Annotated in this window: 55 protein-coding genes and 3 pseudogenes (2 of these 58 cut by a window edge); 28 read left to right on the top strand and 30 right to left on the bottom strand. The window is 66.5% G+C overall.

Annotated features, from left to right (window positions below):
* From recC to HNP02_RS20525, 4 genes are all read left to right on the top strand, one after another.
* On the top strand, positions 1 to 2,276 hold the 3' portion of the coding sequence (recC, locus tag HNP02_RS20540; RefSeq protein ID WP_184441945.1) for an exodeoxyribonuclease V subunit gamma. It extends 1,036 nt beyond the left edge of the window; 2,276 of the gene's 3,312 nt are visible here — the last part of the coding sequence; its start codon lies beyond the left edge, outside the window; the stop codon is at positions 2,274 to 2,276.
* The gene (recB, locus tag HNP02_RS20535) at positions 2,276 to 5,569 is read left to right on the top strand and encodes an exodeoxyribonuclease V subunit beta (RefSeq protein WP_184441944.1); all 3,294 of its coding nucleotides are present in this window, start codon (positions 2,276 to 2,278) and stop codon (positions 5,567 to 5,569) included. The genes recC and recB overlap by 1 nt, the downstream gene beginning before the upstream one ends.
* Complete coding sequence (recD, locus tag HNP02_RS20530) at positions 5,566 to 7,305, top strand: exodeoxyribonuclease V subunit alpha (protein ID WP_184441942.1); 1,740 nt, start codon at positions 5,566 to 5,568, stop codon at positions 7,303 to 7,305. The genes recB and recD overlap by 4 nt, the downstream gene beginning before the upstream one ends.
* Before the next feature lie 261 nt (positions 7,306 to 7,566).
* A complete protein-coding gene (locus HNP02_RS20525) occupies positions 7,567 to 7,869 on the top strand; it encodes a hypothetical protein (RefSeq protein ID WP_184441940.1) in 303 nt (100 codons plus the stop codon).
* A gap of 294 nt (positions 7,870 to 8,163) precedes the next feature.
* Here the strand turns inward: HNP02_RS20525 and HNP02_RS20520 are convergent, their stop codons facing one another.
* The gene (locus HNP02_RS20520) at positions 8,164 to 8,619 is read right to left on the bottom strand and encodes a carboxymuconolactone decarboxylase family protein (protein WP_184441938.1); all 456 of its coding nucleotides are present in this window, start codon (positions 8,617 to 8,619) and stop codon (positions 8,164 to 8,166) included.
* A gap of 90 nt (positions 8,620 to 8,709) precedes the next feature.
* On the opposite strand from HNP02_RS20520, the gene HNP02_RS20515 reads away from it, so the two are divergent.
* The 4 genes from HNP02_RS20515 (at position 8,710) to HNP02_RS20500 (ending at position 12,933) form a co-directional block, all read left to right on the top strand.
* On the top strand, positions 8,710 to 9,042 hold the full coding sequence (locus HNP02_RS20515) for a GNAT family N-acetyltransferase (protein ID WP_184441936.1): 333 nt from the start codon (positions 8,710 to 8,712) through the stop codon (positions 9,040 to 9,042).
* Positions 9,043 to 9,457: 415 nt separating this feature from the next.
* Complete coding sequence (locus HNP02_RS20510) at positions 9,458 to 11,092, top strand: fatty acyl-AMP ligase (RefSeq protein WP_184441935.1); 1,635 nt, start codon at positions 9,458 to 9,460, stop codon at positions 11,090 to 11,092.
* 94 nt (positions 11,093 to 11,186) lie between these two features.
* The gene (locus HNP02_RS20505; protein WP_184441932.1) at positions 11,187 to 11,996 is read left to right on the top strand and encodes a GAF and ANTAR domain-containing protein; all 810 of its coding nucleotides are present in this window, start codon (positions 11,187 to 11,189) and stop codon (positions 11,994 to 11,996) included.
* A 25-nt stretch (positions 11,997 to 12,021) separates the two neighbouring features.
* Positions 12,022 to 12,933, top strand: a complete 912-nt coding sequence (locus HNP02_RS20500; protein ID WP_184441931.1) for an NYN domain-containing protein — start codon at positions 12,022 to 12,024, stop codon at positions 12,931 to 12,933.
* 94 nt (positions 12,934 to 13,027) lie between these two features.
* On the opposite strand, the gene HNP02_RS20495 is transcribed toward HNP02_RS20500, so the two are convergent.
* Together HNP02_RS20495 and HNP02_RS20490 are read right to left on the bottom strand one after the other, a co-directional pair.
* Complete coding sequence (locus HNP02_RS20495) at positions 13,028 to 14,305, bottom strand: Ig-like domain-containing protein (protein ID WP_184441929.1); 1,278 nt, start codon at positions 14,303 to 14,305, stop codon at positions 13,028 to 13,030.
* A 154-nt stretch (positions 14,306 to 14,459) separates the two neighbouring features.
* Positions 14,460 to 14,879: a very short patch repair endonuclease gene (locus tag HNP02_RS20490; protein ID WP_184441927.1), complete on the bottom strand. Its 420-nt coding sequence runs from the start codon at positions 14,877 to 14,879 to the stop codon at positions 14,460 to 14,462.
* A gap of 140 nt (positions 14,880 to 15,019) precedes the next feature.
* Here HNP02_RS20490 and HNP02_RS20485 point away from each other — a divergent pair, with 140 nt between their 5' ends.
* Positions 15,020 to 16,309, top strand: a complete 1,290-nt coding sequence (locus HNP02_RS20485) for a DNA cytosine methyltransferase (protein WP_184441925.1) — start codon at positions 15,020 to 15,022, stop codon at positions 16,307 to 16,309.
* Entirely contained in the window at positions 16,306 to 17,445 is a 1,140-nt protein-coding gene (locus tag HNP02_RS20480) for a DNA cytosine methyltransferase (protein ID WP_255506738.1), read from the top strand. Before HNP02_RS20485 ends, HNP02_RS20480 begins: the two co-directional genes overlap by 4 nt.
* Before the next feature lie 118 nt (positions 17,446 to 17,563).
* Here the strand turns inward: HNP02_RS20480 and HNP02_RS20475 are convergent, their stop codons facing one another.
* The 5 genes from HNP02_RS20475 to HNP02_RS20455 form a co-directional block, all read right to left on the bottom strand.
* Complete coding sequence (locus HNP02_RS20475) at positions 17,564 to 18,136, bottom strand: glutamine amidotransferase (protein WP_184441923.1); 573 nt, start codon at positions 18,134 to 18,136, stop codon at positions 17,564 to 17,566.
* On the bottom strand, positions 18,120 to 18,305 hold the full coding sequence (locus tag HNP02_RS20470; RefSeq protein WP_184441921.1) for a glutamine amidotransferase: 186 nt from the start codon (positions 18,303 to 18,305) through the stop codon (positions 18,120 to 18,122). The genes HNP02_RS20475 and HNP02_RS20470 overlap by 17 nt, the downstream gene beginning before the upstream one ends.
* A 229-nt stretch (positions 18,306 to 18,534) precedes the next feature.
* Positions 18,535 to 20,061, bottom strand: coding sequence for an APC family permease (locus HNP02_RS20465; protein WP_184441919.1), 1,527 nt, complete (start codon positions 20,059 to 20,061; stop codon positions 18,535 to 18,537).
* On the bottom strand, positions 20,058 to 20,483 hold the full coding sequence (locus HNP02_RS20460) for a RidA family protein (protein WP_184441917.1): 426 nt from the start codon (positions 20,481 to 20,483) through the stop codon (positions 20,058 to 20,060). Before HNP02_RS20460 ends, HNP02_RS20465 begins: the two co-directional genes overlap by 4 nt.
* Positions 20,480 to 21,415, bottom strand: a complete 936-nt coding sequence (locus tag HNP02_RS20455; RefSeq protein ID WP_184441915.1) for a phytanoyl-CoA dioxygenase family protein — start codon at positions 21,413 to 21,415, stop codon at positions 20,480 to 20,482. Before HNP02_RS20455 ends, HNP02_RS20460 begins: the two co-directional genes overlap by 4 nt.
* 183 nt (positions 21,416 to 21,598) lie before the next feature.
* Between HNP02_RS20455 and HNP02_RS20450 the strand changes: the two genes are divergently transcribed.
* Together HNP02_RS20450 and HNP02_RS20445 are read left to right on the top strand one after the other, a co-directional pair.
* A complete protein-coding gene (locus tag HNP02_RS20450) occupies positions 21,599 to 22,210 on the top strand; it encodes a TetR/AcrR family transcriptional regulator (RefSeq protein WP_184441913.1) in 612 nt (203 codons plus the stop codon).
* A gap of 126 nt (positions 22,211 to 22,336) precedes the next feature.
* A complete protein-coding gene (locus HNP02_RS20445; RefSeq protein ID WP_184441911.1) occupies positions 22,337 to 23,098 on the top strand; it encodes an SDR family NAD(P)-dependent oxidoreductase in 762 nt (253 codons plus the stop codon).
* A 13-nt stretch (positions 23,099 to 23,111) separates the two neighbouring features.
* Here the strand turns inward: HNP02_RS20445 and HNP02_RS20440 are convergent, their stop codons facing one another.
* Positions 23,112 to 23,678, bottom strand: a complete 567-nt coding sequence (locus HNP02_RS20440) for a sugar O-acetyltransferase (protein WP_184441909.1) — start codon at positions 23,676 to 23,678, stop codon at positions 23,112 to 23,114.
* Positions 23,679 to 23,941: 263 nt separating this feature from the next.
* On the opposite strand from HNP02_RS20440, the gene HNP02_RS20435 reads away from it, so the two are divergent.
* The 3 genes from HNP02_RS20435 to HNP02_RS20425 are packed head-to-tail and all read left to right on the top strand — an operon-like array spanning position 23,942 to position 26,665.
* Entirely contained in the window at positions 23,942 to 24,331 is a 390-nt protein-coding gene (locus HNP02_RS20435; RefSeq protein ID WP_184441907.1) for a hypothetical protein, read from the top strand.
* Positions 24,324 to 25,460, top strand: a complete 1,137-nt coding sequence (locus tag HNP02_RS20430; RefSeq protein ID WP_184441905.1) for an AAA family ATPase — start codon at positions 24,324 to 24,326, stop codon at positions 25,458 to 25,460. Before HNP02_RS20435 ends, HNP02_RS20430 begins: the two co-directional genes overlap by 8 nt.
* A gap of 23 nt (positions 25,461 to 25,483) precedes the next feature.
* Positions 25,484 to 26,665, top strand: coding sequence for a hypothetical protein (locus tag HNP02_RS20425; RefSeq protein WP_184441903.1), 1,182 nt, complete (start codon positions 25,484 to 25,486; stop codon positions 26,663 to 26,665).
* Here the strand turns inward: HNP02_RS20425 and HNP02_RS20420 are convergent.
* Positions 26,654 to 26,968 carry a helix-turn-helix transcriptional regulator gene (locus tag HNP02_RS20420; protein WP_184441901.1) on the bottom strand — a complete coding sequence of 105 codons (315 nt, stop codon included), beginning with the start codon at positions 26,966 to 26,968 and terminating at the stop codon, positions 26,654 to 26,656. The genes HNP02_RS20425 and HNP02_RS20420 overlap by 12 nt on opposite strands.
* Positions 26,969 to 27,060: 92 nt before the next feature.
* On the opposite strand from HNP02_RS20420, the gene HNP02_RS20415 reads away from it, so the two are divergent.
* Positions 27,061 to 28,479 (top strand): MFS transporter, encoded by a 1,419-nt coding sequence (locus tag HNP02_RS20415; RefSeq protein WP_255506737.1) that lies wholly within the window; start codon positions 27,061 to 27,063, stop codon positions 28,477 to 28,479.
* Positions 28,480 to 28,544: 65 nt separating this feature from the next.
* Here HNP02_RS20415 and HNP02_RS20410 read toward each other — a convergent pair whose 3' ends face one another.
* From HNP02_RS20410 to HNP02_RS20385, 6 genes are all read right to left on the bottom strand, one after another.
* Positions 28,545 to 29,774, bottom strand: a complete 1,230-nt coding sequence (locus HNP02_RS20410) for a type II toxin-antitoxin system HipA family toxin (RefSeq protein ID WP_184441900.1) — start codon at positions 29,772 to 29,774, stop codon at positions 28,545 to 28,547.
* Complete coding sequence (locus HNP02_RS20405) at positions 29,771 to 29,980, bottom strand: helix-turn-helix domain-containing protein (RefSeq protein ID WP_184442545.1); 210 nt, start codon at positions 29,978 to 29,980, stop codon at positions 29,771 to 29,773. The genes HNP02_RS20410 and HNP02_RS20405 overlap by 4 nt, the downstream gene beginning before the upstream one ends.
* A gap of 167 nt (positions 29,981 to 30,147) precedes the next feature.
* Entirely contained in the window at positions 30,148 to 31,287 is a 1,140-nt protein-coding gene (locus HNP02_RS20400) for a hypothetical protein (RefSeq protein ID WP_184441899.1), read from the bottom strand.
* Between the two features lie 36 nt (positions 31,288 to 31,323).
* Positions 31,324 to 31,707 (bottom strand): type II toxin-antitoxin system VapC family toxin, encoded by a 384-nt coding sequence (locus HNP02_RS20395; RefSeq protein ID WP_184441898.1) that lies wholly within the window; start codon positions 31,705 to 31,707, stop codon positions 31,324 to 31,326.
* Complete coding sequence (locus HNP02_RS20390; protein ID WP_184441897.1) at positions 31,704 to 31,919, bottom strand: antitoxin; 216 nt, start codon at positions 31,917 to 31,919, stop codon at positions 31,704 to 31,706. Before HNP02_RS20390 ends, HNP02_RS20395 begins: the two co-directional genes overlap by 4 nt.
* Positions 31,920 to 32,088: 169 nt before the next feature.
* Complete coding sequence (locus HNP02_RS20385) at positions 32,089 to 32,799, bottom strand: FadR/GntR family transcriptional regulator (RefSeq protein ID WP_184441896.1); 711 nt, start codon at positions 32,797 to 32,799, stop codon at positions 32,089 to 32,091.
* Between the two features lie 225 nt (positions 32,800 to 33,024).
* Between HNP02_RS20385 and HNP02_RS20380 the strand changes: the two genes are divergently transcribed.
* From HNP02_RS20380 to HNP02_RS44085, 4 genes and pseudogenes are all read left to right on the top strand, one after another.
* Positions 33,025 to 33,948 carry an ABC transporter substrate-binding protein gene (locus HNP02_RS20380; RefSeq protein ID WP_184441894.1) on the top strand — a complete coding sequence of 308 codons (924 nt, stop codon included), beginning with the start codon at positions 33,025 to 33,027 and terminating at the stop codon, positions 33,946 to 33,948.
* Positions 33,949 to 33,968: 20 nt separating this feature from the next.
* On the top strand, positions 33,969 to 35,498 hold the full coding sequence (locus HNP02_RS20375; protein WP_184441892.1) for an amino acid ABC transporter permease/ATP-binding protein: 1,530 nt from the start codon (positions 33,969 to 33,971) through the stop codon (positions 35,496 to 35,498).
* A gap of 10 nt (positions 35,499 to 35,508) precedes the next feature.
* Complete coding sequence (locus HNP02_RS20370) at positions 35,509 to 36,600, top strand: acetamidase/formamidase family protein (RefSeq protein ID WP_184441890.1); 1,092 nt, start codon at positions 35,509 to 35,511, stop codon at positions 36,598 to 36,600.
* 71 nt (positions 36,601 to 36,671) lie between these two features.
* Positions 36,672 to 36,749: pseudogene (locus HNP02_RS44085) on the top strand (hypothetical protein); the annotation flags it as partial.
* Positions 36,750 to 37,459: 710 nt separating this feature from the next.
* Here the strand turns inward: HNP02_RS44085 and HNP02_RS20360 are convergent.
* On the bottom strand, positions 37,460 to 38,338 hold the full coding sequence (locus HNP02_RS20360) for a zeta toxin family protein (RefSeq protein ID WP_184441886.1): 879 nt from the start codon (positions 38,336 to 38,338) through the stop codon (positions 37,460 to 37,462).
* A gap of 49 nt (positions 38,339 to 38,387) precedes the next feature.
* Positions 38,388 to 38,819: a sigma-70 family RNA polymerase sigma factor gene (locus HNP02_RS20355; protein ID WP_184441884.1), complete on the bottom strand. Its 432-nt coding sequence runs from the start codon at positions 38,817 to 38,819 to the stop codon at positions 38,388 to 38,390.
* A gap of 443 nt (positions 38,820 to 39,262) precedes the next feature.
* On the opposite strand from HNP02_RS20355, the pseudogene HNP02_RS20350 reads away from it, so the two are divergent.
* Positions 39,263 to 40,868: pseudogene (locus HNP02_RS20350) on the top strand (MFS transporter).
* Positions 40,869 to 41,060: 192 nt separating this feature from the next.
* Here HNP02_RS20350 and HNP02_RS20345 read toward each other — a convergent pair.
* Entirely contained in the window at positions 41,061 to 42,410 is a 1,350-nt protein-coding gene (locus tag HNP02_RS20345) for a ferric reductase-like transmembrane domain-containing protein (RefSeq protein ID WP_184441882.1), read from the bottom strand.
* 95 nt (positions 42,411 to 42,505) lie between these two features.
* On the opposite strand from HNP02_RS20345, the gene HNP02_RS20340 reads away from it, so the two are divergent.
* Entirely contained in the window at positions 42,506 to 43,672 is a 1,167-nt protein-coding gene (locus HNP02_RS20340) for a S9 family peptidase (protein WP_184442543.1), read from the top strand.
* A 93-nt stretch (positions 43,673 to 43,765) separates the two neighbouring features.
* On the opposite strand, the gene HNP02_RS20335 is transcribed toward HNP02_RS20340, so the two are convergent.
* The 6 genes from HNP02_RS20335 to HNP02_RS43775 form a co-directional block, all read right to left on the bottom strand.
* Positions 43,766 to 44,089 carry a pyridoxamine 5'-phosphate oxidase gene (locus HNP02_RS20335; RefSeq protein ID WP_309241640.1) on the bottom strand — a complete coding sequence of 108 codons (324 nt, stop codon included), beginning with the start codon at positions 44,087 to 44,089 and terminating at the stop codon, positions 43,766 to 43,768.
* 193 nt (positions 44,090 to 44,282) lie between these two features.
* On the bottom strand, positions 44,283 to 45,662 hold the full coding sequence (tnpB, locus tag HNP02_RS20330) for an IS607 family element RNA-guided endonuclease TnpB (RefSeq protein WP_184441874.1): 1,380 nt from the start codon (positions 45,660 to 45,662) through the stop codon (positions 44,283 to 44,285).
* Positions 45,662 to 46,249: an IS607 family transposase gene (locus HNP02_RS20325; RefSeq protein WP_184442541.1), complete on the bottom strand. Its 588-nt coding sequence runs from the start codon at positions 46,247 to 46,249 to the stop codon at positions 45,662 to 45,664. The genes tnpB and HNP02_RS20325 overlap by 1 nt, the downstream gene beginning before the upstream one ends.
* A 10-nt stretch (positions 46,250 to 46,259) precedes the next feature.
* Positions 46,260 to 47,030, bottom strand: coding sequence for an NmrA family NAD(P)-binding protein (locus HNP02_RS20320; protein ID WP_184441872.1), 771 nt, complete (start codon positions 47,028 to 47,030; stop codon positions 46,260 to 46,262).
* 26 nt (positions 47,031 to 47,056) lie between these two features.
* Positions 47,057 to 47,437 carry a hypothetical protein gene (locus HNP02_RS20315; protein ID WP_184441870.1) on the bottom strand — a complete coding sequence of 127 codons (381 nt, stop codon included), beginning with the start codon at positions 47,435 to 47,437 and terminating at the stop codon, positions 47,057 to 47,059.
* The gene (locus HNP02_RS43775; protein WP_184441868.1) at positions 47,404 to 47,571 is read right to left on the bottom strand and encodes a hypothetical protein; all 168 of its coding nucleotides are present in this window, start codon (positions 47,569 to 47,571) and stop codon (positions 47,404 to 47,406) included. Before HNP02_RS43775 ends, HNP02_RS20315 begins: the two co-directional genes overlap by 34 nt.
* A gap of 106 nt (positions 47,572 to 47,677) precedes the next feature.
* On the opposite strand from HNP02_RS43775, the gene HNP02_RS20305 reads away from it, so the two are divergent.
* The 3 genes from HNP02_RS20305 (at position 47,678) to HNP02_RS20295 (ending at position 48,938) form a co-directional block, all read left to right on the top strand.
* On the top strand, positions 47,678 to 48,145 hold the full coding sequence (locus HNP02_RS20305) for a winged helix-turn-helix transcriptional regulator (protein WP_375373694.1): 468 nt from the start codon (positions 47,678 to 47,680) through the stop codon (positions 48,143 to 48,145).
* Positions 48,146 to 48,237: 92 nt separating this feature from the next.
* Complete coding sequence (locus HNP02_RS20300; RefSeq protein ID WP_184441866.1) at positions 48,238 to 48,705, top strand: hypothetical protein; 468 nt, start codon at positions 48,238 to 48,240, stop codon at positions 48,703 to 48,705.
* A gap of 5 nt (positions 48,706 to 48,710) precedes the next feature.
* Positions 48,711 to 48,938, top strand: coding sequence for a hypothetical protein (locus HNP02_RS20295; protein WP_184442606.1), 228 nt, complete (start codon positions 48,711 to 48,713; stop codon positions 48,936 to 48,938).
* A gap of 77 nt (positions 48,939 to 49,015) precedes the next feature.
* On the opposite strand, the pseudogene HNP02_RS20290 reads toward HNP02_RS20295, so the two are convergent.
* The 5 genes and pseudogenes from HNP02_RS20290 to HNP02_RS20270 form a co-directional block, all read right to left on the bottom strand.
* Positions 49,016 to 49,249 (bottom strand): annotated as a pseudogene (locus HNP02_RS20290) (UPF0182 family protein); the annotation flags it as partial.
* A 26-nt stretch (positions 49,250 to 49,275) separates the two neighbouring features.
* Complete coding sequence (locus tag HNP02_RS20285) at positions 49,276 to 50,307, bottom strand: SPFH domain-containing protein (RefSeq protein WP_221317814.1); 1,032 nt, start codon at positions 50,305 to 50,307, stop codon at positions 49,276 to 49,278.
* A gap of 3 nt (positions 50,308 to 50,310) precedes the next feature.
* Positions 50,311 to 50,751: an NfeD family protein gene (locus tag HNP02_RS20280; RefSeq protein ID WP_184441864.1), complete on the bottom strand. Its 441-nt coding sequence runs from the start codon at positions 50,749 to 50,751 to the stop codon at positions 50,311 to 50,313.
* A 508-nt stretch (positions 50,752 to 51,259) separates the two neighbouring features.
* Positions 51,260 to 51,505, bottom strand: a complete 246-nt coding sequence (locus HNP02_RS20275; protein WP_255506734.1) for an SDR family NAD(P)-dependent oxidoreductase — start codon at positions 51,503 to 51,505, stop codon at positions 51,260 to 51,262.
* 501 nt (positions 51,506 to 52,006) lie between these two features.
* Positions 52,007 to 52,627 (bottom strand): antibiotic biosynthesis monooxygenase, encoded by a 621-nt coding sequence (locus HNP02_RS20270; protein ID WP_184442531.1) that lies wholly within the window; start codon positions 52,625 to 52,627, stop codon positions 52,007 to 52,009.
* A gap of 671 nt (positions 52,628 to 53,298) precedes the next feature.
* Between HNP02_RS20270 and HNP02_RS20265 the strand changes: the two genes are divergently transcribed.
* The 3 genes from HNP02_RS20265 to HNP02_RS20255 all read left to right on the top strand — a co-directional run.
* Positions 53,299 to 54,192, top strand: a complete 894-nt coding sequence (locus HNP02_RS20265) for a MoxR family ATPase (RefSeq protein ID WP_184441862.1) — start codon at positions 53,299 to 53,301, stop codon at positions 54,190 to 54,192.
* Positions 54,193 to 54,199: 7 nt separating this feature from the next.
* Positions 54,200 to 55,315 (top strand): VWA domain-containing protein, encoded by a 1,116-nt coding sequence (locus tag HNP02_RS20260; RefSeq protein ID WP_184441859.1) that lies wholly within the window; start codon positions 54,200 to 54,202, stop codon positions 55,313 to 55,315.
* Between the two features lie 116 nt (positions 55,316 to 55,431).
* Positions 55,432 to 55,793 carry the 5' portion of a (2Fe-2S)-binding protein gene (locus tag HNP02_RS20255; RefSeq protein ID WP_184441857.1) on the top strand. Its footprint extends 172 nt past the window's final position, so only the first 362 of its 534 coding nucleotides appear in the window; the start codon lies at positions 55,432 to 55,434; its stop codon lies beyond the right edge, outside the window.

Genomic DNA, 55,793 nt, shown 5'->3' with positions numbered 1-55,793 from the left:
TGCACGCATGCCACGGCCAGGCCCGGCAGGTCGACGTGCTGCGGGAGGTGCTGCTGGGCCTGCTCGCCGACGACCCGACGCTCGAGCCGCGCGACATCCTGGTGATGTGCCCCGACATCGAGACCTACGCACCGTTGATCAACGCCGACTTCGGGCTCGGTGACGTGCTGCGCGGCGCCCACCCGGCACACCAGCTGCGGATGCGCCTGGCGGATCGCTCACTCGTCCAGACCAATCCACTGTTGGGCGTCGCATCGCAACTGCTCGCCCTGGCCTCGAGCCGGGTGACCGCCAGCGAGGTGCTCAACCTCGCGCAGGCCGCGCCGGTACGCGCCCGCTTCGGCTTCACCGACGACAGCCTCGAGGACGTCACGCGCTGGGTCCGTCAGGCGAACGTTCGCTGGGGTTTCGACCAGGAGCACCGCCAGCCCTACGGCGTTGACTTCGTGCACAACACATGGCGTTTCGGCGTCGACCGCGTGCTCGCAGGCGTCGCGATGTCCGACGACGCGCACGCCTGGATCGGGTCGACGTTGCCGCTCGACGATGTCGGAAGCAATCGCGTCGAGCTGGCCGGTCAGCTCGGCGAGTTCATCGACCGGTTGCAGCGGACCGTCGATGCGCTCACCGGGGAACACCCTTTGGAGCACTGGCTGCATGCGTTGACCGAGGGCATCGCGATGATGACGCGCGTCAACGACGCCGACGCGTGGCAGACCAGTCAGATGCAACGCGAGTTCGGCCAGGTGCTGACCGATGCAAGCGCGCGGTCCGGCACGGTGATGCGGTTGCCCGACGTGAAGGCACTTCTCGATCGTCACCTCGCAGGGCGGCCGACGCGCGCGAACTTCCGCACCGGCACGCTGACGGTGTGCACGATGGTGCCGATGCGGTCGGTGCCGCATCGGGTGGTGTGCCTCGTCGGCCTCGACGACGGCGTGTTTCCCCGTCAGGGCGTCACCGACGGCGACGACGTCCTTGCCCGCAAACCCATGACCGGGGAGCGGGACAGTCGCTCCGAGGATCGGCAACTGCTGCTCGACGCCGTCGTGGCGGCCACCGAGAAGCTGGTGATCACCTACACCGGCCACAACGCCCACTCCGGTCAGGCCCGTCCCCCCGCGGTGCCGCTGGCCGAGCTGCTCGACGCCTTGGATGCGACGACGCCGGAGAGCGTGCGCGAGAATGTCGTCGTGCATCATCCGTTGCAGCCGTTCGACATTCGCAACGTCATCCCCGGTGAGCTGGTGCCCGACGTACCGTTCACGTTCGACTCGATCGTCCTCAAGGCTGCTCGGGCCAGCACCCGCGAGCGGTCCGAGCAACCGAAGTTCATCTCCGGCCCACTGCCCGCCCTGCCGCACGACGACGTCGCGCTCGCCGATCTGATCGGGTTCTTCAAGGATCCGGTCAAGGGCTTCTTCCGTGCGCTGGAGTACACGCTGCCGTGGGACGTCGACGGTGTCTCCGACGAGATCTCCGTCGACATCGACGCGTTGGAGCAGTGGGCGGTCGGCGACCGGATGCTCAGCGACATGCTGCGTGGCATGACGCCCGACGATGCGCGGCAGGCGGAGTGGCGGCGCGGCACGCTGCCCCCTGGTCAGCTGGGCTGGCGCAAGGCAGGCGAACTGCGCGAGCAATCCACGCTGCTCGCGGCGACGGCGCTGGGGTATCGCAAGGCCGATGCGGACGCCTACGACGTCGACATCGACCTCGGCAACGGACGCCGCGTGACGGGCACGGTGTCGCCGGTCTTCGGCGATCACATGGTCTCGGTCACCTACTCCAAACTCGACGGCAAGCATCTGCTGGCATCGTGGATTCCGTTGCTGGCGTTGTTCGCTCAGCATCCCGACCGGGACTGGTCGGCCATCTGCATCGGGCGGCCGAGGCGTGGAAGCACGCCTCTCGAGAAGGGGCTTGGGCAGCCACAGGAACCCGCCGTCGACCTGCTGCGGGATCTGGTGGCGATCTACGACGCTGGGCGTCGGGAGCCGCTGCCCCTGCCCATCAAGACGTCGTATGCCTGGGCGTGTGCGCGGCACGAAGGTGATGACCCCGAGCGCGCCGCGTCCTTCAAGTGGAAGTCGGGCAACTATCCCGGCGAGGATCAGGATCCCGCGCAGGTGCGGGCCTGGGGGGCGAATGCCTGGCTCAGGGATCTGATGCAGCCCCTGCGGCCAGGCGAGGGGGTCGACGGCGAGACCCACCGGCTTGGCGCCTACGCCGCCCGGCTCTGGCTGCCGATGCTGCGGGCGGAAGTGGTTCTCTGATGGACCGTTTCGACCTGCAGGGTCCGCTGCCGGAGGCGGCCTCCACCACCGTGCTGGAGGCCAGTGCAGGCACCGGCAAGACGTTCGCGCTCGCCGGTCTGGTGACGCGTTACGTCGCCGATGGCGCGGCGACCCTCGACCAGATGCTGCTCATCACCTTCGGCCGCGCCGCCAGCCAGGAACTGCGCGATCGGGTGCGCCGCCAGATCACGCAGGCCGCAGCCGCTTTCGACGACCCCTCGCTGGCCGGTGACAACCAGTTGGTCGCCTACCTGCTAGAGGGCACCGACGAGGAGCGAGCGGCCCGCAAGCAGCGACTGCGCGATGCGTTGGCCGGCTTCGACGCCGCGACGATCGCCACCACCCACCAGTTCTGCCAGCTGGTGCTGAAGTCGCTTGGGGTGGCGGGTGACTCCGACTCCCGTGTCACGCTGGTGGAGAGTCTGACCGACCTGGTCACCGAAGTCGTCGACGACCTCTACCTCGCGCACTTCGGCCACCAGCACGACGACCCGACGCTGACGTATCCCGACGCGCTGAAGCTGGCGCGCGAGGTGGTCGGCAACCCCGCGACCGAACTGCGCCCGGTCGACCCGCCCCCCGAATCGCGGTCGGCGGTGTGCATCGGCTTCGCCAATCACGTTCTCGCCGAGCTGGAGACGCGCAAACGCAGGCTGGGGATCCTGGGTTACGACGACCTGCTGACGCGGCTCGCCGAAGCCCTCGACGCCGAGGACTCGCCGGCCCGCCTGCGGATGCATCGACGCTGGCCCATCGTGATGGTCGACGAGTTCCAGGACACCGACCCCGTGCAGTGGCAGGTGATCGACCGCGCGTTCAGCGGCAAGTCGACGGTGGTCCTGATCGGCGACCCGAAGCAGGCGATCTACGCCTTCCGCGGCGGCGACATCGTCACCTATCTGAGTGCCGCCGAGACGGCGGGTGCCAAGAAGACGCTTGGCACCAACTGGCGTAGTGACAGCGTCCTCGTCGACTCCCTGCAGGCGGTGCTGCGTGGCGCCGAACTCGGCGACCCCGCGATCGTCGTGCACGACGTCGAGGCGGCGAACCAGGGTCGCCGACTGGCCGGCGCGCCGAACGGCGACCCGTTCCGGTTGCGTGTCGTTCGGCGAGCAACGTTCGGCCTCCGCGGAATTCAGAACATCCCGATCAGCGATATCCGCCAGCACATCGGCAAGGACCTCGCCAACGACATCGGTGCCCTGCTCGCCAGTGACGCCACGTTCGACGACAAACCGGTGCGGGCCGGCGACGTCGCGGTGATCGTCGAGACCCATCGGGACGCGCGAGTGTGTCAGCTCGCGCTGGACAGGGCAGGCATCGCGTCGGTCTACACCGGCGACTCGGACATCTTCGCCTCCGAGGCCGCCGACGATTGGCTGTCGCTGCTGGAGGCGTTCGATCAGCCGCACCGCGCCGGGGTGGTGCGTGCGGCCGCGGCGACGATGTTCTTCGGCAAGTCCGCAGAAGACTTGGTGGAGGGCGGCGACGCGTTGACCGACGAGACCGCGGAGACGTTGCGGGAGTGGGCCGGTCACGCCCGCGAGCGTGGTGTCGCGGCGATCTTCGAGGCCGCGCAGCTGGGGGGAATGCTCGAACGCGTGTTGTCGTGGCGCGACGGCGAGCGGCACATGACCGATCTGGCACACATGACGCAGCTCCTGCAGGACGTGGCGCACCGCGAGCACTACACGCTGCCCGCGCTGCGCGACTGGCTGCGCGCCGAGCGTGACGACCGCGGCGGGGCTGGTGAGCGGAATCGTCGACTGGACAGTGACGCCGAGGCGGTGCAGATCATGACGGTGTGGGTGAGCAAGGGGCTGCAGTACCCGATCGTGTACCTGCCGTTTGCGTTCAACCGCTGGGTGCCGGAGCCCGATTTGATCCTGTTCCACGACGGCCCCACCCGCTGCCTGTTCATCGGCGGCAAGGACAGTCCCGACTACCACGCGGTCGAGAAGCAGGGCCGCGCCGAGGCCGCCGGTGACGACAGCCGACTGACCTACGTCGCCATGACCCGGGCGCAGGCTCAGGTGGTGGCCTGGTGGTCGTCGGCCCGCGACGAACCCAACGGCGGACTGTCCCGACTGCTTCGCGGTCGACGGCCTGGCGAGTCCGTCGTCCCCAACAGGTGCGTGCCAAGCAAGATCAGCGACGACGACGCGCTGGCTCGACTCCGAGAGTGGGAGGGTGGCCCCGTGCTCGAGGAGTCGGTGCTGACGCCCGCGCCGGCGCCGCCCGCCAAGCCGGTGCCGAAGGGCCTCGACGCCAGGCACTTTCACCGGTCGATCGACACCACGTGGCGGCGTACCTCGTACTCGGGGCTGATCCGTGTGGCGGAGACGACGGGGGTTAGTAGCGAGCCTGAGGTGGCCGCGCTGGACGACGAGGTCGGGGACCTCCCGTTGCTTGAACCGTCCACCGGGCCGCACGTGCCGTCGCCGATGGCGGACCTTCCGAAGGGTGCCAAGTTCGGCACGCTGGTGCACGCGGTGCTGGAGACCGCCGATCCGTTCGCCGCGGATCTGACCGCCGAGCTGGAGGCGCACGTCAGCGAGCACTCGGTCTGGTGGCCGGTCGACGTGCCCGCGCCCGACCTCGCGACGGCGCTGGTGCCGATGCACGACACGCCGCTGGGCCCGCTCGCGGGCGACTTGACGTTGCGCCAGATCGGTCTGCGGGACCGGCTGCGGGAGTTGGACTTCGAGTTCCCCTTGGCAGGCGGCGATCTGGGGGCCACCGCGCCGCAGATCCGCTTGGCCGACGTCGGGCAACTGGTGGCCGAGCACCTGCCTGCCGACGACCCGCTGGCCTCCTACGCCGAGCGGCTGATGGGCGATGCGTTGGGCAACCAGTCGCTGCGCGGATATCTGAACGGGTCGATCGACGCGGTGCTGCGCATCCCCGGCCCAGACGGCCATCGCTACGTGGTGATCGACTACAAGTCGAACTGGTTGGGTGATGGCGACGGTTCACTGACGTCGGCCGACTATCAGCGGGCCCGACTGGTCGAGGCCATGTTGCATTCCGACTACCCGCTGCAAGCAATGCTGTACAGCGTTGTGCTGCACCGGTTCCTGCGCTGGCGGCAACCGGGCTACGATCCCGAACGTCATCTGGGTGGCGTGCTGTATCTGTTCGTGCGCGGGATGTGCGGGCCGGACACACCCGTGGTCGACGGCCATCCCGCAGGCGTGTTCGACTGGCAGCCGCCGGCGTCGTTGATCATCGCGATGTCCGACCTGCTCGATGCGGGGAGGGTCGCCGCGTGACGTCCGTCGAGCCGGTCGACACCGCTGACTGGCGCCGCGCGGCTGGCGCGTCGGGGCTGTTGCGGTCCTTCAACGACGCCGCGGTCATCGACTCGTCGGACGTACTTGTCGCCCAACGACTCACGGCACTGGCCAAGGAGACCGACGAGCGGGTGGCGCTCGCCGTCGCGTTCGCGGTCCGCGGGCTGCGGGGCGGTTCGGTCTGCGTGAACTTGAGGTCGCTGCAGACACAGGTCGACGTTCCCGACCTGCCGTGGCCTGCCGTCGAGGACTGGGTGGCGGCCGTTGCGGCCAGCCCGTTGCTCGAGCCGCCGCACGTGCTGCGCCAGCAGGGTGAACTGCTCTATCTCGACCGGTACTGGCGCGAGGAGCGGCAGGTCGCCGAGGACCTGCTGTCGATGGTGTCCGGCGGGGGCGGCAGCCCGGCGGCAGACGTCGACCGGTTGTTCCCCGACGGGTACGAGGAGCAGCGCGAGGCCGCCGAACTCGCGCTGTCCCAACGACTCACGGTGCTCACCGGCGGGCCGGGAACCGGGAAGACCACGACGGTCGCGCGGCTGTTGGCGCTGCTGGCCGAGCAGGCGGGCTCGTCGCGTCTGCGGATCGCGCTGGCGGCGCCGACCGGAAAGGCAGCGGCCAGACTGCAGGAGGCCGTGCAGCTGGAGATCGACCAGTTGGAACTCGTCGACCAGCGGCGGATCTCGGGGCTTCACGCGACGACACTGCACCGGCTGTTGGGCAGCCGACCGGACAACTCGTCGCGATTCCGCCACCACCGGGGCAACCGGTTGCCGCACGACGTCATCGTCGTCGACGAGACGTCGATGGTGTCGTTGACCATGATGGCGCGGCTGTTGGAGGCGGTGCGGCCGCAGGCACGCCTGCTTCTCGTCGGCGACCCCGACCAGCTGGCGTCGGTGGATGCGGGTGCCGTGCTGGCCGACCTGGTCGATGGGCTTGGCGGTCGCGATGACGTGCGGATCGCCGAACTCCAGACGTCACACCGGTTCGGGAAGTCGATCGGGGCCTTGGCGTCGGCGATCCGCGTCGGTGATGCCGACCTTGCCATCGAGGTGCTGCGCGCGGGTGGCGAGCACATCGAGTGGATCGACGCCGAGGACCCGACCGCCGATCTGCGCAAAGTGCTTCAACCGCACGCACTTCGGCTGCGCGAGGCGGGCGTGCTCGGTGACGGCGGCGCGGCGCTGACGACGCTCGCCGAGCACCGGCTGCTGTGTGCGCACCGGCGGGGGCCGTACGGGGTGCAGTACTGGAATCGTCAGGTCGAGCGGTGGCTCACCGAAGCGACGGGCGAGCCGATCTGGACGTCGTGGTACGCGGGCAGGCCGGTGTTGGTGACCGCCAACGACTACGGCCTTGGCCTCTTCAACGGCGACTCCGGTGTGACGGTGGTCGGCGACAGCGGCCTGCGTGCCGTCATTGCCGGTGCCGAGGAACCGGTCACGATCGCCACCAGCCGGCTGTCCGACGTGGACACCATGCACGCGATGACGATTCACAAGAGCCAGGGTTCGCAGGCGTCGGAGGTGACGGTGCTGATGCCGCCGGTGGAGTCGCGGTTGTTGACCCGCGAGCTGTTCTACACCGCGGTGACGCGGGCGAAGGCCAAGGTGCGGGTCGTGGGGTCGGAGGCGTCGGTGCGGGCGGCGATCGATCGGCGGGCGGTGCGGGCGACGGGGCTGGCGGTGCGGCTCCGCGGCGCGGCGCCCGCGTGACCGAGCAGCACTATCTCAGCCGCGGTTGTTCAGATACCGGACCCGCGCGGCCAGCGGATTCAAGGAATTCTCGTTTCTTGCCTACCGCGATCGCCCCCATCTCCTGGACCAGCAGGGAGTTGGGAATGGGCCCAGATTCCATCTAGCGGGAATGCATGGATTGGCACCAGCACGGACGACATGGGTTCGATGGAGGGCAACGCTGGATGGAGTCCTAATCTGGAATCAGTCCAGATTAGGATCCTCCGAGAAAGTGACAGAATGCAGATCAGATCGAAGTACCTCACACCGCTGTTGGCGGCGGGCGCTGCCGCGGCAGCGATCGCCACTGCACCCGCGGCCCTCGCGGCACCGACAGCCGCGGCGAATCCCCCTCAGGCTCAGGAAAGCTGCATCGACCTGAACTCAAGCACCCAGTGCCAGTCGCCGGGCAATGTTCAGATCGATGACTCCCCTGTCGGTCCCATATACCCCTACTACGGGGACTACCCCTTCTACGGGGGCTATTACGGCGGCTATCACGGCGGCTACGGTGGCGGTCACGGCGGCGGCGGACACCGGTAGCGGTCAATGCAGTGGGGTCGGGCTGCGTACCTGGCACCGCTGCTCGTAAGTGAAGAATCGGATACCCAGACTGGCCCGCGCCGGCGACCCACCCCGCGTCCGGCGCGGGCCAGCAGGTTTTCGAGCCGCCCAATGGCCCCCGTCACCGGCCGATGATCAGGTCCTTGACTGCGACCAACACCGCCCGGTAGTCAGCTTGGGAGTTCTCCAAGGTGGCCAGCACTTCATCGTAAAGGCTGCGCCGAGCGCCTGACCGTGTGCCGAAGTGCCCGCCGTGCAGCGAATTTGGGTCTACTACGGCGTGACCGAATGCCTACTCAGGATCGACACCCGATTGAACGCGTTGATGGCGGTCGCCACCCAAATCACGGCCGATAGCTCGTCGTCGGTGAACGCCTTTCTGGCGCGGGCATATTCGCGTTCCATCGTGTCATGGTCGGGCAGCGTGGTGGTGATCTCGGCGAGCCGCAGCGCGGCCTGTTCGCTCTCGTCGAACAGCTCGGTGTCCCGCCACACCGACAGCGTCGCGAGCTGTTTGTCGGTGACCCCGGCGGCCAGCGCACGGCGATTGTGCACGTCCAGGCAGGAGGGGCATCCGTTGAGCTGCGACACCCGCACGTTGATCAGTTCGACCAGACAACGGGTCAGGCCCGCTTCCCTGGCTGTCCTGGCCACCGCAGTCGAGACACCGACCAATGCCTGATAGGCCGCCCGCGACTGGTTGTCGATGTGGATGTGCTCGATGTCCATCGCACGCCTTCGGATCGGTCCCGCCTCGGCAGGTAGTGTCGAATACGTCGATCGTATGCACGTCGATCGTATGCAATGAGAGGAACGTCCATGCCGCTGACCGACAAGACCGGCGCCCCCGTGACCGTCGAGAAGAAGACCGACGAGTTCACCATCAGCGTGGAGGGAAAGTCGGTGGGGCTGGAGGCTTTTGCCGAACGCGACGGGCAGCGGGTTTTCTATCACACCGAGATCGACGACGCGTTCGGCGGACGCGGGCTGGGAACCGTGCTGATTGCCGAGGCATTGGCGGCGACGCGCGCCGACGGCTTGCGCATCGTCGCTGTTTGCCCGATGGTGGCCGGCTACCTCAAGAAACACCCCGAATTCGACGATATCGTCGACGTTCCGACCCCGCAGATTCTGCAGTCGCTCCCCAGCTAAGAGCGCTAAGAAGGCCATCTAACAGCCGTTTTTCGCGCACAACTGCTGCGTATGGGCGCTTTGGCACGGTACGGTCATAGCCGGTTGATCCCCCAGCCACTCGGACCCGTCACGACGGCGACATCGATGTCCCCGTTGAGAGCGCCCGCTCTGCACCCCGACGTAGGCCGACCCTTCGATGAACGGTTGTGCCCTCGGAATGACGGAGTCCCTTGGCTGAGAATCCAGCGGTAAGCCTGACCGGCAACGGTCGTCGCACGCCGCGTCCTTGGATTCGATATGTGGCGCAAGGTAACCAAAACGATCTCGAGTTGATTACTACATTGCTCGCGCGAGCGCGCCGCACATCGAACGCGCCTGATCAATGCAACAGTCCGATACATGCCGCGCCCGCGGCGCCGTCAGGGGGATTGTCGTGAGTCGATTCACCGACACGATGTTTAGCAACGCCAAAACCAGTACGAAGGGCATGGTCACCGGTGAGCCGGACGCCCCGGTGCGACACAGCTGGGCCGAGGTCCACGAGCGCGCCAGCCGGATCGCAGGCGGTCTCGCCGCAGCCGGTGTGAAGCACGGTGACGCCGTCGCCGTGCTGGCCGGTGCGCCCGTCGAAATCGCCCCAGCCGCCCAGGGCATCTGGATGCGCGGCGCCTGCCTGACCATGCTGCATCAACCGACCCCGCGCACCGACCTGCGGCGGTGGGCCGAAGAGACCACCGCGGTCATCGAGATGATCGGTGCCACGGCAGTCGTCATCTCCGATCCGTTCATGCCCGCCGAGCCACTGCTGACCGCGCTCGGCCTGAACGTGGTGACGATCGAGAAGCTGTTGCAGAGCGACCCGGCGGAACCCGTCGAAACCGACGACGATGACATTGCCCTGCTGCAGCTGACGTCCGGCTCAACGGGATCGCCCAAGGCCGTGCAGATCAGCCATCGCAACGTGGTGTCCAACGCCGAGGCGATGTTCGTCGGGGCGGAGTTCGACCACGAGACCGACGTCATCGTCAGCTGGCTGCCCTGCTTCCACGACATGGGCATGACGGGCTTCTTGACCGTGCCGATGTACTTCGGCGCGGAGCTGGTCAAGGTCACGCCGATGGACTTCCTGCGCGATACGTTGTTGTGGGCCAAGCTCATTGACAAGTACAAGGGCACCATGACGGCCGCGCCCAACTTCGCCTACACGCTCTTCGCCAAGCGACTGCGCAGGCAGGCCACCCCCGGCCAGTTCGACCTTTCTTCGCTGCGATGGGCGTTGTCGGGCGCCGAGCAGGTCGAGCCGGCCGACGTCGAGGACCTCATCGAGGCGGGCGCGCCGTTCGGCCTGCGCCCCGAGGCGATCCTTCCCGCCTACGGCATGGCCGAGACCACCGTCGCGGTGTCGTTCTCGGAGTCCGGCGCCGGCATGGTCATCGACGAGGTCGACGCCGACCTCTTGTCGGTCCTGCACCGTGCCGTCCCTGCATCACGGGGCAACACCCGTCGACTGGTGTCGCTGGGCCGTGTCCTCAAGGGCCTCGAGATCCGCGTCGTTGGCGATGACGGCAGCATTCTGGGCCACCGCTCGGTCGGCGTGCTCCAGGTCCGCGGCGAGCCGGTCACCGTCGGCTACACCACGGCGGCCGGTTTCATCGGCGCGCAGGACCAGGACGGCTGGTATGACACCGGCGACCTTGGCTACCTGACCGAGACCGACGACGTCATCGTGTGCGGGCGGGTCAAGGACGTCATCATCATGGCCGGACGCAACGTCTACCCGACCGACATCGAACGTGCTGCCGCCCGGGTTCCCGGCGTCCGGCAGGGCTGCGCGGTCGCGGTACGACTCAATGCCGGCCAGACGCGGGAGAGCTTCGCCGTCGCCGTCGAGTCCAAGGAGTACGACGATCCCGCCGCGGTGCGCCGCATCGAGCGTCAGGTGGCGCACGAAGTGGTCGCCGAAGTGGACGTCCGGCCGCGCAACGTCGTCGTCCTCGAGCCGGGCATGATTCCCAAGACCCCCTCGGGCAAGCTGCGGCGCGCGCACGCCATGTCGCTCGTCACCTAACGGTTCTCGTCTGCGCGCGCTTCCTGGTTCTCGGCGAGTAAGTTGAGCCGTTGATCGGGGGGTGCGCTCGTGCCACGCCTCGAGGAGGAGGGGTATGGCCGACTACGACGCCCAGCCCGGTCGGGACGGGCCACCGGGGGCGGATCTGTCACCGGCTCGACTCGAATCCGACGAGGTCGATCTGTATCTCGGCCTGAGTGGTTTGGCCAAGATCGTCGCAGGCCGACAGGGTGTGCCCGATCTGCTCAACGACGTCGCCGAGTTCGCGGTGCAAGCCATCCCCGGAGTCGACGGTGCAGGCGTCACGCTGATCGCCGCCGATTCCTGCGGGCCGCGCATGGAGGCCTGGGCGGCCACCCCGCAGTTCGTTCGCGACATCGACGCCCTGCAGTACGACGTGCTCAACGAGGGGCCGTGTGTGACGTGCATACGGTCGCGCCGTCCGACGGTCAGCGGGTCGATCGGGGGCGACGATCGGTGGCCGCGCTTCGGCGGGCACGTCGCCCGCATGGGAGTGCACTCGGTGCTGGCGCTGCCGCTGACGATCGCGGACGCGGTGATCGGGGCGATCAATGCCTATGCCTACCGGCGCGACGCGTTCGCCGAGCACGCCGTGCAATTGGGTGCGCAGTTCGCCGGTGCGGCCGCGGTGTCGGTGTACAACGCGCAGCTGCTGGCGTCGGCCCAGGAACGCACCGACCGACTGCAGCGCGCCCTGACATCCCGCGCGGTCATCGACCAGGCGATCGGCATCGTCCGCAGCCGCTCCGGTGGCAGCGCGGAGGAGGCGTTCGAGCGGCTCGCCAAGATGAGTCAGGCCGAGAACGTCAAGCTGAACCTCATCGCGGAGCGGTTGGTCGAGGAAGCGGTGAGACGCGCCCGCACCCGTCAGGCGTCGAGTTGATGCGTCGAGGGACAAGACTGAAGCCATGACCGAGCCAGGTACCACCACCCGTGTCGCGGTCTACCTCGACTTCGACAACATCGTCATCTCGCGGTACGACCAAGTGAACGGCCGCAATTCGTTTCAGCGCGACAAGGCCAAGGGGCTGGACCAGCACCCGGATCGGCTGGAGCGGGCGACGGTCGACGTCGGCGCGATCATCGACTTCGCGTCGTCGTTCGGCACGTTGGTGCTGACCCGCGCCTACGCGGACTGGTCGGCCGACTTGAATGCCTCCTACCGCGGGCAGTTGGTGGGGCGCGCCGTCGATCTGGTGCAGCTGTTCCCTGCCGCGGCGTACGGCAAGAACGGCGCCGACATCCGGCTCGCGGTCGACACCGTCGAGGACATGTTCCGGCTGCCCGACCTGACGCACGTGGTGATCGTCGCTGGCGACTCCGACTACATCGCGTTGGCGCAGCGCTGCAAACGGCTCGGCCGGTACGTGGTGGGCATCGGGGTGGCCGGCTCGTCGAGCCGATCGCTGGCCGCGGCGTGCGACGACTTCGTCATCTACGACTCACTGCCCGGCGTCCCGGTGTTCGAACCCGATCCCACGCCCGTCGAGGCCGAAGTGGAGCCCGAGGCGGAGACCGAGACCGCGCCGCCGAAGCGGCGCAGACGTGCCGCCCGTCCTGCCGACAACGAGGAGCCGGAACCGCCGGACCCGCAGACCGCGGCGACCGCGCTGCTTCAGCGGGCCCTGCAGATCGGCTTGGAGAAGGACGACGCCGACTGGCTGCACAACTCGGCGGTCAAGGCGCAGATGAAGCGGATGGATCCATCGTTCAGCGAAAAGTCCTTGGGTTTCCGGTCTTTCAGCGATTTCCTGCGGTCACGGTCGGACGTCGTGGAGCTGGACGAGAGTTCGACGACGCGGATGGTGCGGCTGAAGTAGGGCGGTCGCGACGCCGTCACCGAAACGCACCTTTTGCAGGTCCCCACTCGAACTTCTCCTGCAAAACGTTCGTTTCGGTGCTAGTCGCCCGCCCTCAGGTGAGCTTGCTGCCCGCCTGCCACTGCTCCCACGGCACGCTCCAGTCGCCGTTCTGCCACAGCTTCAGCGGCTCGCCGCCGGTGTTCTTCACCTCGACGACGTCGCCAGGCACGGAGAAGTTGAAGAACCACGCGGCGTTGTCCCCGTTGAGGTTCAGGCAGCCGTGCGACGTGTCGGTGTTGCCCTGCGCCCACACCGTGGAATTCAGCTGGTGCAGATAGATGCCGTCGATGCTGATCCGGGTGGCATAGGAGATGGACTCCTTGTAGCCGAGGCGGGAGTCGATGGGCAACCCGAACGTCGACGAGTCCATGACCACGGGGTTGGCCTTGTCCAGGACGGTGTACACGCCGGGCGGTGTGAAGAACGACAGCGTGGTGCCTGCGATGGTCTGCGTGCCGCCCATCCCCATCGACGTCGGCATGGTGCGGACCAGCTTGCCGTTGTCGAAGACGCTGACCTGATGAGTGTTGTCGTCGGCGATCGAGACGTGGGCGTCGCCGATCTTGAACGACACCTTCTCGTCCTCGGCGCCGTACAGACCGTCCCCGAGCGTCGTGCCGTAGATGTTGGCGTTGACGGTGACCGTCGTGCCGGGTGCGTAGTACTTGGCCGGTCGCCAGTGCGCGGTCTGGTCGTCGGTCCAGTACCACGACCCCTTCACCGGCGGGTTGGTGGTGACGTTCATGTGCCGCTCGGCGTTGGCCTTGTTGTCGATGGACTGATCGAAGTGCGCGACGACGACGGTGCCGATGCCGTAGGTCCCGCCGTCTTCGAGCAGATCCCCACCGGCCCGGTTCAGGTAGACCTCGGTCTGGTCACTCGGCGACACCGTGGTGAAGCTGGACGTCTGGCGTGACGGCATGCCCTGCGCACCGCGGGCGAGCACCGTCATCGAGTAGGTGCGACCGTAGCCGAGCTGGTTGGTCGGCTTCCACACCGTCCCGTCCGGCGTGAGGACGCCGGGGATCACCTTGCCGCTGTCGTTGACCATCGTGACGTCGGTGATGGTGCCGCTGGTGGCGGTGACCATGACGGGGCCTGCGGGGTTGATCTCATCGGTTCCCGGGTTCGGCATGACCGACAGCACCGCGGGCTCCGACGTCGGCACGACCGGCGGCGAATCGTCCACGCCGTGTGGCGCGGCGGCTACCACCTGACATTTGCTGCCAGGGCACTGCGGGGTATCGGTCACGAGGACTCCCCCGAGCACGGCCAGAGCGGCGAGGGCTGTAGCCAACCAGGCACCGCGGACACGACGAGTCAACGTCAAAACACTCCAGACCTGTTCGATGTGTGGCCAGAACCGACCGGTGTCTCATCGTAGGCGAGACGGCTGACGACGACACGTCGGGCAGGGGGTCTGTGGGAGATTCGTAATCGTCTTGTTTCGCCGTGTTTGCCTGCCACACGGTGGCCGGTGGCGCCTAGGCGCGTCTAGTGCGCACCACGTCTTCGACGCGTCGCGCCGCCTCGGCCGGATCCTCGTGCTCCCACACCCGCACGCTCACCCACCCGGCGTCGGCGAGCCTGCTGTCGGTGTCACGGTCGCGGGCCCGGTTGCCGGCGACCTTGTCGGCCCAGAACGTGGCGTTGGCCGCGGCGACGGTGTGGTGCTCGGGGCAGCCGTGCCAGAAGCAGCCGTCGAGGAACACCGCCACCTTGGCGCTCGGGAAGACGAGGTCGGCTGTGCGCCGCAACCCGGTCAGCGGTTTGGCCGAGACGCGGTAGCGAAGTCCCCGCGCGTGCACGGCCGAGCGCAGCGCCAGCTCGGGCTTGGTGTCCCTGCTGCGGTTGGACTGCATGCGGGCCCGTGCCTCCGGCGATGATGCCCAAGATTCGGCCATGATTCAGGTTATGTGCGAGTTCAGGCTATGTGCGGCGCGCCGCCGCAGGTGCCCGGACATGTCGGAACCGCTGAATACCATTGCCCTGTGATCCGCCGCGGCCGCCGAGCAACCGACTCCTTGCTGGTCGCGTGCCGTTGATGAGTGAGCCATCCCAGCGCACCGTCGAGCGGCGGCCCAGCGTCGACGCCGGGTTCGAGCGCTTCCGCACCCGCAACGGCACCTACGAGCGCGTCGTCACGCGGCGCGACGGTCGCAAGGCCGCCAGCGTGATGGCCGGGTACACCGGTGGGGACGCGCGGCCCACGTCGGCCGACGAAGCCGAACGCGCCTGGCTGCAGAGCACGGTCGCGCCGCCGTGTGGCGCGTCGCGGTCCTCGCTGCGGGTGGTCGACCTGTTCTCCGGGTGCGGTGGTTTGTCGATCGGGTTGGCCGAGGCGGCCCGCGCATTGAACCGGTCGTTCGAGCCGGTGCTCGCGGTCGACGTCGACCAGGTCGCGACCGACACCTATGCCGCCAACTTTCCCACCGCCGCCGCGGTGTGCAAGGACGTCACCGCGGTGCTGCCCGGCAAGGTCGGTGCGCGGCTCACCTCCGCAGAACGGATGCTGTCCAAGCACCACGGCGACATCGACGTGCTGGTGGGGGGCCCGCCATGCCAGGGCCACAGCGACTTCAATAACCGCACGCGGCACTCCGACGACAAGAACGAGCTCTACCGCACCATGGTCCGCGCCGCGGAAGTGCTTCAGCCGCAACACATCCTGATCGAGAACGTGCCGGGAGCGCTGAACGACAAGCGCTCGGTCGTGCAGCGCACCGCCGATGCGCTGGGTGAGCTCGGGTATCACGTGTCGATGGACGTGGTGAACCTCAACGAGATCGGCGTGCCGCAGCGTCGGCGTCGGCTCGCGTTGATGGCCAGCCTGACGCACACCACCACGCCTGCCGAGGTGGTCGTGCGGCACCGGCGCGATCCGCGCAACGTGGCGTGGGCGTTCCAGGATTTGGAGCGGATGTCCGACGCGCGGCGCGACGAGGGTCTTGTCGACGCCGTCGCGCGGTCGGCACCCGCCACGCGCCAGCGCATCGACTATCTCTTCGAGACAGGCGAATTCGACCTGCCCGACAGCGAGCGCCCGGCCTGCCACGCCAACGGCGGGCACAGCTACAAAGCGATCTACGGCCGGCTGGCGTGGGACCGCCCGTCGCAGACCATCACCACCGGCTTCTACAGCATGTGCATGGGCCGCTACGTGCACCCGAGCCGGCGGCGCACCATCACCGCGCACGAAGCCGCACGGCTGCAATACATTCCGGACTGGTTCTCGTTCGACGCGGTGCGCCACCGCACGGCGATGGCCAGGATGATCGGCAACGCGGTGCCGTCGCGGCTCAGCTACGCGGTGGCCCTGGAGTGGCTGCGATGAAGCGCCGCTCGATGCGGGTCGCGGGCCTGTTCGCCGGCATCGGTGGGCTCGAGCTCGGCATGACCGCCAGCGGGCACCACACCCAGCTGCTCGTCGAGAACTCCGCGCCCGCGATGCACGTGCTGCGGCGCCGGTTCCCCGACACCAAGATCGAGGGCGACGTCCGCGACCTGGTGTCGCTGCCTGCCCGCACCGACGTGGTGGTGGCCGGCTTCCCGTGCCAGGACCTGAGCAGCGTGGGCCGCAAGGTCGGAATCGACGGCGCCAGAAGCAGTCTCATCGGTGAGGTGCTGCGGCTGCTCGAGGGCGCGAACGTGCCGTGGCTGGTGCTGGAGAACGTGCCGTTCCTGATGTCGCTCGGCCAGGGCGCGGCGCTGAAGCTGATCACGACCGCGTTGACCGAGCTGGGCTATCGCTGGGCGTACCGCGTGGTGGACAGCAACGCGTTCGGGCTGCCGCAGCGGCGCAACCGGTGGTACCTGGTGGCCAGTCGGGTCGGTGATCCGCGCGACGTGCTGCTGTCCGACGAGGTCGTGCGGCCATTGGTGGTGGCGGACTATCCCGATGTGGCGTGCGGGTTCTACTGGACCGAGGGCATGCGGGCATTCGGCTGGGCCGTCGACGGGGTGCCGCCGATCAAGTGCGGCTCGGCCGTCGGGGTGGCCTCTCCCCCGGCCATCCGCCTGCCGTCGGGCGCGTACGTGACTCCGGATCTGCGAGATACCGAGCGGCTGCAGGGTTTTCCCGCCGACTGGACCGCGCCCGCCGAAGAGGTGGCCAAGCGCGGCGAGCGCTGGCGGATGGTGGGCAACTCGGTGAGCGTGCCGGTGGCGACGTGGATCGGCGAGCGGTTGGCCTCCCCCGGTCGCTATGACGGCGCTTCGGACGTGGTCTGGACCGGCGCGAAGTGGCCGCGGCGGGCGGCGTGGGCGGACCTGGACGGCGTGGTGCATGCCGCCGACGTCGGGCCGTGGCCGGTGTGGCAGCCGAGGGCGTCGCTGGTCGACTTCCTCGACTACCCGGGGGTGCCACTGTCGGCGCGGGCGGCCACCGGGTTCCTGCGGCGCACCCGCAAGGGCTCGCTGCGGTTCCCGCCGGGGTTCATCGACGAGCTGACGGCATACGCCGAACGCTAATTACTTCGACGTCAAGAAGTCTTCGTCGGATTGGCGGCCATTCAGCGCTGCGACACAGCCTCCGGATGTAGGACGACGGCGGCCCCGGTCCGCGATGGCCAAGAGCCAGAATCTGGGTTCATTTCACGCCGTCGGCGGCCCAGCCTACGAGGCCTTGCCACAGGCGCGCATAGTCGGGCGAATCCGCGTAACTGCGCGATGCCCAATGCGGGCCGCAATCGCTGGTGTAGACGAACGCGCGTCCCGTCCCGACCTCCCAGATGGCGACCAACGGGTCATCACCGCACACCGCGAGAACGTTCGCCTCGGGGCGTGCCTGCACCTGGTTATAGCCAAGCAACGGCCCGAAACACGTTGCGCCACCCAACGCCACGTGGCTCCCCTGTGTCGCGACCGGGTCCACACCCTGGGGCAGTTCGACCCGGTCGTCGGTGCCTGCGATCACGACGGGGAGGACCTCGGCCAGCGGCGTGCCCGCGAACTGTGCCTTGGCATCGATTCCGCTGAACGACAGATACCCGCCGATCATGCCGAGACCGCCACCGCCTCGGACGAATTCGGCGAGTTCGGCGAGCTTGTTGGACACCGGTTCCCCGCCGGTGAACGTGGCCGTGCCAAGCAGGAAGGTGTTTGCGCCGCAGTCGCTGATCAGTACGACGTCGACGTCGGAGAGGTCAGGCCATGCATGCACTATCGACCAGGTGTGACGGTAGGTGCCGGAAGTCGTGGCCGCCCCCGGTGAGGGCTGGCTCGATCCACTGCGTGCCGACCTCATAGCCGCTCACGGTGAACGAATCGAATCCCTTCACCTCCATCAACTGTGTGAACCAGCTTTCGCCGATGAGTAGGACGGTGGCCATGGGAACTCCTTCGAGGTACGGATCTGGAGCCCTGCGGCGGTAGCGATCAAGCACCAGGCGTCGACGACGAAACCGAAACGGCTTGCGCGGGTGTTGACGATTCGGTTGGCGCACTTGCCGTTACTGCCACCGCGAGCCGGCGCGTGGACCATCGCATGCGGGCACGATCCGTCGTTGCGAAAGGCAACGACGGATCGCTCGGCGTCCGGGTGAGTTCCCGGGCGACCCTCTACCCGATCCCCGCCATCGCCGGTGCGGCTGGCTCGATGTCGACGGTGGACTCCGACAACCTGTGCAAACTTGCCTTGCGCCGCATGAGCAGATAGATCGATATCCCGATCCCGATGACATACCAGGCGCCGACGACCGGGCCGGCCAGGCTCAGCGGCCAGCTGAGTGGCGTCGCGAAGCTGACGATCGGAATGCCCGCTCCGGCGAGGAACGCCGGAACCAACAGGATCGCCCCGAGCACCGGCACGATTACGTGCAGGAACACGTTGAGCTCGCTGCGTCGGTAGCGCAGGTAGTAGACGGGGCACGCGAGCGCCGTCACGAAGTAAATCGGGAGCACGCACACCGTCAGGGCCGTGCCGAACACCGAATAGGCCGTGACCGGATCCCAGACGTATCCGCCGACGAGCGTGAGGATCGTACCCAGCACGAAGAAGACGATGATGGACTTGGACGGCGAGCGCCAGCGCGGATGAACTCGTCCGAAGAACGACGGGATCGTGCCGCTTCGGCCCATCGCCCACATGCTTCGCGTCGCGGCGAGGGCCGCGGCGTTCATGCACGCGAAGGACGAGATCATCAGCACCACGACCAGCACGATCCACCCGTTGCCCCACAACGTCTTGGCCAGGCCGATCCACGCGTTGCCACCGTTGTAGGTCATGAAGTCGGCCATCTTGTCGGGACCGAAGTAGACGGTGGAGGAGTACGCGGTGAGCACGTAGAACAGGCCGATGAGCAGGCATGACAAGACCACGGCCCGCGGCACGTTGCGCCGCGGGTTCTTCGTCTCCTCCGCGAGTGGCGCTGCCGCCTCGAAGCCGATGAAGGCCAGGAAGCCGTACACGGATGCCGCGATCACACCGTTGATTCCCTCGAACCCGGGGATGTTGGCGTGGCTGGTAGTGAACAGCGACAGGCTGTTGGCGTCGCCCGAAACGCTGATCATCCACACCGACATCACCAGCAGCACGCCGATCTCCACGATGCCGAGGATGAGCCCGAATCGGACACCGATCTCGACGCCGAAGTAGTTCGTCGCGAACGCGCCTGCCAGACAGACCAACGCCCCCACCGTCCAGAGAACGTTGAATCCGCTACCTCCGTCGGGAAGCACGGTGGTCGCCAACAGGTTGCCGAACACCAGTGCCAGATAGGGCAGCGCGAACAGGTACATGAACGGATAGGCCCACGCGACGACGAAGCCGGCGGCGTTGTGCATGGACGTACCGACGTAGGACGCCAGCCCGCCCGCGGAAGACATGTGCTTCGCCAGCTGGCCGATCGCCGTGGCTACCAGCAGGCTGCCGACGAGCGCGAATATCACCGACAGCGCCAGCGCGCCGCCGCCGAACAACGCACCGGTGCTGATCGAGTATGCCGCGCCGGCACCCGGCGCCATCGTCGCGATCGCCACGAACAACACGCCGGGCAGCTTGATGACGCCCTTGGCCAGGCCTGGTTCCTCCGCTCCGACTACCGTTGGGGGCGTGGCGCTTTCAGCTACGTGAGGATTTGCAGTCACTTCGAGCCTCCATCGGTCAGGTCCACCGCGGTCGCCGTGATCTCGACGAGTTGATCGGGGTGTGCAAGCTCGGTGACTCCCACCCAGGTACTGGACGGCGGTGCGCCGCCGAATCGCTTCGCGAAGTGCTCGGCGGTCGCCATCAACGCTGGCACGTCGGTGGCATACACCGTGACCGCGACCATGTTCTCCAGCGACTGGCCCTCGGACTCCAGGCAACGCTCGAGGACGTCGAGGCAGAAGAGCACCTGATCCTCCATCGACCCGGTGCCGATGACCGTGAATTCCGGTGGCGCGCCGGTGAACGGAGCGATTCCGGAGTAGTAGACGGTGCTGTCGGCGCGGACGACCTGACTGAATCCCAGGAGTGCGAAGGTGGATTCATCCAGGTAGCCGACATCGGGGTTGTTGCGGGTGATCAAGAGACACCACCAGAAATGGCAGGTGTTTCGGCGTTGACCATTTCTTCGTGGAAGGTGTCCATGTAGTCCGCGTTGGCGTGATTGGGATTCTTCGTCAGTGCCTCGAAGTCGTACTGCTCCTTGGGTGCGTCGTCGTTGATGGCACGCATGGGGTCCTCGAAGTCACGGATGTAACCCATTGCCAGGCCGCCCATTTGGTACCCCATCAGCTTGAGCAGATCGGGGTCGAGCGTGCGCGCCACCTCGATGGGCGTCGACAGGTACTGGTTCTCTTCCTGGCGGACCCAGCCCACGCAGTAGGTGATGTTGATCCCCTGGCGCACTTTGTTCGACAGGTTGGCCGCCGCGCCGTGGTAGACCTTGCCTGAGTAGAAGAACATCGAGCCGCGTTCCATTTCGGCGCGCACGATCCTGGGATCGTCGTCCTCGTAGGTCTGCTTGCCCTCGATGAGGTGACTGCCCGGCACGATGCGGGTCGCACCGTTCTCGACGGTGAAATCGGTCATCGCCCACATGGTGTTGCACTGCACGTCGTAATCGAGCGGGAAGGGGAAGAAGTCCCAGGCGAGTTCGTCGCGGTGCAGGGGCTGATGGGTCTCGCCGGGAAGGACCGAGATCACCTGGGTGAGGTGCAGCTGGTAGACCGTCGCCTTCGACAACAGGTCGGCGGTGGTGCCGAGTACCAGCGGATGGGTGATGAGCTCGCGGCTGGCCGGTGAGCGCGGGATCAGCGAGCCGGTTCGCCGAGTCACTCGACCTATGAAGTCGTTGGTGCCCATGGGCGTCAGGTCGATGTGCTCTTCGAGCTCTTCGGCGACGCGGTCCATCACCTCGTTGGAGACAACGTTGTCGACGATGACGAAGCCGTCGGCGCGGATCGCCGCGGCGACCTCGGCGGAGGTGGCGGTGGGCGGCAGGTGGTACTTGGGCATGCACGTACTCCGATCGTGAAACAGTGCAGGGTAAGGTGATTGCTGTGAAAACAGGCTGGGAACCTCGCCGATGAGGCGGCGTCGTTGACAGCAAAAGTGAATCAGTCTCAGGTTTCTCAAGCGCTGCCGAACAGTAAAGGCCTCGTTACACCGGCCCGGCTCGCCGACCTGATGGTCCCGGTGATGTCCCAGGTCGGCGCGCGGCGCTCAGCCACCCAGTCCCGCAGCCAGGAAAAGATGGAACGGGTCCTTCGCGCCACTGCGGCGCTCCTCGACGAAAGCGGGGCCGAGGCCGTCACCACGACCGCGGTGGCCGCGCGAGCCGGGGTGTCCATCGGTTGGCTCTACAACTTCTTCGACGACCGCCAGGCGCTGCTCGAAGAGATCATGGTAACCGGGTTGGTAGATCTCGACGGTCGCTGGGACGCAGTGGGTTTCAGCCTGGCCGGCCCCGATTGGCGGACCAGGGTGGCAGCCGGCCTCGACGTCGTGATCGACTTCTTCAACGCCTCCCCGGGTTTCAGGTCGTTGTGGTTCTCCGCCGACTTCTCCGGCCGCATGCTGCAGGCAAACCGGCTGCACGATGACGCCCTCGCCGCCTACCTGGCTGCCACCGCCACCGCTACCAGACCCGACGCGCCGGACGTTCCGCTGGGGATCGTCACCCAGGTGTTCGGCGGCATGATCGACAAGGGCCTCGACCTCGCCTATCGCAACGACCCGGCGGGTGACAAGCACATGCTCGCGGAGATGTCACGCGCCAGCATCGAATACCTGGACCGCTTCCTGGCCTGAGAAGAGACCTCGGCCGCTGGTCATAAACGTCAACGACCGGGGATGATCGCTAGAGAGCGAATCGGGTGGCTGGGGAGCGGTAGCCGGCAGGCACCGACCCGACAGGCCACAACCCAAGGAGGCGCGGTGCGGAAGCTGGACGGAAAGAGGGCCTTGGTTACCGGGGGTGCATCGGGTATCGGATACGCCGTCGCCCGGTTGTTCCTCGAGAACGGCGCCCGCACCGTCATCAGCGACATCGACGGCGACAAGCTCGCCAGCGCGGAAAGGGAGCTCGCCGCCTACGGTACGGTGCGCGCGGTCGCGGGAGATGTGCGCAGCATGGCCGACGCTGGACGCATGGTGCAGGCCGCGGTCGACGAGTTTGGGGGCCTGGACACCGTGGTGTGCAATGCGGGCATCACGAGCGTCATGCCCATCGAGAAGCTCGACGAGTCGGAATGGGACGCGGTCCTGACGACGAACGTCAAAGGCATGTTCACCGTCATCAAGCACGCGGTTCCGCACCTCAAGAGTGCCGGTGGGGGCACGATCGTCACCCTTGGATCCGAGATGGGGATCGTGGCGGTGGCAGAATCACCGGCTTACAACGCGAGCAAGGGCGCAGTCATCATGTTCACCAAGTCCCTTGCGCTCGATCTGATTCGCTACGACATTCGCGTCAATGCGCTGTGCCCGGGCATCACCCGCACTCCGCTGTTGCAGTCTGAGGTGGACAACAGTCTCGACCCTGCCAAGACTGCCGCCGAGCAGGCCTCGTGGGCCCCCATGGGGCGGGTCGCCGACCCGCGGGAAATCGCCAAGGGGGCGCTATTCCTCGCCTCCGACGACAGTTCATTTGCGACGGGGAGTTGCCTCGTGCTCGACGGCGGCTTCACCGCAAAGTGAGCCGCCTGGCCTGTTAGGAGTTCTCGAGGCGACGGATGACCCGACACGGGTTTCCTGCGGCGAAGACCTGCGACGGCACGTCCTTCGTCACGACACTGCCAGCACCCACTACCGAGTTCGCACCGATCGTGACGCCGGGGCAGACGATGACACCACCGCCCAGCCATACGTTGTCACCAATGGTGATTGGAGCCGCGGTCTCCCACCTCTGCCGACGCAGCTCAGCGTCGTCCATCGGATGCAGGGCGGTCAGCAATTGTGCGCGCGGACCGATGGATACGTCATCGCCGATCACGACCGGGGCGCAATCCATCACGATCGCGTCATAATTGAGAAAACTGTTACGGCCCAACCGAATCAAGTGACCGTAGTCGCATTGGAACCTCGGCATGATCCACGATCCCTCGCCAATGGCTCCGAGCAGCCGCTCGAGAATCTCGCGGCGTTCCGCGTTCTCGCCCGATCGGGTGGCGTTGAAGCGGTCCAGCATCTCTCCACAGAAGCGACGTTCCCCGACCAGTTCCGGATCGTCGTCGCGATAGAGTTCCCCGCTCAGCATGCGCTCTTTGTCCGTCGACATGGCAACCATCGTGCACGAACTCACACCGGTCGTAACCCCGACATCACCCTCGACAGCGAAATTAGCGTGGCAGTATGGCCGCTACGAGCACGAGGACAAGAATCCTCCAAGGCGAATCGCGACACGCACGAGGGCATCGTATTCCCTCCCGACCAGCCGGGTTACTGTCAGCACAGCGACGAGACGGAGGGATTGATGGCCAGATCAGCGCCACGAACCTGCGACTTCGGCGCGCTGTCGGCCTACCCGGATAGCGTTGGTGCATGACCGGATTGTTCGGCGACCTCGACGATCCGCAACGCCTGCGCGACGGCATCATCGACGCGGTGAAGCACGGCATCGGGGCCAGCCGCAACGATGCCTCGAAGTGGGATCCGCTGTACCGGTTCTTCGCCGATGAGCTGGGTGTCGGTGACGGCCAGAAGGGCGGCCCGGTCATCGGCAAGCTGGTGACCGAGCAGAAGCAGATCGGCAACCGCTGCGACGAGATGGCCAAGTCCAACCCCGTGTATGCCGTGATCAGCGTGCTGGGTGACGTGACGCCCGAGCACATGCTGAATGCGATGCGCAAGCGTGGCCGGTTGCCGTCGTTGAAGGCGGCACTGTTCCTTCGGGAGGACACGCCGGTCCGGTTGGTGATCTTCGATGAGTGACGCGACCGTCGGGCGACTGCAGTCGATCTTCCCCGAACTGACCCCGGAACACCATCCGGTGCTGGGCACCGTCGCAGGCGGATCTGCCGCCAGTTCCGTTGGTGGACAGGTCCCTTCGGTGATCAGCGTGCCGATCGAGATCGACCCGCGGATCGAGCGGATGGTCCGACTGGCGATTCTGTCGGCGCCCGCGGTGATCCTGGTCGGCCCGCCGGGCAGCGGCAAGACCACGTTGCTGCGGCAGGTGGTGGATCGCATCGTCGCCGATCCGAAGTCGTTCGGTTTCCAGGCTGGACCAACCGGCGTGGAATGGTCTGCGGCGGAGGAGAATTGGTCGGCGACTGATCTGGTCGGCGGGCAGACCATCGACGGCGGCGAGCTGCGGTTCCGGCCGGGCCGGGTATTGAGCGCGGTCGCGGGCGGTCGGTGGCTGATCATCGACGAGGTCAACCGGGCCGACATGGACCGCATCTTCGGCGGCCTGCTGACCTGGCTCAGCGGGCAGGACGTGACGCTGGGTGCGGTGTCACCGTCGATCGGCTCTCCGCAGGTCGAGTTGGGCTGGTCGGGTACGGCGACGTGCTCGGTGGAGAACGCGTCGCTGCTGACGAACCCCATGACGGGCGCCGGTCCGGTCCGGTACCTCGCCGGTACCGAGTGGCGGCTGCTGGGCACGTACAACGCGCTGGACGCGCAGCGGGTGTTCCGGTTCGGCCACGCTTTGGGCCGCCGGTTCCTGCGGGTGCCGATTCCGGCCGCGGATGCGGACAAGTTCCGGATTGCGCTGCTGGGGCAGGACAGCGGGCTGCCGGAGCCGTTGCTCGACGCGATCGTGGCGATTTACTCTGCGCACCTGATGAATTCGATGACGACGCTCGGGCCTGCGCTGTTCCTGCGGATGGCCGACTACATCGCGGCAGGCGTGGGGACGGACGCCGAGACGTTGACGGGCATCGGTCAGGTCGACCGCGAGCTGCTGGCCGAGGCGTACCTGGTGAACGTCGGGACGTGGCTGCGGGAGATGGAGGACGAGCTGCCGTCGCTGGGCCGGGCGATCGTCGAGGAGCACCACGCCCTCGGGCAGTCCGAGTGGGAGTGGATCGTCGAGATGAGCCGCGTATTGTCCTGACGGTCGGGAGTGAGCCCGACGTCATGCTGCCGGTTCCGGAGGCGGGTCTGGACCACGTCCTGCGAGCGTGGGTGGGCCGCGGTCAGCTGGTGAAGGTGCTCAATCAGCTTGCCGCCGAAGAACTTCCGCGTTCCTGGCGCCCAGAGGACACCGCGCTGCGGGCGGACCTGATGCTCTTCCTCGACTTGGTGCCGTTGATCTCGCGGCTGCCGGGATCGGTCCGGCAGTGGAGTGATCTGCTGCCCGCGCAGTCCCGTCGCCGGCAGGCCGTTGCCGACGCGCCGAGTGGTGCGACGTCATGGGTCGACACCCGGCGACGGTACGGCTGGCCGCCGTCGGCGTTCGTGAACCGGCACCGCGACCGCGTCGCCCACGAGCTGCTGTCGTCGGTGCTGGCGTGGGTGGGCGGAGAGGTATTGAGACTCTCCCGGCGGGCGTCAACAATTGATGACGGCGTGGCTTCTGGTGTTTCAGGTCAGCTGGATTCGCTCTCAGCGGTGTTCGACGTCGGGCTGGTCTCGCCTGGTGCCGATGAGCCCCGGCCGTCCGAGCTCGCCGCGGTCGAGCGGGAGGGTGCGGTCTGGCGGCGGTTGGTGGAGGTGGCCCGCCGAATCCGGGCGGCCTCCATGCCCGAACTGGCGGCCGAGCTGCTCTTGCCGGTGCCGGAGCTGCGGCCGACGCTGTTCCAACTGGGCGTGCTTGGCGAGCTGCTGTTGGCATTGCAGTCGGCGGGCGCGTCCATCGTCAGTACGTCGCCGTTGAGCTTCGTCACCGGCCGTGAGCAGTTCCACGTCTCGTTCGGCGGGCGGGTCTGGCATCTGTGGATGGAGGCAGGCGGGAGCTGGCAACGCTACGGGGCGTCGTCGTTGTACCGGTCGTTGACCACGGCGTTGCGGGCCCAGACTCGGCCGCTGGCACCGGATCTCATGTTGATCCTGCCCGGGGAGGCGGCGTTCATCATCGAGTGCAAGTACTCGGCGAATGCGGACTACGTCGGGCGGACGGGTCTGGCGCAGACGCTGTTGTACATGACGGATGTCGGGGCGTCGATGGCCTCGACAGTCGAAGGCGTGGTGGTGGCGCCCGAGGGCGTGGTGGGTGGCGCGACCGTGGCCAGCACGCCCGCGGGGCGGTTGGGGCTGGCTTCGCCGTCGGCAGGCGTCGAGCGGGCGGTGGAGTTCGTGGTGGCCGACTCAGTCGTTTGAGTCGGTCGCGCTTCCACCGAGGACGGAGTCGAGGAGGCCGGGGAAGCGCTGCGCGAGATCGTCCGTGCGCAGCGACAGCAGATTCTCACGGCCAGCCGGCTTCTGCCAGATGACCCCAGCGTCGCGGAGCACCTTCCAGTGCCGGGTCATCGTCGACGGCGGTACTCCATCGATGATCGATCCACAGTTGCGTTCCCCGCCGTCGGCCAACGCCCGAACGATCTGCAACCGCAGCGGATTACCAAGAGCCGCCAGCACATTGACGAGCTCGAGGTCGGCGGTGCGCGGGTGCTGCGAGATCACGTATCAACCATATCCGACCGTTTGCACATGTACGTACTATCAGTCTATGGTCCAACTGTACGTTAATACGCGTAATAACGAGGATTGGAACGATGATGACCGAGACCACCCAAGACGATCCCGCACGAAGCTCGGGGTCACCGGCTCCCAGGCTGGGCGTCGCTCTGGCCCTGCTGGCGATGGCGCAGCTGATCTTCTCCCTAGACATCAACATCGTCTTCGTCGCACTGCCCGAGATCGGAGCCCGCCTCGACTTCAGCCCTCAGTCGTTGCAGTGGGTGGTCGGCGCCTACGCCGTGTTCTCCGGCGGCTTCCTCCTGTTGGGAGGCCGCGCCGCTGACCTACTGGGCAGGAGACGCGTGTTCATCGCCGCGCTGGCGCTCTATGCGATCGGTTCACTAGCCGGTGGCCTCGCCCCGAACGCACCGGCCATCGTGGCCGCGCGTGCCGTGCAGGGCATCGGTGGAGCGCTGCTGCTGCCATCGACGCTCGCCCTGATTGGGAGTCTGTTCGCCGAAGGTCCCGCGCGGAACCGAGCCCTCGCAGTCTGGGGCGGCGCCGGAGCCAGCGGACTAACTCTCGGCGCACTACTCGGCGGGATCCTCACCCAAGCCTTCGGCTGGCCGGCGGTGTTCTTCGTCAACGTGCCCCTCGCCGCCATCGTCATCGTCGGCGCGCTGCGCTTCATCCCCCGCGACGAGTTGCGCCATGGGGCACACCTATTCGACGTCTTCGGCGCAGTCGCAGGGACCCTGGCAGCCTTGGCCTTGGTCTTCGCGATCGTCGAAGGACCCATCAGCGGATGGACGTCGATCAACGTGTGGGGTGCGATGCTGCTGGCTGTTGGCGCCGCGATCGCGTTCACGAACATCGAACGGCGCAGCGCGGATCCGCTGATTGCGCCCGATCTCGTGCGCAACCGCAGTCTGCTATCCGCGGCCGCGATCACCTTCGTGTTCATGGGCACGTTCGGGGCGTTGCCCTACTTCCTGACCGAGCTGTTCCAACAGATCCGCGGCCTCTCGGCGTTGCAGACCGGCTTGATCTTCCTCATCCCCTCGATCGCGATCGCGTCCGGTACACAGGCCGGCGAACGCGTCGTCAACCGCATCGGCGCACGACGCACAGTTCTGCTCGGATTCGGCGTCGGCATCCCCGGGACCGCACTGCTCGCGATCGCCTTCCAATCCGACAGCGGCATCTGGATGGCCGTTCCCGGTCTGCTCATCTCCGGGTTCGGGCAAGGCATCGTTTGGACGTCGATGTGGGTTGCCGCCGCGACGGGCGTGCATCACACCCAACAAGGCGTCGCGAACGGCCTCGCATCCACCACCCTCAGCCTCGGCAACGCCATCGGACTCGCCGCACTCACCGCGCTTGCAGCCACGGGCGCCCGCGACGCCGCATCACCGTCGCAGGGCGCACTCATCGCCGTGCTCGCCGCTGCCGCCGCCATGCTCCTCGGGATCGCCGCATCACGAGGCGTGCCCAAGAAGGCACTGACCGACTGAGCCCATTCGTCCACCGCGCTCGTGCATGGCTCGAACCCCTCGCCCCCACACTGCGCAATCGCCCGCTACTTTAGGGTTTCGATGCGCGCGCGCAGCATGTCGGCAAGCAATTGCGTCTGCCGCGTGTCGAAGCCGATTTCTGCGCACCGGTCTGGCCACTCACCGGCGGCATGAACAACCGAGTCGATCATTTTCGACGGCGCACGGCTTCGGAGGCCGAGTTGTTCCGCGGCGTAGAGGAAATGGGGGCGGTCGAGCTTGTTGGCTCGGCCGAAGAGGTTCAGTGCCATGGGGTCTTTCCAGCCGGCATAGGGCTGGGTGGTGAGGAGGTCATAGGCCGGCGTCGGCTGCCAGATACCGGTGGGGTTGTAGATCGATAGATTCTTGCCATGGAGATCGCCGTTACCGATAAGCCAGGAGAACACAACGGTTTTCAGCAGCTCTAGAACTGCTGCCGCCTTCGATCCGCCACCGCGCGCACATGCGTCGGCGAGGGTGTTGATGGCGGTCTCGGTTTTGATGCGGTACTTCGATGCTGGATAGATGCCATCGACCTGACAGGCGTCTTCCTGCGCGATCCGGGTTTCTCGATCGCGGTCGAACCGCGTGACCAATAGTGCGCTGTGCCCGTTGGCGTCGTGGATTAGCGAGGTTCTAGGAACTCGGAGACCGCAGGCGGCAGCCATTCTCATGAAGAAGTGCTCGTTCTCGACGAGTCGAGGGAACTGGGCTGGGCCGAGCTTGAGGATCGCGGGTCCCGCGCTGGTGCGCGTCGTCGTAGACCACGTCAGGGCGCTCACTTTGGGTTGAACTCCAGCCAAGCCGACGGGATCTGCGTCGACGGAGCCGGTTAGTTTGGCGTACACGGCACGGAAGTCGTTGTCGCGGCCGGGTTGAAACATGGGAAGTCGTGATGGGGGCGGAGTGCCGGCAGGGACGACTCGCACGTTTCCTATCGTGTCGGCGCCGACAGCGAGTAGCAGGGTGAGGTGGTCGTCAGCCGATGTCTTTGTCGAAGAGGTCACGACACCGAGTCGGACACCCTCGGGGAGTAGTCCGGCGAAGAAGGGCGGGACGGCGCCGCCGGTGGCTGTTCGCGGGTACTCGTCTGTTCTCAGTAGTGACCACGAGACCGATCGGTCGCGAACCGATGGCTCGGTGCTCGGCTCGGCAGGCAGGTAATCGAAGGTGATCGAATCTTGGCTCTGGCGGGTGAGCTTGCCCGAGAGCGCGTCGTCGATGTAGACGTCTGCGTCGGTTATCGCCCGGAGGTCGAGCGGTTCTGCTGCCGTCATTCAGACTCGTTCGTGGCTTGAAGCCGCAAGCCTAGGATGTCCGCAATATCCACGACGGAGGCCAGTTTGATTCCGCCACTGCCCCGTTCAAGTGCCTGGACGCTGTAGCGGGACACGCCGGCGAGGTCAGCAAGTGTTTGTTGGGTGAGCCGCAGCTCGATTCGCCTAGCAGCAAAGAATCGGCCTAAGTTTGATATTTCAGGCATAGCATCGTCGGTTCTGGGCTTCCTGCGTCGGGGATCCGCCACTTCACTCCTTATGCCCGGAAAGTCAGGCATAAACAGCATGGACTCGGCATGGCGTCACGTCAAGGTCCTTATGCATGGCATATAGATCATAAGGAAGAGCGTGAGCGCGAATAGGACCCCGACGCCTACACCCGCTCGTGACCTGGGCTCATCTCGTCGATCACGGCGAGTGCTTCAGCGGTGAGTTCGTCCCGAATGCCGCTCTGCGCGTGGGCGAACGGCACGAATGCCCGGAGGAGCTCTGGAACATCAAGCACGGCCCGTAGCGAAGTGTCTTCGCCGAACGACCCGGCGAAAACCTGCGCCATACGCGCCGCACTCCACCGCAACGGATCCTCCGTGCCCGTGTCCAGGAGCTTGAGCAAAAGCTCTCGGTGGTCGTAGTCATCGAACGGCGCGCCTGCGGAGGAGGCGAAGAACTGGTCGCGCAACTCCACCGTCGACTCCTCATCCCAGGACGGCGATTCGTATTTCTGGCCACCTTCGGGCATGTGTCCGATCAACCACTGCACCAGTGGTCGACAATCCGGCCACGAGTCGGTTCGCACTACGAACGGTAACCGGTCGAGCCCATGCTGGATCCACGCGCGGGCGTCGGCAAGGGTCATGTCGACGAAGCTCTTGTCGGGATCGGTGTTGCGCTCTGCGGCAACGGAGATCACGTGCTCGATCGAATCTGCCACGTAGAACGCGTCTTTGACCTCCGACATTGACAGGTGATCGATGTAGGCGACGCAGGTCAATTCGTGCCCGCTGGCAAGTCGGGCGCCGATCACCAGTTCGTCGTCGTCACCCAACACGTGCGTCATCCGCACTGCCCGGTACACGTCGACCTGCGGCAGACCGGAGATCCACTGCGGCAGGGGGTCGTGGCGCGCGGCAACCTCTGCTTCGCACCTGAGCCGTAGATCCTTGTCGTCGACCAGCAGTTCGGCGAATACCGCCAGCAGCGCGGTGGTCTCCGGAACCGGTACACCGACGAAGGCCGCGACGAGATCGTCGAGACGGACGGGGTCGCGCTGCTCGCGAGACTTCACATAGGCGGCAAGCGGGTCGGGCTTCGCCGCCTCGATCGTCATGCTGGCTGCCCCGAGGAGATCCAGCGGATGCCCGGTGTCCAGTGCCCGGCGCACTTCCTCGACTAGCAGCATTCCCTCTGGAGGTTCGCCGGGGGCTTCCTCTGGGGTTTCCTCGTCGCGCGTCTTCATCCGCCGCGCGTCGCGTCGCACCTGCTTGGCCATGCGGCGCTTGCGTCCTTCGTTCATGGCACGGACGCTACTTACGGGCGGTGACACCGCGGTTCATCGAGGCACGACGGTGATGGCGCAGCGCGGACCGCTTGCACTGGCCAATCGCGCATCGGCTGTTGTCAGCGGGCAGCCGAGATTCTCGGCCAGAGCGACATACATTGCGTCATACGAGGTCACGGTCGCTCGTAGTTCCCAGACGCGTTCCAGCAGCGGCGGTGCGGCGTAGCGAATCAGCCCCAACTGTCTCCATACACCTATGGCGCGGTGTGCATCCTCGGCCATCAACCGGCCCGCGAGAACCTGTCTTCGCATTGCGCTCACCACTTCGGTATCCACGAGGTGTGGGACGTGGATGGTCTCGGTGGTGACTAGGCGACGCGCCTGACCGTCATTCAGCAGTGCCGATACCGCTGCCGAAGCATCGAGAACGATCACCTGCGATCGGCGGCGATGTGCTCGGCGATCGCGTCGGCCGGGACGTCCAGGTCGGGCAGCGTGGCGATCAATGCGGCGTTGTCCACCCTGCGCGTCGCAGCGTCGAGCTCCCGGATGGCCACGGCCGTAACCGACGTGCTCGCTGCGCGCGCCAGCCGTTCGAGCCGGTTCATCACGTCGTCGGGCACGTTGCGCAAATGCAGAGTTCGCATGCCGCGATTGTATGCGAATAGGTTGCGGTCTGCTAGCGATCTGCTAGCAGACCTAGCAGCGGTGGCTGCGATCCTGCACCAGCCCACGCCGATCGAAGCACCGTGCGGCTGAATGCCCGGCTGCTTGCGGCGAGGTCGCGCCAAGGGCACGCCAGTGCGCTCCGGTTGCTCAGGCCTTCGGTCTGCCCTGGTGGCTGGCCGCCCGGGCAATGAGGTCCTTGACGTCCTGGAGGTGAAGCACCATGGCCTCCTGCGCGGCTACCGGGTCGTGATCGCAGATCGCCTGGTAGATACGGTGGTGCCCCTGCGTGGAGATCCGGCGGCCCCGGCGGGTTGCGTGCGAGAACTGCCTGACGTCGTTCGTCCATCCACTGCTCATCTCCTGCAGCGACTCCAGCAGTGGATTTTGCGCGGCGCGGGCCAGCAGCAGATGGAACTCGACGTCCAGTCGCAGCGACTCCGACTGCAACAGGTTCTCGTGCGACCTGTCCAAGACGTCGCTGAGTTGCAGCTTGTTCGACGGACTTGCCCGGCTTGCGGCAAGTGCGGCAATCGACGGTTCGATGATCTCGCGCAGTTCGGCGGCGTGCGCCTGACTCACGTCGTCGACGTCGAGGTTGCGCAGGTCGGTCGAATTCTGTTGGACGGCAAGGACGATGGTACCGCGGCCGGGCCTGCGATCGATCAGGCGTTTGGCCTCGAGTTCGTGCATCGCCTCGCGCAGGGTGGACCGTGACACGTCGAAGGATTCGGCAAGTACCCGCTCGGAGGGAAGTCGTTCTCCCGGCGCCAATTCTCGGGTGGCGATCAGCCGCTCGAAGTGGGCGGCCAGCACCACCGACATGCTCTGGCCGCGGCGCGGTGCTGGCAGCTGGGTCATCTGTGACTCCTTCGAGTGTGCTGGTGCGCCACATGATAGGTCAGATGGTCCGGCCAAGTTGCCGTGCTAGCTCGTCGCGGATGTTACGCCGTGTAAAGCAATCCGGGGTGTCGGTAAAGGGTGTGTAAATCAACCCATCTCACCCTGCCGATCACAGGTCCGCGACCTACGCTGCCCATGTCACTTGGTCGGACCATCCGGCCAATGCATAGGAGGCGCTGGACAATGACATCGAGACGGACGGCCGCGGTACGAGCCATCGGCATCCTCCTGTGTGCGGTCGCTGCCCTGGCCGGATGCTCATCCACCACCGATGCCGGCAAGCCCGCTGCCAGTAGCGAGTACGCCGACGTCGCGAATTCCGCTGCGTGCACCCAGCTGCGTCAGCAGCACCCCAAACTGGTCGGCAAGACGATGACCAACGCGCTCAATCCGTACACACCCGGTTACGAGACCGTCGACCCGAACGACCCGAGTAGGTATCAGGGTTTCGACATCGATCTCGGTAACGCCATCGGAGCATGCCTGGGGTTCTCCGTCGGCTATGTATCGGTCGGCTTCTCCGAACTGATCCCCACCGTGTCCAGCGGCAGGGCGGACTGGATTCTCTCGAACCTCTACGCCACGAAGGAACGCGCGCAGGGTGGCGTCGATTTCGTCAGTTACTCAAAGGTTTTCGACGGGATCCTGGTCAAGAACGGCAATCCGAAGAAGATCACCGGCATCGACACATCGCTGTGCGGCTCGACCGTTGCGCTCAACAAGGGCTATGTCGAGGTGCCACTCGTCGACGCCGTCGGGCCCAAATGCGAAGCGGAGGGCAAGCCCGCGCCGACCACGAGCCTCTTCGACAACAGCTCCGACTGCGTGCAAGCGATCCTGGCCGGCCGGGCCGACGCCTACATGAATGACGTCAACACCGTGAACCGCTACATCGCCGAGCACTCCCAAGACCTGGCTTCGGCGGACACCGTGATGTTGGACTACACGATCGGGATCGGTGTGCCGAAGGACAACCATGACTTCCGGGACGCGCTGGTCGGAGCGGTGACGGAGATCCAATCCACCGGGCTGCAGGGCAAACTCGCGGGCAAATGGAAGCTTGACCAGAACGCCGTCGCGCAACCGACCGTGCTCAGCGCCAGCTGAGCCGGCGGCCGCTCCGACATATGGACAAGTTCGCGCACTACCTCACCACGGGTTGGCTCCTCGAGGGCATCGTGTTCACCTTGCAGCTGACCTTGTACGGCTTCGCCGGGGGTTTACTCCTTGGCCTGCTGCTCGCCGCTGCTCAGCTGACCCGGTTCAGGCCACTCACCTTCGTTGCCCGCGCCTATGTGGTGATCTACCGCGGTACCCCACTGATCTTGCAGATGGTCTTCGTCTTCACCGCGCTGCCGCACGTCGGAATATCGCTGCCCCCGCTGATGGCGGCCTCGGTCGCGTTGGCGATGAACGAGGCGGCCTTCTTCGCCGAGATATTCCGTTCCGGGGTGCGCGCCGTCGACCCCGGGCAGTTGGCGGCAGCCCGGGCGCTGGGCTTGGCGCCGAGGGTGGTGGCGATGAAAGTCGTGCTGCCCCAGGTCGCCCGGATGTCGGTCCCCGCGCTCGGCAACGAGGCCATCGCCACGATGAAGAACTCGGCGTTGGCGTCGATCATCGCGGTGCCCGAATTGACTTTGCGCACTCAGCAGTTGACGTCGGCGACCTTCGACTACTTCTCGATCTACTTCTCCACCGCGGTGATGTACCTGGCACTGACCGGAGTGCTGACGCTGGTTCAGCTTCTCGTCGAGGACGCACTCAATCTGGACCGCACCACTCGCAGGTCGGTGCTCTCGCGGCTTGTGCCGCTGCAGCGCGAGGCGCCGTCCGCACCGCTCATCGCGAGCGTCCGACCATCCCCGCCGCCGGGGCCACGCACCATCGGCGCGCCGCTGATTCGGCTGGCCGGAATCCGCAAATCCTATGGCGCCCACACCATCTTCGACGGTGTGGACCTCGAGATCCGTGCCGGCGAAGTGGTCGCGCTGCTGGGCCGCAGCGGCTCCGGCAAGAGCACTCTGCTGCGGATGGTAAACGGACTCGAGGACTCCGACGCGGGTGCGATCACCGTCGCGGGCATGGTGGTCGGTCGAGACGACCGAGGGCGCCGGCTCACCGAACGCCAGGCCGCGGAACAACGCAGGCTGCTGGGGATCGGAATGGTCTTCCAGCACTTCAACCTATTCAGTCATCTGTCGGCGCGCGCGAATGTCAGCGGGCCGTTGTGCTGGACGGGCACCCCCAAGGTGGATGCCGACGGCACCGCTGACTCACTGCTGGCCCAGGTGGGCATGGCGGAGCGGGCTGATGCGCTGCCGCGGCGGTTGTCGGGCGGCCAACAACAGCGCGTCGGTATCGCGCGGGCGCTGGCGATGAACCCCCGCGTGCTGCTTCTCGATGAGCCGACCAGTGCTCTCGACCCGGAGCTGGTCGCCGAGGTGCTCGACGTCATTCGTGGTCTGGCCCATCACGAGGGGTTGACGATGATCATCGCGACACACCAACTCGGGTTCGCCAAAGAGGTCGCTGACCGGGTGGTGTTCATGGCCGACGGCCACGTCGTCGAAGAGGGACCTGCGGCCGAGGTGATCGAAGCGCCCTCACACGAAATCACCAGCCGCTTCATGAACGCGATGCGTGCGGCAGAAGTATAGGAGGAACATCATGCTTTCAGGGCAAGCGACGAGGACGGTACTGCAGGCTGGCTCGGGGCCGGTGCGTGGCCGTCACTACCTGGCATCACGCCCAGATCAGGCACTCTGGGGTTGGCTTCCGAATGCGGGGACACCACCTGTGCTGGAAGTGGACAGCGGCGACACGGTCACCATTGATACCGTCAGCCACGAGGGAATCCTCGAGGACCAGGGCCGCGACCCGGTGAGCTACCTCGCCCAGTTCGGCGTCGGCGAAAACGAAGTCCTCACCGACGCCATCGACATTGCCGGTAGCGGTCTGGCTCATGACATCGACGAAGGACCCCACGTGGTCACGGGTCCCATCGCCGTCAGCGAGGCGCACGCCGGGGACGTGCTCCGGATCGACGTGGTGGACCTCGAACAGCGAGCGCCCTACGGCTTCATCAGCATGCGTCACGGCTTCGGTGCACTGCCGGGTGAATACCCCCCGGACGAGCGGACGCTGAGCTACTTCTGTGAGACCCACGACGTCAACGGCGCCGCCCGCGGAAGCATCCGAATAGACGAACGCCGACTGGAGTTTCCGGTCAATCCCTTCCTCGGGATCATGGGCGTCGCGCCCGACACCCGCGACGCGGTGCCTTCGGTTCCGCCGGGAGACCACGGCGGCAACATAGACGTCAAGCACGCCGTGGTGGGCTCGACGATCTTTCTGCCGGTGCAGGTCGACGGGGCGCTGTTCTACGTCGGCGATCCGCATTTTGCGCAGGGCAATGGCGAGGTCGCGCTGACCGCACTTGAGGCGCCGTTGCGGGCAACGTTGCGATTGAGCGTGCTGACCGGCGACGCGCGAGCGCAAGCGGTCGGTCCGTTGCGGTCCCCGGTCATCGAGACGTCATCCCATTGGATTCCGATGGGGATGGATGTCGATCTCGACGAAGCCATGCGGCACGCCGTTCGAAACGCCATCGCGTTCTTGACCGTTCGGTTCGGGCTGCCCGCACCCGCCGTGCTGGCATACCTGTCGGCTGCCGCCGATTTCGAGGTGAGCCAGGTGGTGGACTCGGTGAAGGGCGTGCATTGCATGATCGCCAAGGCCGACTTCTCGGCGTGGTTCTGACGGCGGCTCAGGCACCCTCGCCTCGCTCTCCCGCACCCGATACCGGGTGACACCCGACACCGGCATCATCCCGTGCGATGGCGGGCAGTGGCTCGGTCGTGACCGCCGCAGGACTGGTGTTCTCCTTCACCATGGCGCGCCGATTGGTTCAAACTCCTGGATCCCTTCCCCACCGGTGACGCCAGCCGTGCGGCATGGACGCCGGCCGTCTGCTCGCCGCGCTGGGCCTGCGATGGCATCGACGGCCGCCGACACCTCGATGTCCTCTGGTACGAGTTTGACGTCACCTCCGCCGGAGGCTCCGGTCCGGTGCAGCGGATTGGCATTGAAGGGTGGTCGACATGGCTTCTGACTGGTTCGCCAAGCTCATCGGTTTCGAGGAGAGAGCTACGCCGTAACGCGTAGCCGGCTTCTGGTGCAGGGCGACGAGCTAGTCTCGACGGTGAATGACAAGCGGTACGGCATCGGGACGCTGACGGTGCCGATGTTGGCCGAATTGCGTTCTCGCATCGAGGTTCCCGCACGCGGACGCAGCACGGTGCGGTGCGTTAACGGGGCCGCGCGGGCCATGCATGCCGACCCGGAACTCGAAGGCGCGCTGTTTCAGGTCGCGTCGCAGTTCAACCTTCTCGAGATGACGGGACCGAGCGTCACTCCGGAGCAAGGGGGCACGCGGTACGCCGGTGATGCGACGCAGGGCCCGGCGTGTGCGATCGCGGCGGGGCCGCGACGATTTATCGCAACTACTTTGCACCCGTCGAGGTCTGCGGAGGCTCCTATCGACCTTGCCGCACACGGCAAGGAGGGCCGTAAACTGTGTAATTACAGTATCTTTCACTGTCGGGTTCCCTGCCCTGCGTCAGCTGCGGGGTTTGTGCGTGCAGGCAGGTCCGACGCCAGCGAGGATTGCCGACCGGTTCTTTAGCACCGCCCCGCAGTGCACGCACACGGCGCCGAGCAGGGCGCCCTGCCATGGCTCGACGTCACCGTCGGGGGTGAGCCGGGCTTTGTACTCTGTCCCGCTGGCGGTTCGGCTGACGATCAGGATCTCCGATTCGATACCCGCGTCGTTGCCGTTCGTGTAGAGGCTGCGGGCGTTGGCCGCGCACAGGGAGGCTGAGCGCGCTCCCGAGTACAGCTGAGCGAGCGCTGATTCCGCGATGAAGCGGCCCCCGATCTCAACCCCATAGGTCAGGCGCTGCGAATGTCGCGCCTCCCACCACCGGCGCTTCGACTGCTCGACGGCCACCGTAAGCGGAACCTCGATATCGAGGATGGTGAGACGTTCATAGCCGCCCACGGCGAGCTCGTCGACATGACTGACGGACAGCTGCGGCCAGGACAGGGTTCCCTCCATGACGAAGTTTTCGCCAAGCTGCAGCGATGCTGTGCGGACCCGGTCGGCCGCGTCAGTCGATGCCCGATGCACCCACCCGGCCAGCTCGCCCGGGCTGACTGAATTGCCGTCGGCGAGAACATGACCACCGCGGACGTCGAGTAATCCCGCCGTGTCGAGACCAGCCAGGAGAATGTCCTTGATCTCGTCCGGATCGATGCGCCGGTAGCCTGCCGCGATGGCGCCGAGCGCGCTTGACTTTCCGGCGCCGGGGACGCCGGCGGTGATGATCGCCGCCCGGCCGCCAGCCGGCGCGTCGTGCTGCTGGGCACGGTACTGCCTGGCGACCTGGGCGATGAGTTGTTGGTCCGCAAGATAGTCGCGCACTGCGGGTGGCGCCACAGCAAGCTGCCCTCCGACGAGGAGGGCAGCAAGTTCGGCGTGGACCGTGTTACGGAGTCGGCGGTTGGACGGCGGCGCAGACACTCTCGTATTCCTCGTCGCTGAGTAATTCGACTAAATGAGCAGCGCTGACCTGGGTCCATGTTCCAGGCACGGATCCGTCGTGCGGGAATGGCGCGAACTCGGTAAAGGTGTAGGGGTACGAGCTGAGCTGTGCGACCAGCACATCGCGCGGGGTGTCATCGATGGTGGCGCGCAGAATGATTTCCTCTGGCGTTTCGGCCTCGGGCAGTGCGCGGGCGCCACGCAGGATCCGGCCGACGCGTGGCTGTGTGGTGTTCAGGATGTCAGCGATTTCTCGTTGACTCTTGCCTGCCAGCGCCAGCCGCTGTGCGTCGCGCATCTCGTCGAGGAAGTCCAGGCGCTCCCGGGCCTGACGGATGTGCGCCTTGTGGGCGATCTCTTCAACGGTAGTCGTCATACAAGCCTCCTCTCGGTCGCGTGATACACAGCGTATCAGGTATTGATACGCTGCGTATCACGCCAGATCAGGGGATTCGAACCCTGATCCGCACACTGAGGTTGCGAAGTCAGCTGTACTGGGTCGTATTGCGGCGTCCACCGCGTTAGAGACCTATCCAGGTCGCGACGCAGCGTCCATCTGTTGGATCTGCCTCCGTAAGACACCGTCGTCGCCCGCGGCCACAACTGGAGTTCCATCGGGTCGGCCTGTCCTGACGTTGTCTGCCGCGGGTCGTCAACAAGTGATGACGACCCGTGCGCGCCTGCGCATCGAGGGCGATGCGCTGGTCTCGATGGTGGCCACTTGCGGCCGGGACCTCGCGGCGTTTGGCCTCGAGAGGTCGAACGCGGGAAAGGTCGCACCTCCTACAGTGACCGTTGGGCCACATACGGGAGAAGCAGATGACATCGGCGGGCACATCGACATCCCGCACCTCGACATGGGCGCCGCTGCGATCGCCGGTCTACCGCGCGCTGTGGATCGCGCAGCTCGTCTCCAACCTCGGCACCTGGATGCAGACCGTCGGCGCCCAATGGATGCTCGTCGGCGATCCTCGTGCCGCAGTCCTGGTCCCGCTGGTGCAGACCGCCACGACGCTGCCCGTGATGCTGCTGGCGTTGCCGTCGGGTGTCCTCGCAGATCTGATCGATCGGCGCCGACTGCTCATCGCCACTCAGGGGGCGATGGCCGCGGGCGTCGGTCTGCTCGCCTCGTTGACGGGTGCCGGGTTGGCCACGCCGGCCGTGCTGCTGACGTTGTTGTTCGTCATCGGCTGCGGGCAGGCGCTCACGGCTCCGGCCTGGCAGGCGATCCAGCCCGATCTCGTTCCCGCCGAGCAGATTCCGGCCGCGGCCGCGTTGGGCAGCATGAGCATCAACGGCGCCCGGGCGATCGGCCCGGCCATCGCCGGCGTGCTGGTGTCGTTGTCCGGACCGACGCTGGTCTTCGCGCTCAACGCCGTGTCGTTCGTGGGAATCGTGTTCGTGCTCATCTGGTGGCGCCGACCCGCCGTCGAGCAGGGCTATCCGCCCGAGCGGGCGCTGGCGGCGTTGAGCGCGGGCGGACGGTTCATCCGCAGCTCGCCGATCGTGCGGCGCATCCTGCTGCGGGCGGCGTTGTTCATCGCACCCGGGAGTGCGATCTGGGGACTGCTGCCGGTGATCGCGGCAAATCAACTCGGGTTGTCGTCCTCGGGTTACGGGTTGCTGCTGGGCGCGCTCGGTGCGGGTGCCGTGCTCGGCGCGTTCCTGTTGTCCCGGCTGCGCGCACGGTTCGGCCAGAACGCCTTGCTGACGGTCGGCGCGGCGGGCTTCGCGGTGGCCACCGCCGTGCTGGCGTTGGTGCCGATCTTCGCGGTGGTGTTCGGCGCCTTGGTCATTGGCGGCGCGTCCTGGTTGCTGTCCCTGTCGACGCTCAACGCCTCGATGCAGCTGAGCCTGCCCGCGTGGGTGCGCGCCCGCGGACTGTCGGTGTACCAGCTGGTCTTCATGGGCGGGCAGGCGTTGGGTTCGGTGGTGTGGGGTGTGCTCGCCGGAGCCACCAGCAGTTCCACCAGCCTGCTGGTGAGCGCGGTGCTGTTGGCGGTGTGCGGGCTGTCCTCGATGTGGTGGCCGCTGCACGCGAACACCAGCAATCTGGACCTCACGCCGTCCTCGCATTGGCCCGAGCCGACACTGATCTTCGAGCCCGAACCGCTGGATGGTCCCGTTCTGGTGCTGACCTCGTACCGCGTCGCATCGTCGGACGAAGACGCCTTCCTGGCAGCGATGGCGGTGCTGGGCCGGTCGCGCCAGCGCACCCGGGGCGGCGGAGTGGCGGCTGTTCCGCAGCATCGAACACGAGTCGACGTTCGTGGAGACGTTCATCGTGCGGTCCTGGGGCGAGCACATGCACCAGCACTACACCAGGCTCACCGGTCAGGACCGGCTCATCGAGGAGGCCGTGGAGCGGTACACCGACGGCGTGCCAGTGTCCGAGCACTATCTGGCGGTCCGGGAGGTTCGGTGACTGTGGCGCTGTGGTGTCGATCGGCCAGTACCTGATTGAGCGGGAATGCCCGGCCCATGGCGCAACGTCAGCGGGTTCGGCCGCGTCAGGTCTGGGCCAACGCGAAGACCACGCAGCAGATCAGGATGAGTGCCGCGACGACGAGGGCGGTTCGCTGAGTGTGTCGGTGTCGCACGGGGAGTCCTGTCCTGGTCAGACGAAGTTGAAGCGTTCGGTGTGCACGTGGGCGCCGGGGACCTTCAAGGCTCCGAGAGCATCCTCCATGGCGTCCTGCATCGCGCCGGGCCCACAGATGAAGTACTGGAGCGTTTCGTGTTCGCGGGGCAGGTGGCGGCGCAGGGTCTCGGTCGTTATGCGACCTTGCTCCCCCGCCCAGTCCGAGGGCGGGTCGGATACGACGTAGACCACGGTCAGCGGCAATCGGGTTGCCAGAGTGTCGATTTCCTCGCGGAACGTCGCGTCCTCGATGCGCGCCACCCCGAAGAACAGGAGGCACGGCCGGCGCTCGCCGCGGGTGGCGAAGGTCCGCAAGATGCTCATCAGCGGTCCGATTCCGACACCACCGCCGAGGAAGACGAATCCGGGCCCGTCGTAGTTATCGGGGGAGAACACCCCATGAGGGCCGTCGACGTAGGCGCGGGTACCCGGGGCGATCGATTTGATCGTTCGGGTGAAGTCACCGAGTTCCTTGATGCTCATCTGCAACGCGCTGCGATCGTCGCCGTTGGAGGAGAACGAGAAGGGATGCTGGGTCAGCGCGAACGGCGAACGATGCACCGACAACCAGCCGAACTGACCGGGGGCAAAGCTGAAACCGCCGTGGCCAATGGGTCGCAACGTCACCGTGTGGACCCCGCCCCGTTCGGATCGAACCGAGGCCACCGTCCACGGCCGACGGGTCCGCAGCACCGGTCGCACGATGCGTACCCATACGAACACCGCCAAGAAGCCTGCGGTCATGACGGCCCACAGCACGCGCTTCCATGGCTGGTTGACGTAGTGCCCGATCAACTCCACGTGTATTAGCGCGGCGACGATCGCGACGGTGGACAACACCAGGTGCAATCCCTGCCACACCTCATAGGTGATGCGCAGCGCCGCCCGCCACACCGACGTCACGACCACCGCCAGCAGACACAGAATCGCCAACGTGCCGAACCGGCCGGCCCAAGGTGCGGTAAACGGATTCACCCGCTCGAGATAGTCCGCATTCACCAACACGATCAGCAGCACCGGGTGGGCAAGGATCAACACCGTGGCGAGGTATCCCATGTAGCGATGAAAGTGCACCAACGCGTCTTCGCCGAACGGCGCGGCCACGACCTTGACCCGGGCCACCAGCACGAACTGCAAGCCCATCATCGACAACCCGACAAACCCCAACGCGACGGTGAACTCACGCCAGAACCCGCGACCGTCGTCGACGACGCCGATCACTGCGAAGATCAACGGCACCACGACCACCGCGAGGTACGCACCGAACCACGCCGGTCCGCGCAACGCCGCCGGCAGACGCACTCGGGCCGACGTTGGCGTGGGCATGGCGAAACCCTAGGCAACCGGGGTGGACTGCGCGCGATATTGACGAGACATCTGATTAACTCCTGGCCATGCGATTGAGCCGACGGGCGACGTGGATGTCGGTGCTGTTCGTGTTGGCGATGTCGGTCCTTCCAATGGCTTCCGCTCGCGCCGGCGCGCCGGCCTGGTCGGGGCTGGATGCGCGCTTCTTCGCCGACCCGATCCCCGCGCAGGGAACCACCATCGCGTCCGTCCCATTGGATCCCGCGTTGTCGCTGAGCGGCGCTGGACCCGCCTACCGCGTGCTCTACTCCACCGTCGACCAGCACGACCAGCCCGCGGTCAGCACCGGCGCGGTGTTTCTGCCGCCCGGCCCGGCACCGGTGGGCGGGTTCCCCGTCATCGCGTGGGCGCACGGCACCGTCGGCCTCGGTGATGACTGCACCCCGTCGGCGCTGCCGCGTACCCCACGCGATGATGAGTACCTGTCCCACTGGTTGGGCGAAGGCTACGCCGTCGTCGCCAGCGACTACGCCGGCTTGGGCACACCGGGGCTCATGAGCTACCTCAACAGCGTGACCACCGCTCACGGTGTGGTCGACTCCGTGATCGCCGCCCACGACATGGGACTTCCGCTCTCACCGCGATGGGCCATCGTCGGCCAGTCACAAGGCGGCGGCGCCGCCATCAGCAGTGCCCGCTGGGCCACCGAATTCAGCCAGGGCACTGGGCTGGACTACCGCGGCGTCGTCGCCACCGGTACTCCCGCCAACATCGACAAGCTCGTTTACCAGACCGGCCCCGACTTCAAACTGCCCGAACTGGGCCCGATCGCCAACGCCTACACCGCCTACATCCTGGCCGCGCTGCGCGAAGCGCGACCCGACCTTGATGTCGCCAGCATCCTCAGCCCCGCCGGACGCAACGCCGCCGACCGCGCCGAAACCGTCTGCACAATCGCGCTTTCCGAGGAACTCGCCCACTTGACGCCCGCGGCTTTTTTCATCGCACCGTTGAACTCCATTCCCGGCATGGCCGATGCGCTGTACGCCTTCATGGGCACCCCGTCCACCGGTTTCGACCGCCCCATCTTCCTCGGTGTCGGTCTCCTCGACCGCGACGTGCCACCGGAGTCGACCCTGTCGTTCTATTACCAGCTGGTCGCCAACAATCAGGACGTCACCCTGCACGTCTACCCCGAGGAAGACCACAGCGGCACCGTCCTTGCATCCCTTGCCGACTCCACGCCGTTTCTGCGTAAGGCATTTGCTACCAGCGACTGATCGCAGCGATTGCCCAAAGCGGCAGAGGGATTCGCGAGGACGCGGTATCGCCGCTTCCAGTCGTGGACTGCTTGCAGACGTAGCCGACGCGCGTCAGTCGGCGGAGTAGTCGACGCTCAACCACCGCGTCGGGCGCATCCGGATGACGATCGACGACGACGAATGGTTCTCGTCGGCGAACTGGTTGCCCGCCTCTTCGCCGAGGTAGCGGATGGCGATCTTGCGCGCATCGGCCTCGTCCGCGGGCCCAGTGAAGGTCACGTCGCCCTCGGCAGTGACGTACTTGTACGGCGGTTGTTCGTTCTGGGCGGTGATGGAGAACCGTCCGGCAGCGCGAATCACCTTGTCCTTCACCGTGCCCGCCGTGGTCCAGATGGTCACCTCGCCACCGGGCTCGTAGCCGTACCAGATCGGCACGGCCAACGGCGGTGGAACGGCCCGAGCGTGCACCGTTGGCCGTGCCGATCTGTTCGACGGTGAGCGCAGGCGTGCCGGTGATCACCTCGACGAGGTTGTTGGTGCCTGCGAAGATGCCGTCGCGGTAGTCCTGGGCGACGCTGGTGATGCGAAGTACTCGTCATGCCCGTTGCAAGTGAGTGATCTTTAGTGGTCACGCGACTTGCACCCCGTCTCGGGGTTGTTCGGCAGCGTTGCGGCTGCGTCCCTTCCGCGCTTCACGGCCACCCGCCGGGCGAGGCCCGGTCTTACGGTCGGCTCCACGCTTGACGGCGGCCCCGACTGGGCCGACGACGCTAATTGGTTCCTCGTAGCGTGCGAGGTTGATGGATGCGTTGTCATCACGCTGATGCGATGCCGAACAGGCCTCGCATTGCCAGTGCTCGGCCCAGCCGATGTCCTGACCATGCCCGCAGGCGTGGCAGGTCTTCGACGACGGGAACCACCGGTCGGCGACCACCAGCTGTGACCCGTACCAGCTTGTCTTGTAGGACAAGAGCCGGCGTGGTGTGCCCAGGGCGGCATCGGAGAGTCCGCGCCGACGAGCGCGGGCACCGGGGAGCCCCTTTTGCCGCAACATCCCCGCGGCGTCCAAACCTTCAACGACGATGCGGCCGTGTGTTTTGGCCAATCGCGTGGTCAGGACGTGAAGGTGATGAGTACGGACATCGTTGACCCGGCGATGCACCCGGGACAGTTCAGTGGTGCGCTCACGGTATTGGCGTGAGCCTTTCGTGCAGCGTGATCGGGCGCGGCTGACGTGCCGCAACTCCTTGAGCGCGGCATCGAGCGGGCGTGGATTCTCAACGCGTTCGATCACCATGCCATCAGCATCGGCAACCGTGGCCAGACGACGCACCCCGACATCGACACCAACCCGTGAGCTGGGGTTGGCGACGCCTGGTTGTTGGGGTCGTTGCACGAGCACTCGAACTGATGCGTCCAGTCGGGTACCGTTGCGCCGCACCGTGATCGCCAGTACCCGAGCCCGGCCTTTCGCGATGAGCCGTTCGATGCGGCGGGTGTTCTCATGGGTGCGCACGGTGCCGATGACCGGCAGCGTGAGATGGCGGCGGTCAGGCTCAATCCTGATCGCACCCGTGGTGAACGACACCCGGTCCTGGTCGCGGCCCTTCTTCTTGAACCGCGGGAACCCGACGCGCTTACCCGGCCGGGTGCCCGCGCGGGACTGCTGCCAGTTCCAGTACGCGTCCACCGCGCCGTCGATGCCATCGGCGTAAGCCTCTTTCGAACACTCCGGCCACCACACCGTATTGGTCTCTGCGTTGACGCACACGCCGTCCTTGACGGTGTTCCACCGCTTCCGCAGCACCCGCAGCGACGGTTTCTCCGCCTCGACGCCAGTCTCGCGCCATGCCTGGATGTCGCGCTTCACGGCGGCGACGGTCCAGTTGTAGGCTTTACGGCGGGCGCCGAAATGCCTTGCCAGCGAACGTGCTTGGTCCTCAGTTGGGTCGAGCGTGAACTTGAATGCCTGTACCATCCAGCCTTCGGGCACCTCGAAGCGCGCCATCAGGCCGCCGCCTCATCTGCGGCGTCAGCCGCCGCAGCGACGGCACGCTTGGCGCGGTTGCCAGCAGCACGTTTGCCATACAACCGTGCGCACATACTGATGAGTATCTCGGTCATATCGCGCACCAAGTCGTCATCGACTTCGGTCGAATCCACCACGACCAGCTCGCGACCGTGGGCGACAAGTGCGGCTTGGACATACTCCGAGCCGAACCGGCAGAACCGATCCCGACGCTCCACCACGATCCTGTCCACCGACCGATCACCCAGCAACGCAAGGAACTTGCGGCGATGCCCGTTCACCGCCGACCTTACCTCGGTGACGACCTTGTCGACCGGCAGCTGCTGGGTCGTGGCCCATTCAGTCACCCGCGCCACCTGCCGATCCAGATCGGATTTCTGATCAGCTGAAGCCACCCGCGCATACACCGCGCTCTGGCCACGCGACCCAGTCTCATCAGCCGGATCATCGACAAGAATCAGCCCACCCACGCGCTGCGCCGGAACCGGCAATAGGCCCGCACGAAACCAGCGATACGCGGTAACCCGGGCGACACCGTCGCGCTCAACCCACGCCGCGAGATTCATACATTTGTTCCTACAGCACCCCACCGACAACCAACGACCACTCGACCTGCAACAGTTGGCAACCCTCCACGCGGAGGAGTTCGGCGAACGAGTCGATGTCGATGGGTTCGTAGCGGACCGGGAAGCCGAGAACTGAGCCGACCTTGGCGGCGATGTCGCCGTAGTCGAGTTCGACGGGGCCGACGAGCGGGTAGGTCTGACGATCGTGGGGCGCCGGGTTGCGCAGGATCGCGGCGATCACACGGGCCTGGTCGACCGACGCGATGGGGGCATGCCTGCCGTCGGCGAAGGGCAGGCGGAACACTCCACCTTGCTCGTCACGCGACCACTGCCAGGCGAGCCACTCGGCGAAGAACGTGGGACGTAGGTGGGCGGTGACGAACGCCGACCGGTCGAGAAGCCGTTCACTGAGCCAGTGGTTCTGTGCAGCATGGCTTTTGGCGTCGTGTCTGGCGCTGATCTGAGACATGTTGACGACGGCCTTCACCCCAGCCTCGGTGGCTGCCTGCGCGAAGTTGGTGGTGGCGTCCAGGAGACCGGGGCTGATGGGGTAGCAGAAGTAGGCCGCGGTGACGCCGGCCAGCGCCGAGCTCACCGAGCCGAAGTCGAGCAGGTCGCCGGTGACGATCTCGGCGCCGAGGTCGGAAAGTGCCTCGGCGCGGGCATCGAGGCCGTGCACCAGTGCCCGCACCTGGTGACCATCCTTCCGTAGTTCGCGCACGGTGTGGGCGCCGGTCTTTCCGGTGGCGGCGGTGATGAGGAAGAGGTCGTCGTTGGTCATGATGTTTCCTTTGTTTGGTGGGGTTTTCAGGAGTGGACGAAGTCGACGCGTCCGGTCGCGACGTCGTAGACGGCACCGGTGGCCCGGTATCTGGCGGCGATCGATGGCGCGTCCCGTAGCACGGCCAGGTCGGCGGCCACCGCGGCGCGAGGGTCGGTGACGTGTTTGGCGCCCAGGTCCGCGGGGTCGACGCCGAAGAAGTCGGCCAGTGCGTCGGGCGGGTCTTGCAACCGGGTGATGCCGCAATCGGTGTGCTGCAGGACGATGAGGTCGATGACCGGGGCGGCCTCTCCGACCAGGGTTTGGGCGAGCCTTCCGAGCAGCGCGAGCTCGGTCAGCACGTCGGGGGTGACGCGGCCGCCGACGTTGCGGATCACCGCGACGTCACCGACGTCGAGACCAAACACGTGTGCGCGGTCGACGCGCGGGTCCACGCAGCCGAGCCCAGTGTGCGCAGCCGCGGCAGTATCGGAAGCCCGGAGGCGAACCGGGTTTCGACGAACTCGTCGTTGCGCTCGACGAGGGTCTCGATGACGTTCATGGGTGACTCCATCCGACGTCCATGCCTGACTAACGTCTTCGTTAGTCATTTACATGACAGCATGTTAAGCTGACTAATGCAAGCGTTATTTAGAACGGAGTTGGCGATGGAGTTCGAACCGGCGATGAGCGACCGGTCGCAGTGGCACATCGGCGACATGTGTTCGATGACGCGGACGCTCGAGGTACTCACCACCAAGACGGCATTTCAGACGGTTCGCGAATTGTTCTTTGGCACAGTTCGATTCGATGACTTCGTGACGCGAACGGAAAGCTCGGCCCCCGCGGTGTCGCGGGCGCTCAAGCAGCTCGAGGCCGCCGGGATCGTCACCCGGGTGCCGTATCAGGAGCCGGGGCAGCGGGCTCGGGACGAGTATCGGTTGACCGAGGCCGGCGAGGACCTGCTGCCGGTGTTCCTGTCGCTGGTGCAGTGGGGCGACAAGCATCTGCCGAACGGACACGCTCCCCTGGCGTTCCTCGACGCCCAGACGCGGCGGCCCGTCTCGGTGCACGTCGCTGCTGGGCGTGACGCGTCACCGACGCGCTCGTCGGAGATCGCGATCCGTCGAGAGTGATTGAGGGGCCTGTCCGGCCTCGCGCGACCCGGCACCGCCACTGGTTGACGATTCGATTCCGACAGGTCAGCGGTCAATGCGACGATCGAGTCATGTCCACCCGAGACTGGTTCGAGGAACTGACCGGCTTTCGCGAGCACGACTACGCCCAGACTCAAAGCCGGCTCCGCGTCGAGGGCGACGAACTAGTGTCCACCGTCAACCACGCCCACTACGGCATCGGCACCTTGTCCATGCCAACCCTCGCCGAGTTATGTTCTCGCGTAGCTATTCCCAATAGAGGTCGAACCGCGGTGGAATGCATCGTCGGGCACGCGCGGGCCCTTCACGCCGACCCGGAACTGCGGGGTGCGCTCTTCCAGGTCGCCTCGCAGTTCAACCTGCTCGAGATGACGGGGCCGAACGTCACTCCGGAGGACGGGGTTACCCGCTACGCCGGTGATCCGACGCAGGGCCCGGCATGTGCAATGGCGGCAGGGGCCGCGACGATCTATCGCAACTACTTCGCCCCGTCGACGGCCAGAGCGGGCAGACACGGGCGAGGCAGATCGATGCGCTGAGCCCGATGGGTGAGGCGTTGTCGTCGACGTTGGGCCGGCCGGTGTCGGACCTGTGGACGATGAGCAACGGCTACGCGCTGTGCACGGCGGGTGGGCTCGACGCGATCGCCGGCCTGCTCGCGGGGTGCACCGACGACCAACGCGACGAATTGCGGCGCCGGTTGGCGGTCGGCGTGCACCGCAACGTCGAGGTGACGGATGCATGCCAAGCAGCTGAAACCGTAAGGCAGTGAGTACCGTCGCGGGGCGTGCTGGCGGACCGGCTCGTAGTAGCTGTGAAGCCCCTTCTGGGCGCGGTGGTGGTGAAGCCCACCACCAGCGCCACCGCGACGAAGATCGCTACCAGGGTCAACAGCACCGTGACCCAGACGCTGCGGAAGCCGACCTCACCGAACCACAGCCAATTGACGTAGGCGTCCACGAGGCGCGGCCCGACGAGCAGTAGTGCCATGAGGCCCACCGCTGCCAGCAGAAGCACGCGGGCGCGTCTGGACAACGGCGGGAGTTTGTCGGGGAACGTGTCCCCATTTGCATGCTCCGCGATTCGAAGAATGCTGTCCCGACCGGTCGTTACGGGCGCGATGGCGACGCAGTCTGGTAGCCGTCGGCCCCGGCCGCGCCTTCGAGCGCATCGGCGGCGGCTTGTCCCGCCTGAGCCGCATCGGCGGCAGCGTGCGCTGCCAAGTCGCCCGAGCAGGTTTCGCGGGTGGCCGATAACTTGGGCAGCGCCTGGGTGAAGGCGCGGGACACGTCTTGCAGGGCGGAGGTGACCTCGCTTGGAATTACCCAGAACGTGTTTCCCGGGCCCTGGGCCAGCTGCGGCAGCATCTGGAGGTACTGATAGGCGAGCAGTTTGGGGTCGGGATCGTTGCGGTGCACGGACTGAAATACCTCGTCGATAGCGCGGGCCTGGCCCTCGGCCTTGAGGATCGCTGCGGTCCGGTTGCCCTCGGCGCGCAGGATGGCGGCCTGCTTGTCACCCTCGGCGGTGAGGATCTGAGACTGGCGTTGGCCTTCGGCGCCCAGGATTGCCGCACGCTTGTCGCGCTCGGCCCGCATCTGCTTCTCCATCGCGTCCTTGATGGATTGCGGCGGGTCGATGGCCTTGATCTCTACCCGGTTGACCCGCAGCCCCCACTTGCCGGTGGCCTCGTCCAGCACGCCTCTGAGTTGGCTGTTGATGGTGTCGCGGGAGGTGAGTGTGCGCTCCAGGTCCATGGACCCGACGACGTTGCGCAGTGTGGTGACCGTGAGCTGTTCGACGCCTTGCAGGAAGTTGGCGATCTCATAGGCGGCTGCGCGCGCGTCGGTCACCTGGAAATAGAGCACAGTATCGATCTCGACGACCAAATTGTCCTCGGTAATCACCGGTTGCGGTTGGAACGAGACCACCTGTTCCCGTAGGTCAATCATCGGATAGACCCGGTCGAAGTAGGGGATGACGAAATTGAGGCCGGGCCGCAACGTGCGGTCGTAGCGGCCGAGCCGTTCGACGTTGCGGGCACGCGCCTGGGGCACGATGCGCACCGCCCGCAGCACGGTGAAGGCTGCGAACAGCGCGATGACCAGCCCGGCGATAAGAGAGAGTGAGGTTTCCAGCATGGGTTACTCCCGGGGGTATACGAGCGCGGTGGTGCCGTTGATCTCCAGCACGTCGACGGTCGCTCCGGCGGGTATCACCAGGGTTTGGTCGTAGGCGCGCGCCGTCCACTCCTCACCGCGGATACCGCCGATGCGAACCCTGCCGTCCAGCCCGGACACCTCTGACACGACATAGGCGGGCTTACCAATTAATGCTTCTACCCCGAAACGCTCGAGCTGGGGCCGGAGCATGTGCCGACGGACGATGGGGCGGATGAGCAGCACCCCGATCGTGGCGGTGACTGTGAACGCAAGGAGTTGGACGGGAGCGGGTAGTCCGAGTGCGGCGAAGCCCGCGGCGATCAGTGCAGCAACACCGAGCATCCCGACCGCTGCGGTGATAGTGAGCATCTCGACCACCAACAACACTACGGCGATGATCAACCAGATCAGCCATGTATCCATGCGGCGATCCTCCTTGAACATTCGACGGATGCGCGCGCTTGCCCTACAAGGAAAACCCTACTCGCTCAGTCCAGCCCTGACGCGTGATGTCGCGAGATTGTTGAGATGCTGCCGGGGCTTCCATCGCCAGCAGTCGAGGCGCTACGGGCGATCGATGAATTCCGTTGCGCGGCAGTGTTTTTGTGCATCGGAACTGTCGTCGACCGACTTGATGGACTCTGGCGTTAGCCGGTCACATCGTGCAGCCCGGGCGAAGGGCTGACGGTTTCCCCGTGAGCTGCAGCTGGTCCTCCGAGTGGAACTTCTCCTCCAACGCCTCCGGCGACGCGTCGCGATCGATGGTCAACAGGTCGGCGCGCTCGCGGTCGGGGAGGTCGTCGAAGTCCTAACAACGGCGAAGGGACAAACTCCACGCGCCCGCGTTTACGCAACGTCCAGCTGTAAAGCTGGGGCCGCTGAGACAGCGGAGTGTGAGGACTAGGAAGGGGTCTCCGCCGGCCGGTGAACCTCAGGGCGTGGTGAACTCAGGGCCGGGGCCAAGTCTCCGGCAGACCATGGCCGCCGTCGGCCACCACCACCGTCCCGGTGACGCCGCCGCGGCGGCGGCTTCGAACTGTAGCTGTGACTCGGTGGCGATGTAGCCGGGCGCAACGACGTTCACGGTGACGCCGTCTCCGACGACCTCTAAAGCCAGCGCCCGCGACAAACCCACCAGGCCCGCTTTCGCGGCGGTGTAGGTCGACTGACCCGGCATCGCGTTCACCGTGCCCGTGGTCGACCCGATTGAGACGATTCGCCCGTATCCGGTGGCGTCGGCAGATCATTCATGGACGATGCCGAATCTCATCGGGATGGCCCTGCAGGGGCGCAAGACGCGATTCAGTCGCTGACCCGCGGCGAGGTCTGGTCCAGCGGATCCACCGACCTCACCGGGCGAGGGCGGGCGCAAATCAGCGACCGGAACTGTCCCGTTAGGGCTTCGGTGCTATGCGATACCGCCAATCCTGTTGGGCTGGTGGATGGCACAGCCATCCGCGTAACGAAGCCTCGACGCCGGCCCGGTTACGGAGCCCCTACTCGTCGCTTCAGATCTCTGTCAACGGCGGTTGCGATGTCATGGACGAGCCTGGAGTGCCATTGCTTGTGCGCCTCCAGGTCCGCGGTTAGCGCATGACAGTCTGGGCACTCCTGATGGGCGGAGGTTTCGTGCTGGATGTGATCCACGGTGCTGCACCTCCTCGAAGAAATGGGGCGGTCAGACCATCTCGGGCACACGCAGGTGTGCGACTGCCAACTCGAAGTCGCACTGGTCGAGTACCTCTGCGTTTGTTTCCTGGCTGCCCGTGGCTCTGATCCTGTCCAACTGGTCCTTGTTCCGCTCAATCGCTTCGGCGTTGTCGAAGGTCGCCGCGGCCACGCCACGACCGGACGCTCGGTCGAGGAGCAGGCTGGCACTGCAGAATCCCTCCAGCTCCTCGAGGGCGGGCACGATAGTCGTCTTGTAGAAATCGATGCCTCCCTCGATTTGATCCGGATCGACCTTGACCCAGGTGGCTCGGACGCAGGCGCCCTCACCCGCGCGGTGCTCGCGGTGCATGGCAGCGATCTCCCATTCCTCGACCTGCCTGCTACCACCCAAAAGCTCGGCGGCCCGGTCACGAATCGGCCGAATGGACTCCTCGCTTGCGCGCATCGCCTCCTCGGACTCCCAGGAGGTGCTAACAATGCAGCGGCCGGACGTTCGGTCGACCAACAGGGACAAGCCAACGCACCCGTCGATGCCCTCGAGCGCGGGCATCGCGCTGTCGCGCGTATGCGCGATACCGGCGTCAATGGACGAGGGCTGCCCCTGGATGGTGGTGCTTCGTGCATACATGATCTGCCTCCGTTGTATGTAGGGCAGCGTCTCGACGGCGCCGCCGGACCACTTCATCGTCCTCCCACGGGCAAGGCATGGCAATGGGGGCGGGTGCCAGCCTGATGGCAAATCGGATTCGCTGAAACCCGCTGCGCGCCTGAACAATACGTGCTTCACAATCAAGCGCAACTAATGAGTTCTGCGGCCAGGGTGTGGTGACGTCTCCGAGTTCGCAGAGTCGGGCCGGACCGCAGCGGCATGCATGGTGGCGATGACGGTCTCCTGCACGTCGCGTGCCAACAAGCCGGTAGCGCCGGAAACTAGCGAACCGCCGCCAATACCGGATCTCACGCAACGTCTCCCGCACCCCTCAGAACAGCATTTTGTAGGTCTGGCGCCGCGGTAGGCCCCCCGCTCAACCCGTCTGCACCTGCGTGTGCCACCCCTTACCGCACCGGTTGTGTTTCGAACTGTGTACCGCGTGGCGATCGGCGATGTCACTCAGGGCGCAGACCGGCTTATGGCGGGAAAGTCACGTTCTCCGTGACGAATTGAACGCGCACCCCTTGCCGGTGAGCGTGCGCGCCCACCGAGTGCACGACGAGGTTGTCCCCGTCGGCCGTCCGGGTACTTCGCGCGGTTGCCCGAGTCGCGTACCCGGGAGCGAGCCCTCGCCTAGGCTCGCGGACGTGAGCGATTCCACGCCGAGTGTCGGGTCGCCGGCGGAACTGGCACATGCGCTCGAGGCCACCGGCTACCTCGCCGACGACGGCGTCGCGATGGCCGCGTTCCTGGCGTTGCGCATGGGGCGACCGCTGTTCTGCGAGGGCGAACCCGGCACCGGCAAGACCTCCCTCGCGGCTGCCTTATCGGAGGCGTTCCACCTGCCGCTGATCCGCCTGCAGTGCCACGAGGGCATCGACGCCTCGCAGGCGCTCTATGACTGGGATTTCCCGCGGCAGCTGCTGCACCTGCGGACACTGGAGGCGGCGAGCGACGGCCACCTCGAGGCCGAAGCCGCGGAACGCTCGCTTTACACCGAGCGGTTCCTGTTGGCGCGACCGCTGCTGCGGGCGCTCACCGAAGCGCCGTGCGTGCTCCTGATCGACGAGATCGACCGGGCCGACGACGAGTTCGAAGCGTTCCTGCTGGAGGTTCTCGACGAGAACGCCGTCACCATCCCCGAACTCGGCGAAGTGCGAGCGGCGACACCGCCGCTGGTGGTGCTCACCTCCAACCGCACCCGCGACGTGCACGACGCCCTCAAACGCCGCTGTCTGTACCACTGGCTCGAACATCCCGACCTGGCCCGGGAGGTCGCGATCCTGCGCCGCCGCATCCCGGGCATCGGGGCGGCGCTCGCCGACCAGGTTGCCCGCGCCGTCCACACCTTGCGCGGCATGGAACTGCTCAAGCCGCCGGGTGTCGCCGAGTCGCTGGACTGGGCGCGCGCCCTGCGCGAACTCGACCGCGATGTGCTCGACGCGCAGACCGCCGCGGCGACGCTCGGCGCGGTCCTCAAGTACCGGGAGGACCTCGAGCGGGTGACCCGGGCCGGACTGGACCGACTGCTGGCGGGGTGAGACGCGCATGTCGACGGCGTCGGATGTCGGTGACCCTCTGGTCGGGGTCGCCGGGTTCGCGCATGCCCTCGCGGTGGCGGGGCTGCCGGTCGTGTCGGACGCCGTCGAAGCGTTCACGCGGGCACTGCGTCAGGTCGATCTGGGCGACCCCGGGCAGGTGTACTGGGCGGGTCGCGCGACCCTGTGCCGCAGCCCCGACGACATCCCGCGGTACGACCTGGCGTTCGAGAACTGGTTCGGGGGAACGGTACTGACCCACGCGCCGCAGCGCGTGCAGCAGCCGCGCCGCGCCCGCATCGCTGCGCTGAATGCGACCGGCGACACCGACGCCGGTGGGGATGCGCCGCGACTGCGGGTCGCGGCGGACGACACCGAGGTACTCCGCCACCGGGACATCGCCGAACTCACCGCGGCCGAACGCGCGCACCTCGCCGAACTCATCGCTTCCCTGCGTCCACGCCCCCCGACTCGCCCCGCCCTGCGGCTGCGCCCGTCCCGCCGAGGCCCCGTCGACGCGCGGCGCACGGTGCGCTACATGCTCGCCGCGGGCGGCGAACCGGTGCGGCCGAGGCACCACCGCAAGGCCACCCGGCCGCGCCGAATGGTGCTGCTGCTCGACGTATCCGGCTCGATGAGCCCGTACGTGGATGCGCTCCTGCGCTTCGCGCACGTCGTCGCCCGCACCAACCCCGCCGGCACCGAGGTGTTCTCGCTGGGCACCCGGATGACCCGGCTGTCGCGAGCGCTACGGGTCCGCGACCCCGAACTGGCACTGGCCGCCGCGGGCCGGGCGGTTCCCGACTGGGCCGGTGGCACACGGCTCGGCGAGACGCTGCGCGCGTTCCTGGAACGCTGGGGCCGACGCGGCCTGGCCCGCGGCGCCGTCGTGGTGATCTTCTCGGACGGCTGGGAGCGCGGCGACCCGATCCTTCTCGCCGAGCAGATGGCTCAGCTGCGGCGGCTCGCCCACGCGGTGCTGTGGGTGAACCCGCATGCCGGCGCGGACGGCTATCAGCCGGTCCAGTCCGGGATCGCGGCCGCCCTGCCGTTCACCGATCGTCTGCTCGCCGGCCACAGCCTGGCGACGCTGCAGGAACTGCTCGAGGCGGTACACGATGCGTGACGTGCTGCCTCACGATTGACTGTGGCGCGGAACCGATTCCACCGTTTCCAGTATTCTCCGACGCCGGTCAGAGCAGAGTAGGACGTATCAATTGACGCTCCGGCATTGGAGGCCCGATGCGCATCACTGTCACCGTCGATGGAACGACCTACACAGACGAAGTGGAGCCCCGGCTGCTCCTCGTGCACTACCTGCGTGACCGGCTCGGCAAGGTCGGCACCGTGGTCGGCTGCGACACCAGCAACTGCGGTGCATGCACCGTTCACCTGAACGGCCACAGCGTCAAGTCCTGCTCGGTGCTCGCCGTGCAAGCCGACGGCGGTGACGTCCTCACCGTCGAGGGCCTGTCCCGGGACGGCAAGCTGCACCCCATCCAGGAAGCGTTCCGCGAAAACCATGCGTTGCAGTGCGGCTTCTGCACGCCCGGCATGATCATGCAGACGCTCGACCTGCTCGCCGAGGAACCCGATCCGGACGA

Source organism: Mycobacterium sp. AZCC_0083, from assembly GCF_014202335.1.
Classification (GTDB): domain Bacteria; phylum Actinomycetota; class Actinomycetes; order Mycobacteriales; family Mycobacteriaceae; genus Mycobacterium.
This window is presented reverse-complemented; position numbering and strand designations above follow the sequence as displayed.

What these genes read in the sequence shown, in the direction of transcription:
- recB (WP_184441944.1), top strand. Translation starts at nt 2,276, where the DNA reads ATGGACCGTTTCGACCTGCAGGGTCCGCTGCCGGAGGCGGCCTCCACC.
- HNP02_RS20525 (WP_184441940.1), top strand. Translation starts at nt 7,567, where the DNA reads ATGCAGATCAGATCGAAGTACCTCACACCGCTGTTGGCGGCGGGCGCT.
- HNP02_RS20520 (WP_184441938.1), bottom strand. Translation starts at nt 8,619, where the DNA reads ATGGACATCGAGCACATCCACATCGACAACCAGTCGCGGGCGGCCTAT.
- HNP02_RS20515 (WP_184441936.1), top strand. Translation starts at nt 8,710, where the DNA reads ATGCCGCTGACCGACAAGACCGGCGCCCCCGTGACCGTCGAGAAGAAG.
- HNP02_RS20505 (WP_184441932.1), top strand. Translation starts at nt 11,187, where the DNA reads ATGGCCGACTACGACGCCCAGCCCGGTCGGGACGGGCCACCGGGGGCG.
- HNP02_RS20500 (WP_184441931.1), top strand. Translation starts at nt 12,022, where the DNA reads ATGACCGAGCCAGGTACCACCACCCGTGTCGCGGTCTACCTCGACTTC.
- HNP02_RS20490 (WP_184441927.1), bottom strand. Translation starts at nt 14,879, where the DNA reads ATGGCCGAATCTTGGGCATCATCGCCGGAGGCACGGGCCCGCATGCAG.
- HNP02_RS20485 (WP_184441925.1), top strand. Translation starts at nt 15,020, where the DNA reads ATGAGTGAGCCATCCCAGCGCACCGTCGAGCGGCGGCCCAGCGTCGAC.
- HNP02_RS20480 (WP_255506738.1), top strand. Translation starts at nt 16,306, where the DNA reads ATGAAGCGCCGCTCGATGCGGGTCGCGGGCCTGTTCGCCGGCATCGGT.
- HNP02_RS20470 (WP_184441921.1), bottom strand. Translation starts at nt 18,305, where the DNA reads ATGGCCACCGTCCTACTCATCGGCGAAAGCTGGTTCACACAGTTGATG.
- HNP02_RS20455 (WP_184441915.1), bottom strand. Translation starts at nt 21,415, where the DNA reads ATGCCCAAGTACCACCTGCCGCCCACCGCCACCTCCGCCGAGGTCGCC.
- HNP02_RS20450 (WP_184441913.1), top strand. Translation starts at nt 21,599, where the DNA reads ATGTCCCAGGTCGGCGCGCGGCGCTCAGCCACCCAGTCCCGCAGCCAG.
- HNP02_RS20440 (WP_184441909.1), bottom strand. Translation starts at nt 23,678, where the DNA reads ATGTCGACGGACAAAGAGCGCATGCTGAGCGGGGAACTCTATCGCGAC.
- HNP02_RS20435 (WP_184441907.1), top strand. Translation starts at nt 23,942, where the DNA reads ATGACCGGATTGTTCGGCGACCTCGACGATCCGCAACGCCTGCGCGAC.
- HNP02_RS20430 (WP_184441905.1), top strand. Translation starts at nt 24,324, where the DNA reads ATGAGTGACGCGACCGTCGGGCGACTGCAGTCGATCTTCCCCGAACTG.
- HNP02_RS20425 (WP_184441903.1), top strand. Translation starts at nt 25,484, where the DNA reads ATGCTGCCGGTTCCGGAGGCGGGTCTGGACCACGTCCTGCGAGCGTGG.
- HNP02_RS20415 (WP_255506737.1), top strand. Translation starts at nt 27,061, where the DNA reads ATGATGACCGAGACCACCCAAGACGATCCCGCACGAAGCTCGGGGTCA.
- HNP02_RS20410 (WP_184441900.1), bottom strand. Translation starts at nt 29,774, where the DNA reads ATGACGGCAGCAGAACCGCTCGACCTCCGGGCGATAACCGACGCAGAC.
- HNP02_RS20405 (WP_184442545.1), bottom strand. Translation starts at nt 29,980, where the DNA reads ATGCCTGAAATATCAAACTTAGGCCGATTCTTTGCTGCTAGGCGAATC.
- HNP02_RS20400 (WP_184441899.1), bottom strand. Translation starts at nt 31,287, where the DNA reads ATGAACGAAGGACGCAAGCGCCGCATGGCCAAGCAGGTGCGACGCGAC.
- HNP02_RS20390 (WP_184441897.1), bottom strand. Translation starts at nt 31,919, where the DNA reads ATGCGAACTCTGCATTTGCGCAACGTGCCCGACGACGTGATGAACCGG.
- HNP02_RS20385 (WP_184441896.1), bottom strand. Translation starts at nt 32,799, where the DNA reads ATGACCCAGCTGCCAGCACCGCGCCGCGGCCAGAGCATGTCGGTGGTG.
- HNP02_RS20380 (WP_184441894.1), top strand. Translation starts at nt 33,025, where the DNA reads ATGACATCGAGACGGACGGCCGCGGTACGAGCCATCGGCATCCTCCTG.
- HNP02_RS20375 (WP_184441892.1), top strand. Translation starts at nt 33,969, where the DNA reads ATGGACAAGTTCGCGCACTACCTCACCACGGGTTGGCTCCTCGAGGGC.
- HNP02_RS20370 (WP_184441890.1), top strand. Translation starts at nt 35,509, where the DNA reads ATGCTTTCAGGGCAAGCGACGAGGACGGTACTGCAGGCTGGCTCGGGG.
- HNP02_RS20355 (WP_184441884.1), bottom strand. Translation starts at nt 38,819, where the DNA reads ATGACGACTACCGTTGAAGAGATCGCCCACAAGGCGCACATCCGTCAG.
- HNP02_RS20345 (WP_184441882.1), bottom strand. Translation starts at nt 42,410, where the DNA reads ATGCCCACGCCAACGTCGGCCCGAGTGCGTCTGCCGGCGGCGTTGCGC.
- HNP02_RS20340 (WP_184442543.1), top strand. Translation starts at nt 42,506, where the DNA reads ATGTCGGTGCTGTTCGTGTTGGCGATGTCGGTCCTTCCAATGGCTTCC.
- tnpB (WP_184441874.1), bottom strand. Translation starts at nt 45,662, where the DNA reads ATGGCGCGCTTCGAGGTGCCCGAAGGCTGGATGGTACAGGCATTCAAG.
- HNP02_RS20325 (WP_184442541.1), bottom strand. Translation starts at nt 46,249, where the DNA reads ATGAATCTCGCGGCGTGGGTTGAGCGCGACGGTGTCGCCCGGGTTACC.
- HNP02_RS20320 (WP_184441872.1), bottom strand. Translation starts at nt 47,030, where the DNA reads ATGACCAACGACGACCTCTTCCTCATCACCGCCGCCACCGGAAAGACC.
- HNP02_RS43775 (WP_184441868.1), bottom strand. Translation starts at nt 47,571, where the DNA reads ATGAACGTCATCGAGACCCTCGTCGAGCGCAACGACGAGTTCGTCGAA.
- HNP02_RS20305 (WP_375373694.1), top strand. Translation starts at nt 47,678, where the DNA reads ATGGAGTTCGAACCGGCGATGAGCGACCGGTCGCAGTGGCACATCGGC.
- HNP02_RS20300 (WP_184441866.1), top strand. Translation starts at nt 48,238, where the DNA reads ATGTCCACCCGAGACTGGTTCGAGGAACTGACCGGCTTTCGCGAGCAC.
- HNP02_RS20295 (WP_184442606.1), top strand. Translation starts at nt 48,711, where the DNA reads ATGGGTGAGGCGTTGTCGTCGACGTTGGGCCGGCCGGTGTCGGACCTG.
- HNP02_RS20285 (WP_221317814.1), bottom strand. Translation starts at nt 50,307, where the DNA reads ATGCTGGAAACCTCACTCTCTCTTATCGCCGGGCTGGTCATCGCGCTG.
- HNP02_RS20280 (WP_184441864.1), bottom strand. Translation starts at nt 50,751, where the DNA reads ATGGATACATGGCTGATCTGGTTGATCATCGCCGTAGTGTTGTTGGTG.
- HNP02_RS20275 (WP_255506734.1), bottom strand. Translation starts at nt 51,505, where the DNA reads ATGCCGGGTCAGTCGACCTACACCGCCGCGAAAGCGGGCCTGGTGGGT.
- HNP02_RS20270 (WP_184442531.1), bottom strand. Translation starts at nt 52,627, where the DNA reads ATGTATGCACGAAGCACCACCATCCAGGGGCAGCCCTCGTCCATTGAC.
- HNP02_RS20260 (WP_184441859.1), top strand. Translation starts at nt 54,200, where the DNA reads ATGTCGACGGCGTCGGATGTCGGTGACCCTCTGGTCGGGGTCGCCGGG.